The sequence below is a fragment of the Novosphingobium marinum genome (genome assembly GCF_013408095.1).
GTDB classification, from domain to species: Bacteria; Pseudomonadota; Alphaproteobacteria; order Sphingomonadales; family Sphingomonadaceae; genus Novosphingobium; species Novosphingobium marinum.
In genome coordinates, this window is record NZ_JACBZF010000003.1 from 108,362 (window position 1) to 164,926 (window position 56,565).

The window sequence follows — 56,565 nt, forward strand, 5'->3', positions numbered from 1 at the left end:
GAGGCGGGATTGTCGGTGAGGCGGGACGCCGGAACGAACACCGTGCGTGAGTGGCTCCGTTTCGGAGGCATCACTCTCGATTCGCTTCGCCGATGGATGGACGCTGATGCGCTTTCCGATGAAGCACTTGCAGAAGAAATGGCAGAGGATGCGGCTTACGCCCCCTATCTCGCGCGGCAAGAGGGCGAGTTGCGGGACCTTCGCGCGAGTGAAGCGCTGCACCTGGGAGATGATTTTCCCTACGACTCAATTCCCGGTCTCTCGCGCGAGATGATTGACAGGCTGATTGCGGCGAGGCCTGCGACGCTTGCTGCGGCAGGTCGGGTACCCGGCATCACCCCGGCGGCGCTTTCGGCGCTGCTCGTGCATGCGCGGCGACGCCAGGCGGCATGATCTCGGACGAGGTACAAGCGCGCAAATGGGTGGCCGATCTCGGGATCTGCGACGACAAGGCGATTGAGCGGCTGAAAATTCTCATCGAAGAGTTGGCGCTGGAGAACGCCCGGCAGAACCTGGTATCTGCATCAAGCCTTTCGGCCGTGTGGCAACGTCATATCGCCGACAGCGCACAGTTGCTGACCCATGTTTCACGTGAAACGCGCTCGTGGCTGGATCTGGGGACGGGTGCTGGCTTTCCGGGCCTTGTTGCAGCGATATTGCAGCCATATTGCGAGGTACATCTGGTCGAATCGCGCAAGCGCCGCGTTGAGTGGCTGGAACGAATTACTTCTCAACTCGAGATCAAAAACATTTGTATTCACGGAAAGCGCCTTGAACTTATCGATAGTTTCAAGGCCGATGCGATTTCCGCCAGGGCATTCGCGGCGCTGGACAAACTCCTCAGCTTATCCGCACGCTTTTCCACAAGCAGCACGGTCTGGCTGTTGCCGAAAGGGCGCTCGGCGCAGCATGAACTCGATGAGCTCAAGGGCTGGCGCCATACGTTCCACGTGGAACGTTCCTTGACCGACCCGGACGCCGGAGTCATCGTCGGAGCGCTGTTGGGCAGGAAGGGAAGAGCCTCGTGATCCGCCTTGCCATTGCAAATCAGAAAGGCGGGGTCGGAAAGACGACGTCCGCGATCAATCTCGCCACGGCCCTGGCCGCGACGGGATGGAAAGTTCTCCTCGTCGATCTCGACCCGCAAGGGAACGCATCGACGGGCATCGGACTGGCGACCGCCGACCGGGTGCGTTCGAGCTACGATGTCCTCGTCGATGGCGAACCATTGTGCGATTGTGTTCAGGAGACCCGAATTCCCGGAATGGACATCCTGCCGGCGACGGTCGACCTGTCGGGTGCCGAGGTCGAACTGGTCGGCGTCGACGACCGGACGGGACGGCTGCGCGAGGCGCTCTCGCACGACGCCGGATACGATATCTGCATCATCGACTGCCCGCCCTCTCTCGGCCTCCTCACTCTCAACGCGCTGTGCGCGGCCGACACCCTGCTTGTACCGCTGCAATGCGAGTTCTTTGCGCTCGAGGGCCTAAGCCAGCTCCTCCAGACCGTCGAACGGGTACAACAGCGCTTCAATCCCGACCTGGGCATCGTCGGCGTCGTTCTGACGATGTACGATCGCCGCAACCGTCTGACCGACCAGGTTTCCGACGACGTGCGTGATTGCCTCGGCAAGCTCGTGTTCGAGGCGGTGATCCCGCGGAACGTCCGGCTTTCGGAAGCGCCGAGCCACGGACTCCCGGCTCTGATTTACGACCATGCGTGCGCCGGAAGCCGCGCCTACATGGCCCTGGCACGCGAACTCATCGGTCGCCTCCAGCAAAAGAAGGAAGCGGCATGAACGACGACCCTGTGATCCGTATTTCGGCCGCTCCCAAGACTGCCGGTAGCGGCGGCAAGCGCAAGCCGCCCGCGCTGGGGAGGGGCCTTGGCGCCCTGATGGGCGACACTCGCCGCGAAGAACCGGTATCGTCGGGCGAGAGTTCCGGCGAGGGTGGTGCACTGGCACGGTCCGGCCTCGCATCGCTGGCGGTTTCGAGGATCGAACCGCATCCCGAGCAGCCGAGGCGCCATTTCGACGAGGATGCCCTCGACGAGCTGGCGGCGTCAATCGCACAGCGTGGGGTCATCCAGCCCGTGATCGTGCGCCCGCTTGCCGACGGGGCCTATCAGCTGGTGGCGGGCGAAAGGCGCTGGCGAGCTGCTCAGCGCGCGCAACTCCATGAAATTCCGGCAATTATTCGCGACCTCAGCGAGCGCGAAGTGATGGCGCTCGCCCTGATCGAGAATCTTCAGCGCGAAGATCTCAATCCGATCGAGGAGGCACGCGCTTACCACCGCCTGTCCGAGCAGGAGGGGCTCACGCAGGCCGAGATCGCCAGGATGGTCGACAAGAGCCGGAGCCACGTCGCCAACCTGCAAAGGCTTCTCAGCCTTCCCGATGACGTGGTGGCAATGGTCGAAAAGGGTGACCTGTCGATGGGTCATGCCCGGGCGCTGATCGGCAGCGAGCAGGCGGTCGAGCTAGCCGGAGCGGCAGTTGCGAAACAGCTATCGGTCCGCGAGGTCGAGCGCCTCGTCCGCCGTCAGGGTAGCAAGGCCCGTCAGCCGCGCCGCGCACGGGCCGAGCGCGGATCGGCCGACGATGCCGATATCGCGGCCGTGCAGGGTCATCTCGAGGAATTTCTCGGCCTGCCCGTCAAGATCACGACCGATGCGGACCCACGGTCGGGCGCAGTGACGATCCGTTACCGAACGCTCGACCAGCTCGATCTCATTTGCCAGCGCCTGACCGGCGGATCGATCTGATCGACAACAAACCTGCGCTCATGCACAAGTTACATGTGCCGTAGACCCGAACTTTGAAAGCTAGTTGCGCAGGCGCTTGTCCGGGGCAGTCTTGATGCGCTTGTCCGGCACGACCTTGATCCGCTTCTGCGGCGCGGGGCGCGGCGGCGGAGAGTAGCGAACGGGGACGTCCTCGTACTCGTATTCGACCGTTTCCGTGCACTGCGGCTCGCCGCGATGCGCCATCGGCACCGCCATCATCGGCTGCATCTGGCAGCAACCGCCCGCAGCATGGCCATAGGGCGCATAGCCCTGTCCATAGCCGTAGTGATGGCCCGCCTGCGCGTAATAATCGTCGAGATAGCGCTCGCATTCGTCGCGAACATCGCGGCGATCCTCGGCCTTGTCGATGGCCATTCCGGCCGCCGCGCCGACTGCGGCCCCGGCCACCGTACCGATCGTGCGATTGCCGCGCCCGGCGATCCGATTGCCCGCCACGCCTCCGACGAGGCCGCCGATCAGCGCACCGCCGACCCCATCGTCGCGCCCGCCCATGCGGCGGCGGCATTCGGTCAGCCACTCGTCGCGAACCCTTGGGTCCATGCGGTACTGCGAGGGATAGGCTGCCCGCTGCTCCCAATCCGAAGCGGGGTAGGGCGGTACCGGCTCTTGCGCCTCTGCGGGCGCTGCCAGCGTGACGGCTGCGATCGCGGCAACCGGAAGTAGCCGGGCATATCGGGAAAGATGCATGCGGGAAGCCCCTGTCATTGAGGGACTCGTGAGTCCCGTTAGCTAACCGATGTTACCATTGCCATTCCGCGCGACCCAAGGCCGTTCACGCTCAATTCTCGCGCATGTCCCGTTTCGGTTCACTTGCCGCTCAGATGCTATCGGCGACGATGCGGGCGAGACCTTCGATCCCGCTTGCGTCTTCCGCGTCGAAACGCCCGGTTTCCGGGCTGTCCAGGTCGATGACGGCAATCACGCGGCCGGCGCGCTGGACCGGCACCACCAGTTCGGACCTGCTTGCGGCGTCGCACGCGATATGCCCCGGGAACGCGTGCACGTCGGCCACCAGCTGCGTCCTGCCGGTCTGCGCCGCCGCTCCGCATACGCCCCGACCGAAGGGAATGCGGATGCAGGCCGGCTTGCCGATGAAGGGTCCGAGCACGAGTTCGCCGTCGACATTGCGGTAGAAACCGGCCCAGTTGAGGCGGGGTACGTACATCCAGACAAGTGCCGCGAGATTCGCCATGTTGGCGACCGGATCGGGTTCGTCAGCGACGAGCTCACGCGCCGCAGCGACGAGGTCGCGGTACAGTTCGGCCTTTGGCGCATCGTCTGGCGGCGCAAATTCGTACATCAGTAGGTCCTGTCGGCTTGCCCGTGAAAGAGCCGAACCCTATCTCCGGGAGCATGATGTCCATCAAGCACAAGTTGCTCGCCGCTCTCGGAATTGTCGTTGTCGCGTTGCTCGTTTTCGCGATCTACGCCTGGTACGGCAACCCGTCGGACAAGCCCATCTCGGCGACGACCGGCACCGATCCGGAACTGGTCGAGGCCGAGACGCGATGGATACCGAGTGTGTCTCTGGCGGAACCTGCCGGGTGGGGCGCCAACGATGCGCCGGTCGCCGGCGAGGGGCTGCGCGTGACAAGGTTCGCAGCGGGGCTGGACCATCCTCGCACCATGCTCGCGCTTCCCAACGGGGATATCCTCGTTGCCGAGACCAACGGCCCGCCGCAGGAAGGGGGCGGGATCACAGGCTTCTTCAAGCGCCTCTTCATGGATCGGGTCGGCGCAGGCGTTCCCTCGCCGGACCGGATCATGTTGCTGCGCGACAGCGACGGCGACGGCCAAGCCGATCAGCGCTCGACCTTCCGAAGCGAGGATCTCTCATCGCCGTCCGGCATGGCCTATGGCGAGGGACGGCTTTACATCGCCAATCACGACGCGGTGCTGGCCTTCGATTTCGAGCCGGGACCGGCAAGCCTGACCGGCGAACCGGAAAAGCTCATGGACCTGCCGGGCGGTGGCGACCACTGGATGCGCGCGCTGCTGCTGAGCCCCGATAACGGCAAGCTTTATGTGGCAGTCGGCTCGGCGACCAACATCGCGGACAGCGGACTCGAGGCCGAGCAGGGGCGCGCCGCGATCTGGGAGATCGACACCGCGACAGGTCAGCGCCGCCAGTTTGCGGGCGGCCTGCGCAATCCCAACGCAATGGCCTGGAATCCCTCGACCGAGGAACTTTGGACCGTGGTCAACGAACGCGACATGATCGGTCCCGATCTCGTGCCGGACTACCTGACTAACGTGCCGGTCGGGGCACAGTATGGCTGGCCGTGGATCTACTGGAAGGACCAGTACGACGATCGCGTCGACCTGCCAATGCCGCTCTACATGAACGAGTACGTGCGCCGCCCCGAATACGCGCTCGGCGCGCATACCGCGCCCCTCGGCATGCTGTTCTCGACCGGCGGCAACCGGATGGGAACGAGTTTCGGCAACGGCGCCTTCATCGCTCGCCATGGCTCGTGGAACCGCAAGCCGCCCTCCGGTTACGACGTGATCTTCGTTCCCTTCGACGCCAACGGCAACCCGCAGGACGGGGTCAAGCAGGTGCTTACGGGTTTCCTGACCGACGACGGCGGCGAAGCGCGGGGCCGGCCCGTATGGCTGGCCTGGGACGGGCAGGGCGGCCTGCTAGTCAGCGACGACACGGCGGGGATCATCTGGCGCGTGATCGCGCCGGGTGCCGAGGCTTCCGAAGGCCCGGCTCCGGTCGAAGTCGACAGCATGCCACCGGTCAAGAACCTGCAGGGTGACCCGAACGCGCAGTTCAAGGGCTCGCTGGAGGACGACTACGCGACCTATTGAGGGTCAGAGCGACTTTCCGGCCCTTCCGGCAAGTTCGGTGACATATTGCCAGGCTACGCGACCCGAACGAGCGCCGCGCCGCCTGCTCCATTCGAGTGCATCGGCTTCCTGCCAGTCAAGCCCGAAATGCCCGGCATACCCCGCGATCATCGCCAGGTATTCGTCCTGGTCGCAGTTGTGAAAGCCGACCGACAGCCCGAACCTGTCAGCAAGCGCCAGCCTGTCGTCGACCGCGTCCCGCGGGTTTAGCGGATCGTCCTGTTCCGAATGATGCCGCGCCACGATCGCGCGCCGGTTGGAGGTCACGGCAAGGCGCACGTTCGGGGGCCTCGCCTCGACGCCGCCTTCAAGCCAGGAGCGCAGCAGTCGCGGACTTGTACCGTCGCCGTCCTCGAACCCGAGATCGTCGATGAAGACGAGGAAGCTGCGCTCGACCCGGCCGAGTTCCCCGAACAGTCTTGCAACGCCCTGCAATGCATCCTGCGCCACCTGTACGAGAGCGATGCGACCCGGTGCGGCGTCCTGCGCTGTGCGGACAGCGGCCCGAAGCAGGGCCGACTTGCCCATTCCGCGCGATCCCCAAAGCAGCATGTCGTGCGCGGCATGCCCTGCCGCCAGTCGTTCGACGTTCGTGACGACACGATCCTTGTGTGCGTCGATCCCGCGCAGGAGGTCGAGTGGCGGGGCCTTGATCTCGGAAATCGTTCGCGCACGCTCGCCGTCCCATACGTAGGCCGGACTCGCCATCCAGTCGCATTCGGGAGCGGCGGGCGGAACCAGCCGCTCAAGTGCGTCGGCGATCCGCGCCAGCGGGTCCCCCTGGTCGCTCACGCCACGAGGTCTTCGCTCGACAGTTCGTAGAGGAGCGCGCCGCCGCCGGTCGCGGCAGCCTTCAGGCCGCGCGCCTCGGGGACGATCCGGTCGAGGAAGAAGCGCACCACGACCGGCTTGGTCGTGGCAAGCGTGCCGGATGCCCCCCTGCCTTCCAGGGCGCGCTGCTGGCGCAGCAGTTGCCAGCCCGCGACGCATACCGCGCACATCGTCTGGAAGGGCACGCTTCCGCCCAGCTTGTCGTCGAGCGAGGCGTCGGACACCATCCATTCCGCGATCTGCCGGCAATCTCTCGCAAGATCGGCCAGCATCGGCGCATCGCCTGCCTCGCCGGCGATCTCGTCCATCAGCGCGAACAGCACCCCGCCGCCTTCCATACCGAGCTTGCGGGTGACTAGATCGGCGGCCTGGATGCCGTTCGTGCCTTCGTAGATCTGGGCGATGCGCGCGTCGCGATAGTGCTGGGCAGCACCGGTTTCCTCGACGAAGCCCATGCCGCCGTGCACCTGGATGCCGAGGCTGGCGACTTCGCTGCCGATTTCGGTGCACCACGACTTGACCATCGGCACGAGCAGGTCGGCGCGCGCCTGTGCGGTCTCGTCGCCGAGCGCTCCGCGGTCGACCCGTCCGCAGGCGTAGTAGAGGAGCGCGCGGGCGCCTTCGGTCAGCGCGCGCATGCGCAGCAGCATCCGCCGCACGTCGGGGTGCTCGACGATCGCAACGGGATCCTTGTCCGCAGACCCGGCGCGGGCAGACTGGACGCGATCGGCGGCATAGGCGCAGGCCTGCTGCAGCGCGCGTTCGGCGATGTGAACGCCCTGGTTGCCGACGTTGATCCGCGCATGGTTCATCATCGTGAACATTGCCCGCAGGCCCTCGTTCTCGCGCCCCACCAGCTCACCGATGCATTCGTCGTTGTCGCCATAGCTCATCACGCAGGTCGGAGAAGCGTTGATACCCAACTTGTGCTCGAGGCCGACTGCCCGCAGGTCGTTGCGCTCTCCTGCCGTCCCGTCGGGTTTCACGTGGAACTTGGGCACGATGAAGAGCGATATGCCGCGCGACCCGGACGGCGCGCCGGGGGTACGCGCAAGGACCAGGTGCACGATGTTCCCGGACAACTCATGCTCCCCCCAGGTTATGTAGATCTTCGTACCCGCGATGCGGTACTTGCCTGCATGCGGTCCGTCCTCGATGGGCGTCGCCGTCGTTCGAAGCGCGCCGACATCGCTGCCCGCCTGCGGTTCGGTGAGGTTCATCGTGCCCGACCATTCACCGGAAACGAGCCTCGGCAGGTAGCGCTGCTGCTGCTCCTCGCTGCCGTGCTTGAGCAGTGCTTCTATCGAGCCGACAGTCAGCACCGGCAGCAGGTCGAACGCCATGTTGGCCGCGCCGAGATTCTCGGTCACGCAGGCGGCCAGCGAGAAGGGTAGGCCCTGTCCGCCGAATTCCTCGGGGGCAGCCAGCGCGTTCCAGCCGGCCTCGACATAAGCGCGGTAAGCCTCGGCAAATCCATCGGGCAGGGTCACGACCCCGTCCTCGAGCGTTGCGCCCTCGGTGTCGCCGATGCGGTTCAGCGGAGCCCATTCGCTCGCCGCGAAATTCCCGATGCCCTCGACGATGGCGGCGACGAGGTCGGGTGTCGCTGCAGCGAACCGCTCGCTTTCGGCAAGTTCGCCGATCCCCGCGTTCACTTCGAGGGCGAGGAGCTGTTCGGCAGTCGGCGGCGTGAAGGTCATCGGCTGTTTTCCTTGGCAATCCCGGATTGCGGCTATAGCGGCAGGTCATGAACGGTTCCAGCCGGCCTTGCATCGTTTCCGCCGACGCCGCCGGGATCGCCCGCGCCGCGCAGGTGCTGCGCTCGGGCGGTCTCGTCGCGCTGCCGACCGAGACCGTATACGGCCTTGCCGCACGTGCCGATTCGGACGAGGCGGTCGCGGCGATCTATCGCGCCAAGGGGCGGCCCGATTTCAACCCGCTCATCGTCCATGTCGCCAATCTCGACCGGGCGCGCGTGCTGGCGTACCTCGATGAGAGGGCCGAAAAGCTGGCGCAGGTTTTCTGGCCCGGCGCGCTGACCCTAGTGCTGCCGAAGCGCACGGATGCAGGGCTGGCGGCGGCGGTGACGGCGGGCCTGCCGACCGTTGCGCTGCGCTGCCCTGCGCATCCGGTCATGCGCGCGGTCCTGGCCGAAACCGGGCTTCCGCTCGCCGCGCCGTCTGCAAACCGCAGCGGCGCGGTCAGCCCGACGAGGGCAGGGCATGCAGCAAGTTCGCTTGCCGGGCGGATCGACCTGGTCCTTGACGGCGGAGCATCTTCGGCAGGGATCGAGTCGACGATAGTAGCGCTCCGTGAAGGCGGGAGGTGGCAGGTGCTCAGGCCGGGGCCTATCGACGAGGCCCGGATTTCCGCTGTTCTCGGAAGCGAAAGTGACGTCACGACGCCGGGATCGGTCGAGGCGCCCGGCCAGCTTGCCAGCCACTACGCGCCGGGAAAGCCGGTCCGCCTCGGTGCAGAAGACGCCCGTCCGGACGAATTTCATATCGGTTTCGGCGCGGTCGAAGGCGATGCCAGCCTGTCGCCGTCCGGCGATCTAGCCGAGGCAGCGGCGCGCCTCTATGCCCTGTTGCACGAGGCGTCCGCAGCGGTCGAGCCGCGCATCGCGGTCGCACCGATCCCCCGCGACGGCATCGGCGCCGCCATCAACGACCGGCTTCGCAGGGCTGCGGCCTGATCAGTAGTCGGGTTCGGCGGGGATCGTCGGCATGATGTCCTGCATCTCGCGATATTCGGCGCGGGCGCGGTCGCAGGCCCTGTCGTCGCCGTCCGCGCACTCGCGCAAGTGACGGCGATAGGCGCGGTCGAGCGCGCCAAGGCGTTCCTCGCGCTTGCGGATCTCGCGGCCGCGCTTCTCGTCGGCTTCGGACTGGCTGGTCGTCGCGAGATCGACCGCCTTGCCCGCGACCCTCACAGGCGCGGTGACGACGTCCGCCGCTGTCCTGACGATGCAGCCGCCCAGCATAGGCGCGGTTGCCGCAAGCAGGACGAGAGCACGGATCGAGCGCGGGTTCATGCTGCCCGAATGACACGCGCTTGGTGTCGCGGCAATGAACGTTGCGGAACGCTTTGCCGCAAAGCGAAAGGGCCGCTCCCCGGCGGGAACGGCCCTTCGTCGATCTTCCGGAGCGGCTCAGGCCGTTTCGGTGTTCTCGTAGTACTTCGGCGCATGCTCGTTGAGGATCGCGAGGATCTTCTTGAGCGCGGTCGGCTCGTCGGTCTTTTCCATCGCCGCGAGTTCGCGGGCGAGGCGCGAGGAGGCCGCTTCGAAGATCTGACGCTCCGAATAGCTCTGCTCCGGCTGGTCGTCGGCGCGGAACAGGTCGCGGGTCACTTCGGCGATCGAGACGAGGTCGCCCGAATTGATCTTCGCTTCGTATTCCTGCGCGCGGCGCGACCACATCGTGCGCTTGACCTTCGGCTTCTGGGTAAGCGTGTCGAGCGCCTCCTTCAGCGTCTTGTCCGAAGACAGCTTGCGCATGCCGATCGATTCGACCTTGTTGACCGGAACGCGCAGCGTCATGCGCTCCTTTTCGAAACGCAGCACGTACAGCTCGAGCTGCATGCCGGCGATTTCCTGGCTTTGAAGCTCGATAACCCGGCCTACCCCGTGCTTCGGGTAAACAACATAATCCCCCACGTCGAAGGCATTAGCCTTGGCTGCCATGTATCGTCCTTTCACCTGCAGGTCGGCCGTATTTTCGGCCAGGTTTCACGGTCTGCGAAGCCTACGGAACCGCGCCCGGCGGCCCGATGGATCCATCAACCGTCTGCCTGTGAACCTGCCTCTCTATGATGCCTGCTGCCGAAGGGGCAAAGGCCCCGGCAGTCGGGGAGCTATATAATACTTCTGTAACAAAATTACCAGAGGCGAGAATCCTCTCCGAATTCCCGCCTCTCTGCAAACTTACATCCGGATGCGGTGTCGACCGGGTCTCAGTCGCCCTCGCCGGGTTCGGCGGAGAAGAACTTGTCGAACTTGCCTTCCTCGCCCTTGTGCTCGTCGGCATCATCGGGCGGATCTTTCTTGGACGTGATGTTCGGCCATTCGGCGGAGTACTTCGTGTTGATCTCGAGCCATTGCTCCAGACCGCCTTCGGTATCGGGCAGGATCGCCTCGGCGGGGCATTCGGGCTCGCAAACCCCGCAGTCGATGCATTCGCTGGGGTTGATGACGAGCATGTTCTCGCCCTCGTAGAAGCAGTCCACCGGACAAACCTCGACGCAATCCGTGTATTTGCAGCGGATGCATGCGTCGGTAACGACATAGGTCATGACTGCTAATCCCCTTTGGCAGCATTCTTATCGAGCCCGGCAGCTACGAGATTATTTCGTTCGCCGTCAAGCACCCGATAGCAAGACTGTGCTTCGCTGGCCGGGCCGCGCCGTTCGGGGATGGACAGAACCTCGATCACTCGGACGGTACGGCCGAGCGGCACGGTAAGGACGTCGCCGCTGGCGACCTGCCGATGTGCCCGTTCGACACGCTGGCCATTGAGGCGGATGTGGCCGGCGCATGCCATTTCCTGTGCGACGGAGCGGCTCTTGGCGAGGCGCAGGTACCACAGGAGCTTGTCGATCCTCACGCCGCCGCGCGCCCTTGAGTCAACGGACAAGCTCCGCCAACGCGGCAAAGGCGTTGTCAGGCCTGATGCGAGGCGCGGCGCGTTCGCGGCGGCGGGGACGCGGCGGTCGCCAGCGCCAGCGAACCGGGGCGGGCGGGCCGCAGGCGTTCTCGGGCAGCGGGCGCGGCGCCATCGCCCGGAACCCGGCGAGCCGAAGCAGTTGGGCATAGCTTGCCGGTGTCAGGCCCATCGAGACGGCCTTCTCCGACCCCAGGACGAAAGGCTTGCGCGCCTTGGCGACGCGCGCTCCGTGCGCTTCGCGCAGCAGCTTTTCCGCCATGTCGAGCCGCAGGGCCTGCTTGCCCAGCTTGCGGTATCCGGGGGCGGTGCGCGTCCTGCCGGACGGGATGACGGGCGGCATGGCTTCGAGCGGACTTGCCGGCCTGGTGCCTGCATCGCCTGCGACCGTGCGCAGCAAGGCAAGCGGCAGCGGCTTGACCATGGCGGGCACGAACACGTCGAGCGCGCCGACCCGAACACCGAGCCTGGCAAGTTTCGTGCGTTGCTCCTTGCCGAGATCGTCGAGACCCGAGCCCTGCCGCTCGACCATTCCGCCGCTCTCGACCAGCCGGATGAGCAGCGCGCGAAGTTCCGGTCCGGCATCGTCGGCTCGGCTCGCCGCCTCTATTCGTCGCAGCGGGGCCAGCGGCGCCAGCTCGCGTTCGATCCACGCGGCAAGCGCGCCCGCCAGCCTCTCGCGCGCTCCTTGTCCCACCGCATCGAGGCTGCGGTCGAGAGCGATTTGCGGGGTCAGCGGGTTGCGGCCTGGTTCGAGCAGAGCGATGCGCTGGCCCTCCCATTCGATCGCGCCGGCCCTGAGCGTCAATGCGGCATCGCCGTTGCGCGCCGCGTCGGCGAGACTTTCGGCGCGCTCCGAAAGCGCCTGCGCAAGGTGCCGCTCCGCTGCGGCGAGCAGCAGCTTGTGATCCTCGTGCCGGGCGACCGGATCGACGACGAACCGGAAACCCCGGACCGTGCCGATCAGCTCCCCGTCCACCAGCACGTCCTCTCCCTCGAGCGAGACCGGCAGGAGGCCGGCATCGGGCCCCAGCTTTTTCATCAGCACAGCGGTGCGGCGATTGACGAAGCGCTCGGTCAGCCGGGCGTGCAGCGCGTCGCTGAGCCGCGCCTCGACGGCGCGGGCGCGTGCGGTCATCTCTTCTTTCGCCAGAACCCAGTCGGGGCGCTGCGCGATGTAGGCCCAGCTCCGGATCGCCGAGATGCGGCCCTGCAGCGTGTCGATGTCGCCCTGCACGTTGTCGAGCTGCGCGATGGCCTGCGCGACGAAGTCTGACCCCAGCAGTCCGTGCCGCAGGTCGCGCCACAGCCTGGCGACGAAGCGCGCATGGTTCTCGACGCCGACCTGCCTGAAATCGGGCAGCGAGCAGGCTTCCCAGAAGCGTGCGACCGTTGCTGGCGAGCGCACCGTCTCGGCGATCTCGGCCTCTTCGGAAAGGCGCTTGAGAACGGCGAGGTCGATCGCTTCCGGCGCGGGCACGAGGCCATCGCGTCCGGGCGGGGCTTCGAGATCGGCGATCAGCACGGCAAGGCTGTCGAAACGCGGGTCGGCCTCGCGCCAGAACAGCTTGGCGAGAGGCGGGAAGCGGTGCTCCTCGATCGCGTAGACTTCCTCGTCGGTGAATTCGGCGTCGTGGCTGCCGGTGCCCGCCAGCGTGCCGAAAGTACCGTCGCGCTGGTGTCGCCCGGCGCGCCCTGCAATCTGCGCCATCTCGCTCGTCGTCAGCCGGCGTTGCCGCACGCCGTCGAACTTCGAAAGTCCAGCGAAAGCCACATGGTTGACGTCGAGGTTGAGGCCCATGCCGATCGCGTCGGTGGCGACGATGTAATCGACTTCGCCTGCCTGGAAGAGCTCGACCTGGCGGTTTCGCGTCTCCGGGCTCAGCGCCCCCATGACCACTGCTGCTCCGCCCCGGAACCGACGCAGCATTTCGGCGATTGCGTAGACCTGCTCGGCCGAGAAGGCGACGATGGCGCTGCGCGGCGGTACGCGCGAAAGCTTCTTCGCGCCGGCGTGGCTCAGTGTCGAGAAGCGCGGTCTGCCGACGATCTCCGCCTCGGGCACGAGCTTGCGGACCATCGGTTCGAGCGTTGCCGAGCCGAGCAGCATGGTTTCGTCCCGCCCGCGTGCGTGCAGCAGCCGGTCGGTGAAGATGTGGCCACGTTCGCGATCGGCGGCGAGCTGCGCCTCGTCGAGTGCCACGAAGGCATGTTCGCCCTGTTCGACGGGCATGGCCTCGGCCGTGCACAGGTGCCAGCGCGCGCCGGGCGGCTCGATCCGCTCCTCTCCGGTGATCAGCGCAACCTGGGCTTCGCCTTTGATCGCGCAGACCTTGGCATAGACCTCGCGCGCAAGCAGGCGCAGCGGAAATCCGATGACCCCGCTCGAATGCGCGCAAAGCCGTTCGATCGCGAGATGCGTCTTGCCGGTATTGGTCGGTCCGAGTACCGCCTTCACGCGATACGGATCGCTGCCCCGGGGGCCGGCAGGCGGGTCTAAAGCCATCGCATCGCCGAATGTGGCATCGCGACTCGCCGCTAGCAAGACCCGCCCCGCCTTGAAATCACCGGGAAATCCACAGCGTTAGGTGTAGATTAACCTTGAAAGCGCAGGAAAACTTGTCTGAAACCTTGGGTGGGCGGAAAAGGTCGCGAGACTTGTTGAGGGAAAGCGGACAGGAATGTGAGGGAACCGGTGCGTCGCCGGGCGGTCCGGCGTCCGCCGCCGTGTCGCTCTCGCATGTGCAAACGCTCGATCCGCAATCGGCCGGGGACGTCCGCGAAAGCTGGCGTGATCGGTACCGGAAATGGAAGCGAGGCATCGAACACCGCTGCGAACGGATCGAGCTGGCGCCCGACCTTGCGCAGGACATCGGCAGCGCGAAATGGTTTCGCGGGCTCGGCACCATGCTCGGCCTCGGCGTTGCGGCGGTGTCGTTCTGGCCCGACTTCTCGACGGTCGAGGCGGCGACGGCGATGCCGGTCAGCGACGGGGTGCGCGACGAATTCCGCAGCCAGATGATCATGCCGCTCGCGCTCGGTGCCGACAGCGGGCGGCGCATGGGAGCGACCTCGCTCGTCTCGCCGCTCAAGACCGCTCCGGAACGCCCGATGATCCAGCTTCTCGCGACGCTGGGGCAGGGCGACAGTTTCGATCGCATGCTGCAGCGGGCAGGTGTCGGTGCAAGCGATGCGCGGCGCGTGACCGAACTCGTTTCTGCTGCGGTACCGCTCGGCGAGATAGAACCGGGCACGCAGTTCGACCTGACGCTGGGCAAGCGGGCAGCGCCCGACAGTCCGCGCCCGCTTGACCGGATCGATTTCCGGGCGCGCTTCGATCTCGACCTCGTGGTCGAGCGGCACGATGGCGCTCTTTCGCTCGAGCGCAAGCCGATCATGGTCGACGCGACCCCGCTTCGCATCCGCGGAACGGTCGGCAAGAGCCTCTACCGCTCGGCACGCGCGTCGGGCGCGCCGGTCAAGTCGATCCAGGCCTATCTCAAGGCCGTCGACGAACACCTGCGGCTCGAAACCGACATCGGGTCGGCCGACGAATACGACATCATCGTGTCGTACCGCCGGTCCGCGAAGGGCGAGCGCCAGGCAGGGGAGCTGCTCTACGCGGGCCTCGAACGCAACGGCAAGCCACGTCTCCAGCTGATGCGCTGGGGCAAGGAGGGGCAGTTCTTCGAAGCATCTGGCGTCGGCAAGGAGCGCCGCACGCGCTTCTCTCCCGTGAATGGCCCGATGTCCTCGCGCTACGGGATGCGGCGCCATCCGATCCTTGGATACCGGCGCATGCATTCCGGGGTCGATTATCGCGCGCGCAGCGGCACGCCGATCTATGCAGTCAGCGACGGCGTCGTTTCCTATGCCGCGCGCAAGGGCGGTTACGGCAAGTACGTCAGGCTGAACCACGGCGGCGGGCTGGGCTCGGGATATGCGCACATGAGCCGCATCGCGGTTTCCCCAGGCACGCGCGTGCGGGCAGGGCAGGTCATCGGCTACGTCGGTTCCACCGGCCTGTCGACCGGGCCGCACCTCCATTTCGAAGTCTATCGCGGCAACCGCAAGATCGATCCCATGTCGGTCAGCTTCGTTTCGCGGGCGCAGATCGACGGAAAGGAACTTGCCGAATTCCGCGCGCGGCTCGCCAGCCTGAAGTCGGTTACGCCCGGCGCAGCCCTCGTCGATCTTGCGCCGGCGACACCCCAGCGCGCGGAGCCGGTTCGCGAAATCGACAGGCTCGCCGCGCGCCGCGAAATCGTGGCCCCGCTGCCGAGTTCTGACGAAAGTCGCGAGCTTGCCGGGCGCGAGGACGCTGGCGACATCCGCAACTGATTGCGGACGCAAGCCGACAGCAATTGAAGCCGCCGCGCTTTTCCGGCAGGTAGCCGGGGATGACATCGCACACGCCACCGCGCTTTCCGGCCACGAGGCTGCGCCGCCCGCGCCGCACCAAATGGAGCAGGGCGCTCCACCGCGAGACCGTTCTCACGCCGGCCGATCTGATCTGGCCGCTGTTCGTGACCGACGGCAGAGACGTGGAGGAACCGATCGGCTCGTTGCCGGGCGTGTCGCGCTGGTCCGTCGATGGGGTGGCGCGCCATGCCCGGTCGGCGGCCGCCCTTGGAATTCCTTGCGTCGCGCTTTTCCCCAATACGCAGCGCGAATTGCGATCGGCGGACGGACGGGAGGCGCTCAACCCCGACAACCTGATGTGCCGGGCGATCCGGGCGATCCGCGATGCCGTGGGCGACGGGATCGGAATCCTGACCGATGTCGCGCTCGATCCCTACACCAGCCACGGGCAGGACGGGCTGGTCGACGAAACCGGCTATGTCCTCAACGACGCCACGGTCGAGGTTCTTGTCGGGCAGGCACGCAACCAGGCCGAAGCGGGCGCGGACATCATCGCTCCGTCGGACATGATGGACGGGCGCATCGAAGCGATCCGCAACGCGCTCGAAGTCGATGGCCATGCCGACGTCCAGATCATGAGCTATGCGGCGAAGTACGCCTCGGCGTTTTACGGGCCGTTCCGCGATGCGGTGGGCAGCCGCGGATTGCTGAAGGGCGACAAGAAGACCTACCAGATGGATCCCGGCAATGCCGAGGAAGCGCTGCGCGAAGTCGCCGCCGACATCGCGGAAGGCGCGGACAGCGTGATGGTCAAGCCGGGCCTAGCCTATCTCGACATCGTGAGGCGCGTGAAGGAGCGGTTCGCCATCCCGGTGTTCGCCTACCAGGTCAGCGGCGAGTACGCGATGATCGAGGCGGCGGTTTCTGCGGGAGCGGGCGAGCGCGATGCGCTGGTCATCGAGACGCTGACCGCCTTCAAGCGCGCCGGCTGCTCGGGTGTTCTGACTTATCACGCCGCCCACGCCGCGCGCCTTCTCAATGCCTGAATTCCGCCTCGAGACCCCGCGCCTCGTGCTGCGCGACTGGCGCGAGGGCGACCTCGATGCGTTCGCGCTGCATGCCAACACGCCTGCAGTGATGCGCTGGCTGGGCGGCCCGCTCGATGCGGAGGGACTCGAAAACCTGAGCGCCCGTGTGATCGGCTGGCAGCAGCGTTTCGGCCACACCTTCTGGCTGGTGGAGCGCAGGGCCGATGGCGGACACCTCGCGGGCGAAGTGCTCGGTTTCTGCGGCCTCAAGCGCGCGGATGCGCCCGGAAGCACGATACCCGGTGAATTCGAGATCGGCTGGCGCCTGCGCGAGGATGCCTGGGGTCAGGGCTATGCGAGAGAGGCAGCCGAAGCCTCGCTCGACGCTGCCTTCGAGAACTTCGGCGCGCGCGAGGTCTTCGCACTCACCGTAATCGGCAACCGGCCGAGCTGGACGCTGATGGAGCGGCTCGGGATGCGCCGGCGCATGGAGCTCGATTACTTCGACGATCGCCATTCGGATGAACTGGGCAGCGCGCTCGTCTGGTCGATCGACGTTTCGGCGCGGACCGAAAGGGCCGCATGACAGCAGTCCATCGCCCGCTTTTCGTCCTTACCATCCTCGTCGGCAGCTTCCTCCTGTTCCTGGTCCAGCCGATGGTCGCGCGCATGGCCCTGCCCCGGCTGGGCGGTGCCCCCAACGTGTGGAACAGCGCGATGGTGCTCTACCAGGCATTGCTGCTCGCCGGATACGCCTATGCGCACCGCCTTTCGCGCCAGCCGTTCCGCAGGCAGGCGAAGCTGCATCTCGTGCTCTTCCTCGCCGCCGCGATCACGCTGCCGGTCGCACTCGTCGGGCTGCCGTCCTCGCCGCCGGGATGGGAAGTGCTCTGGGTTCCGGCGCTGCTGGCGCTGACCATTGGTCCGGTATTCTTTCTCGTTTCGGCGCAGGCACCGCTGATGCAGCGGTGGTTCTCGCTTCACCCGGGATCGGGTGAGCCGTGGGCGCTCTATGCGGCATCGAACCTCGGCAGCTTCGCCGGCCTGCTCGCCTATCCGCTGCTTGCCGAACCGCTCCTCGGTCTGCGCGCCCAGAGCATCGCGTGGAGCATCGGTTACGTGGTTCTCGTGCTGCTCGTGGTGCTGACGGCGCGGTCGCGCTGGAATGTCGGACCGGCGCCGCACGCCCACGAGGAGGACCGCCATCCCGAAGAGCGCATCGGCTGGCGGCGCAAGGGGCTGTGGCTGGCGCTCTCGGCGGTGCCCTCGGGCCTCATGCTGTCGACCACGACGCACCTGACGACCGACATCTTCGCGATGCCTTTGCTCTGGGTGATCCCGCTCGGGCTGTACCTGCTCAGCTTCGTCTTCGCCTTTGCCGACAATCGCGTGGCGGCATGGTCGATCTGCCTCGCTGCGCCGTCGGTGGTCCTTCTGGCCGGCGGCCTCGCCATGGTCTCGCGTACCGACGGCGGCCTCCTGCTGGCACTGGCGAGCGTTGCGCTTCTCTTCTTCGTGTCGGTCTCGCTGCACACCCGGCTCTACGACAGCCGACCCCATTCGGCGCGCCTCACGACGTTCTATCTCGCGATGTCCGCAGGCGGCGCGCTCGGCGGAGCCTTCACCGCGATCGTCGCCCCGGTGGTGTTCGACTGGGTCTGGGAGCATCCCCTGCTGGTCCTGGCCGCAGCCATGCTCATGCCCCTTCCGGAAATCTTCGGCTGGCGGCGTATGCCGGGGCTGGAACCAGCGATGGCGCGCATGGCCGCTGTCGCGATCGTAGCCGTGATCCTCTTCTTCTGCTGGCTGCTCGGCACCCTTTCAACCGAGGACGAGGTCGGTTCGGTGCGAGTCTTCCTCACCTTCATGGCAGGCGCGTTCGGCCTCCTTATCGTCGCATGGCGGTGGCTGTTCGTCGGTGTCCTGCTGGCCATCATGCTCGCGCAGGGCGGGATCACGACGATCGAAGGCACGGTCGACGGCGTGCGCACGCGCAGCTATTTCGGTATCTACACGGTGCGCGACTATCCGGATTCGAAGATGCGCACGCTGGCGCATGGCACCACTCTGCACGGCCAGCAGTCGACCGCGCCCGAGTTCGCCTGCGCGCCGACGACTTACTACGGGCCGGGATCGGGCGTCGGAATCGCGCTGCGCGAAGTGCCGCGGCTGTTCGGCCGGAACGCCAGCATCGGCGTCGTCGGCCTCGGCACCGGCACGCTTGCCGCCTATGCAAGGCCGCAGGATCGCTGGACCTTCTTCGAGATCGATCCTGCCGTGCTCGAGTTCTCGCGCTCCGGGACTTTCACCTACGTCGAGAAATGCGCGCCCCAGTCGCGGATCGTGCTGGGCGACGCGCGGCTCGAGATCGAGGAGATGCGCAAGGGATCGTTCGACATCCTCGCAGTGGACGCCTTCTCGTCCGACGCGATCCCGCTGCACCTCCTGACCGAGGAAGCGGTCGGCGCCTACATGGACGCGCTGTCGCCCGGCGGCATCCTGATCATCCACATCTCGAACCGGTACATCGAGCTCGAGCCCGTTATCGCCGCCATTGCGCGAGAGCGCGACCTGCACGCCGCCGTCCGCGACGATTTTCCGCCCGAGGATTCGCTGCTGTCGGCCTCGTCATGGGTAGCCGTGACGCGCTTTCCCGAGCGGCTCGCCGAGCTTGAGCAGGGCGAAGGCGAGCCGGCATGGAGCGAACTCGATCCGCCCGCCGAAACCGCCTGGACAGACGAATACGCCTCGATCATTCCGCAAATCCGCTGGCACTACCTTCTGGGGAATCCATGACAGACCGCAACGACATCACCATCGCCGCAATCCACGGCAAGACCCCTCGTATCCACGACAGCGCCTTCATCGCGCCCGGTTGTCGCATCATAGGCGATGTCGAGATCGGGCCGGACGTCAGCATCTGGTACAACTGCGTCGTCCGCGCCGACGTCAATCGCATCGTCATCGGCGCGCGTACCAACATCCAGGACGGCACCGTCGTCCACTGCGACAGTCCCAAGCCGGAAAGGCCCGAAGGCTGGCCCACGATCATCGGCGAGGACGTGCTCATCGGGCACATGGCGATGGTCCACGGCTGCACGCTGGAGGACCGCGCCTTCGTCGGCCTCGGCACGATCGTGATGGACGATTGCAGGATCGAGACCGATGCCATGCTGGCCGCCGGCGCGATGCTGACGCCGGGCAAGACCATCCCCGCGCGCCAGCTCTGGGGCGGACGGCCCGCGCGCCACATGCGCGACCTCACCGACGAGGCGCTCGCCGACATGCAGCGCGGGGTGCAGCATTACGTCCAGAACGGCAGGGATCACGCGGCCGCGCTCGGCATGAGTGGCTGATGGCAAGGCCTCCGCTCACTCTTCCCGAGCCGGCGGAAATCCGCGCCCTGATCGATGGCGAAGGCAGGCTGGCAGTGCGTGTGACGCCCGGCGCGCGCGGGGTGGGGCTGGAAATCGGAAGCGGCGGCCTCAAGGCGAAAGTCCGGGAAAAACCGCAGGATGGAAAGGCCACGGCGGCGGTAATCGCGCTCGTGGCAGAGGCCCTCGGTATCGCTCCCTCGCAAGTCGAGTTGTTGCGCGGCGCAACTTCGCGCGACAAGCACTTCAGGGTAATGCTCTAGACGGTGTCGGGCGGGGCCGCCAGCTTCGCTCCTGCAAGCGCAAGCACGAGGGCGATCGCTGCGGCGGGCCAGAGCGCCAGGCCTCCGGTCTTGAGGTACATCGTCGCTCCGGCGGTCGATCCCGCTGCCAGCCCCGACCACAGTACGCCACAGGCGGACCATCCGCGACGCGGTTTTCCAGCCAGCGCGCTGCCGATTCCCTGTCCGAGCCTGACAAGCGCGCCGGTCATGTAGGTAAGCCCGACCGACACCTCGTTGCGCTCGAGCGTATTGTTCATCGCACCCATCGCCAGCACCAGTGCGGCGAGCGCCATGGGTGCGAATTCCTCGACCCCGAACGACGCCGCAGCAAGAAGGAGCATTGCGACAAGGCCGAGCACGGCGGCCTTTCGCCTTCGCCCGGCCCGGATCGCGACGAAGCAGCCGATCGCGCTTCCGGTCACGAACCCGGCGATGAGCAGTGCCGGGGTGAGCGCAGCACGCCAGTCGCGTGCGAGATCCACACCGAGCCGGGTTGTGTTTCCCGACATGAAGGAAACGAAGTAGCTGTCGGCGGAGAGAAAGCCCACCGCATCGACGTAACCGGCAAGGCCTGCGAGCGCGAAGCCCAGCAGGCGACGGGGCGTATCGAAGCTGTCCATGCTCCCGCTATAGCGGAGATGGCGCGAGTGTCAGTCCCGCGCCATGCCGCGCGCCAGCTGGGCGAGCGCGTCGCCCATCGCCCTGGCGAGTTCGGCATCGGCAGTTTCGACATCGGCAACGGCGCGCTCCATCGCCTCGGCCCATTGCCCGGCGACCGCGCGGTTGATCGTGAAGGGCTTGTGCGCGCTCATCATGCACTTGCCGGGATTGTCTTCGAACCAGTCGCGCGGGCCGCCGGCCCAGGCAGCGAGGAAACCGGCCAGCGAACCGCGCATGTGCGAAAGGTCGGGCGCATGCATGGCGCGCAGTTCCGCATAGGCCGGATCACTTTCCATCAGATCGTAGAACCGGGCGGTGATCGCGCGCATCGCGTCGTGTCCGCCCAGCCTGTCGAAAGGCGTATCCGGCTTCTGGTTCGTGTCGGCGGCGGCGGTCGCCATCGCGTCGTTCTCCCGTTTCGTCGTCTCTGCTCGCCCTGCCACCTAGGCGAGCATGGTTCAACGCGCGTTGACCGCGATCAATAAGCGGCGCAGGCTGCAGGGATCAGTCGCGGACAAGCGCGCGCAGGGCCTCGATGCGGTCCGCCTCGTGCGCCGGCTTGTCGGCGCGGATGCGGTTGATGCGCGGGAAGCGCATCGCGAGGCCGGACTTGTGGCGCCTGCTTTCGTGCACCGAATCGAAGGCGACCTCGAAGACCAGGCTCTTGTCGGTCTCGCGCACCGGGCCGAAGCGGTTGACCGTGTGGTTGCGCACATGGCGGTCGAGCCACTTCAGCTCCTCGTCGGTGAACCCGAAGTACGACTTGCCCACCGGCAACAGCTCCGCGCCCTTGTCGGGATCGCCGTCCCAGCAGCCGAAGGTGAAGTCGGAGTAGAACGAGGATCGCCGCCCGCTGCCGCGCTGCGCATACATCAGGACGGCATCGATCAGCAGCGGGTCGCGCTTCCACTTGTACCACAGGCCGGTCTTGCGCCCGGCGACGTAGGGGCTGTCGCGCCGCTTGAGCATCACCCCCTCGATCGCGTCGTCGCGGGCCCGTTCGCGGATCGCGGCCAGTTCGTCGAGCGTCGCCGCCTCGATCACGCGGCTGACATCGAAGCGCTCGGGCTCGAGGCGCTCTGCAAAGGCCTCGAGCCGTGCCCGCCGCGTCTGCCAGGGCTGGTCGCGCAAGTCCTCTTCCCCGAGGATCAGCGCGTCGTAGAGCCGCACAAAAGCCGGGAGCTCGCGCAGCATCTTCTTCGGGACCGTCTTCCGGCCCAGCCGTTGCTGCAGCGCGTTGAAGCTCGCCGCGCCGCCTTCCTCGCCACCCTGGTGTGCACCGCGCACGAGCAGCTCGCCGTCGAGCACCGCGGGAATGTCGAGCGCGGCGGCGACCTCGGGGAAGGTGTGCGAGATATCGTCGCCCGAACGCGAATAGACGCGCGATTCGCCGCCCGCATGGACGAGCTGGACGCGAATGCCGTCCCATTTCCACTCGGCGGCATAGTCGGCCATGTCGACCACCGTCTCCTCGAGCGGATGGGCGAGCATGAACGGGCGAAAAAGCGGCAGGTCCTTGCCCGAGGGCGGCTCGGCGCCGCGTGCGGCCCAGTCGAAGAGCGGCTCGTAGGGCGGTGTCAGACCGTGCCAGTACTCCTCGACGTCCTCGACCGCTACGTCGAAGCCTTGCGCGAATGCCACCTTTGCCAGCCGCGATGAAATGCCGATCCGCATTGCGCCTGTCGCCAGCTTGAGCAGCGCATAGCGACCGTTGGCATCGAGCCTGTCGAGCAGGGTTGCAAGATCGCGAGGGGCGCTCGCCCGGGTCATCGCCGAAAGCGCCTCGACAGCCTCGGACACCGACGGCGGCGGCTCCGGTGCGACAGTCGGCCCGGGCCACAGCAGGCTCGCGGTTTCGGCCGTATCGCCGACGTAGTCGCGCGAAAGCGTCCACAGCGCGGGATCGACCCGCTCCATAAGCAGGTTGCGGATCGTCGAACTCTTCACCGCCGGAAAATCGAGGCCGTCGGTCAATGCCGCCAGTGCCCAGCCGCGATCGGGATCGGGCGTGCAGCGCAGGTATTCCGCGATCAGCCCCAGCTTGGCATTGCGCGACCGGGTGTAGACAAGCCTGTCGATAAGCTGTGCGAACGCGATCATCGCCGGGTCAGTCGTCCTCGTCCTCGTACCCGACAAGCGCGAGCGCGCGCGCCTTGCGCTGGTGAAGCTGGCACCAGCGAAGCATCGCTTCCTCGCGACCGTGAGTGATCCACGTTTCGGCGGGATCGACTTCCTCGATCGTGCGCGTCAACTCGTCCCAGTCGGCATGATCCGAGATGACGAGCGGCAATTCGACGTTGCGTTGCCGGGCGCGCTGGCGAACCCGCATCCAGCCTGACGCCATCGCGGTGATCGGATCAGGCAGCCTCCGGCTCCAGCGGTCGTTGAGCGCCGACGGCGGGCACACGACGATCCGGCCTTCCATTTCGGCCTTGTCCTTCGCATCGGAAACGAGCTTGAGCGTGCCGAGGTCGATGCCGCACTCTTCATAGAGCCGGCACATTCTCTCCATCGCGCCATGCAGGTAGATCGGCTCCAGGTGGCCGCAGCGGCGAAGTTCGGCGATGACTCGCTGCGCCTTGCCGAGCGCATAGGCCCCGACGAGCACGCACCGCTGCGGTTCCGCTTCCAGCGCAGCAAGCAGCTTGCCCATTTCCTCTTCGACCGGCGGATGGCGGAACACCGGAAGTCCGAAGGTCGCCTCGGTGACGAAGATATCGCAGGGGGTCACTTCGAAAGGGGCACAGGTCGGATCGGGGCGGCGCTTGTAATCGCCGGTAACGACGATGCGCTCGCCCGCGTGCTCCAGCAGTATCTGGGCCGAGCCGAGCACGTGACCCGCCGGTATCCACGTCGCGTCCACCTCGCCGGGCAGCCGGATCGTCTCGCCGTGCGAGACCGGGACCGCGCCGTCTTCGGTCTGGTAGCGCAGCCGCATGATCGCGAGCGTCTCGGGCGTGGCGTAGGTCTCGCCATGCCCGCCGCGCGCATGGTCGGCATGACCGTGCGTGACGAGCGCACGGTCCACCGCGCGTGCCGGATCGATCCAGCAGTCGGCGGGGACGACGTGGATGCCCCACGGCTCGGGTCGTATCCAGTAAGGCGCGGAAGACATGGCACATAAATGGGAGCTTTCGCGCGCGGTTCCATCCTTGGCGATTGCCAGTTGCGCAACACGCGCTACTTAGGAGGCGATCGGTAGGGAGCACGAGGCGAAAATGAGAAACCCGGCGGCCATGGCGGCGATCCTCATCCTGGCAGGTTGCGGCGCCCAGCCCGATCAGGCGACGCCGAGCGAAGCGGCCATCGAGGAGGCGCCCGAAGTCGCGACCCCGATGCCCGCCGCGACGCTCGATCCCGATGCCACCGCGAAGCTGCGCAGCTTCAAGGGGCGCGACACCGATGGCGACGGTTTCATCACCAGCAACGAGAACGCGCAGGCGATGAACCGGATATTCCAGTCGATCGATAGCGATGGCGACGGGACGATGACCGTTTCCGAGCTCAACGCCGCGCGCGAGGCGCTCGGGCTCATGATGCTGCCCGGATCGGAAGAGCAGATCGCCGAGGCGGATCAGGACAACGACGGCAAGCTGACGCTGGCCGAATGGATCGCCAATGGCGGCAGGCTGTTCAAGGCAGCCGACGCGAACGCGGATGGGACTCTCAGCCGGCAGGAATTCGATGCGCTGCCGCAGCTCGAATCGATGGCTTCGGGATCGGCCGCGCCATCGCAGGCAGCTGAAAAGTAATCTCCGGGAAGCGAAAGGCCCGCCTCCTTCCGGAAGCGGGCCCTGCCCGTCGGTGCGACCCTCGGGGCCCGGCGCCTCTCAGCTCTCGTCGCTGTCGGCGCTCTTCTCCGCTTCCGGCCCGGCCTTGCGGTCCGGCTTCTTGGCTGCGGTCTTCCTGCGTTTCTTGCGCACCACCTTGGGAGGAGCGGGCGTAAGCTCGAATGCCAGCTCGGCCTCCTTGACCGAGACATGCACCTCGCCCCCGCCGGCAAGCTTGCCGAAAAGCAGTTCCTCGGCAAGCGGCTGCTTGACCTTTTCCTGGATCAGGCGGCCCATCGGACGCGCGCCGTAAAGCTTGTCGTAGCCGCGCTCGCCCAGCCATTCGCGTGCATCGCCGTCGAACTGGATGTGGACGTTCTGCTCGGCAAGCTGGAGTTCGAGCTGGAGGATGAACTTGTCGACGACCCGGCTGACCGTACCCTTGCCGAGGTAGGCGAACGGAACGATGGCATCGAGGCGGTTGCGGAACTCGGGCGTGAACATCTGCTTCACCGCTTCCTCGCTCGCGTCCTCCTTCGATACGTCGCCGAAGCCGATGCCCTGCCGCGCCATGTCCGATGCGCCCGCGTTGGTCGTCATGATGAGGACGACATTGCGGAAATCGACGGTCTTGCCGTGGTGATCGGTCAGCCTGCCGTTATCCATGACCTGCAGCAGGATGTTGAACAGGTCGGGGTGTGCCTTCTCGATCTCGTCGAGCAGCAGGACGCAGTGCGGCTGCTGGTCCACCGCATCGGTAAGCAGGCCACCCTGGTCGAACCCGACATAGCCAGGTGGCGCGCCGATCAGGCGGCTGACCGAATGGCGCTCCATGTACTCGGACATGTCGAACCGCTGGAGCGGGATGCCCATGATCGAGGCGAGCTGGCGCGCGACTTCGGTCTTGCCGACGCCCGTCGGCCCGGAGAACAGGAACGAGCCGATCGGCTTGTCCGGATCGCGAAGGCCGGCGCGCGACAGCTTCATCGCGGTCGACAGCACGCCGATGGCGCGGTCCTGCCCGAACACGACCTGCTTGAGGTCGCGTTCGAGGTTCTCAAGCGCCTTCTTGTCGTCGGTGCTGACCGACTTGGGCGGTATGCGGGCCATCGTCGAGATGACCTTCTCGATCTCCTTGGCGGTGATCGTCTTGCGCCGGCGGCTGGGCGGCACGAGCATCTGCATCGCGCCGACCTCGTCGATGACGTCGATCGCCTTGTCGGGCAGCTTGCGGTCGTTGATGTAACGCGCCGAAAGCTCGACGGCGGTCTTGATCGCGTCGGGCGTGTAGCGGACCTTGTGGTGCTCCTCGAAGGCGCTGCGCAGGCCCTTGAGGATCTTCACCGTGTCCTCGACCGACGGTTCGTTGACGTCGATCTTCTGGAACCGGCGAAGCAGCGCGCGGTCCTTTTCGAAATGGTTGCGGAATTCCTTGTAGGTCGTCGATCCGATGCAGCGGATCGAACCGCCCGAAAGCGCGGGCTTGAGCAGGTTCGATGCGTCCATCGCGCCGCCGCTCGTCGCGCCTGCGCCGATGACCGTGTGGATCTCGTCGATGAACAGGATCGCCTCGGGCATCTTCTCGAGTTCTGCGACGACCTGCTTCAGCCGCTCCTCGAAATCGCCGCGATAGCGCGTACCGGCAAGCAGCGAGCCCATGTCGAGCGAGTAGATCACCGCTTCGGCGAGAACTTCGGGCACGTCGCCCTCGACGATCTTGCGGGCAAGGCCCTCGGCGATGGCGGTCTTGCCGACGCCCGGATCGCCCACGTAGAGCGGGTTGTTCTTGGACCGCCGGCACAGAATCTGGATCGTGCGGTCGACTTCGGGACCGCGACCGATCAGCGGGTCGACCTTGCCCGAGAGAGCCTTCTCGTTGAGGTTGACGCAGAACTGGTCGAGCGCGGAGTCCTTCTTGTTCGCCTTGGCGTCGGCCTTTTCCTCCTGCTGCGGGGCTTCGGCCTCGGCTCCCTTGGGCGAACGGTCCTCGATCCGGCGGCCGCCCTTGCCGATGCCGTGGCTGATGAAGCTGACGGCGTCGAGACGGCTCATGTCCTGCTGCTGCAGGAAATAGACGGCGTAGCTGTCACGCTCGGAAAACAGCGCGACGAGCACGTTCGCCCCGGTCACCGTGTCCTTGCCCGAGGATTGCACGTGCAGGATGGCGCGCTGGATCACGCGCTGGAAACCCGCGGTGGGCGTGGGATCGCCCTGCTCTTCGGTCTTGAGCGACTGGTACTCCTGGTCGAGATACTGCTTCACCACGTCGCCGAGATCGCCCAGGTCGACGCCGCATGCCTGCATCACCTGCGCCGCGTCGCCGTCCTCGATGAGCGCGAGCAGGAGGTGCTCCAGCGTTGCGTACTCGTGGCTCCGGTCGGACGCGTGGCTCAGCGCCGAATGGAGTGTCTTCTCTAGGCTCTGTGCGAAACTTGGCATCTAGGCTTCTTCCGTCTGGGGGCGGGAAAGGGCGTCTCCCGCCGGGTGCAGGATCAGGACGATCGATTGTATCGCTTCCCGCATGAACGCCCCCGATATGGGAATGATCGAAGGCGTTGCGAGGTTGCGCATCGGGATCAGCCGCCCTTCGGCCTGAACAGCGCGTCGGCGGCGTCCATGTGCGCGGCGGCCTTCATGCGGTGGCTGGCGACCCGCGCGATTTCGGCTTCGAGCAGCGAAATGCGCGCGTCGAGTTCGTCCAGGGAGTAGCTGTCGAGGCTCTCGCCGGCGAGGAGGCTGGCGGCGCCGTAATCCTTTTCGGAGCCGCGGGACCTAGGTCGATCGTCGTCGTCCATTGCACTGCAGCATCCGACGCATTGCGCTTGCTGTCAACGGGTACCCGCTTTAGGGCAGGGACCCGCGTGTCAAAAGCGCCACAGGGGGGACATGAGCCAGGTCTTGCTGCCCGATACGATGACCGCCATCGGCTTCGACAACCCGGGAGGGCCCGATGTCCTGCGCGCGCAGGATTGCCCGGTCCCGCGGCCCGGAACGGGCGAAGTCCTCGTGAAAGTCGCGTTTGCCGGGGTGAACCGCCCGGACATCGTGCAGCGCGAGGGGCGCTATCCGCCACCGCCGGGCGCATCTCCCATTCCCGGCCTCGAGATTGCGGGTGAGGTCGTCGCGGTGGGCGAGGGCGTCGACGAACCGATCACCGGGCAGCACGTCTGCGCACTCGTTTCGGGGGGCGGTTATGCACAGTATTGTGTCGCCCGTGCCGCGCATTGCCTGCCGGTGCCGGACACGCTTTCGCTGGCCGAAGCGGCCGCGCTGCCCGAAACGCTGTTCACCGTCTGGCACAACGTGTTCGAGCGCGCATACGCCCGCGACGGGGAGACGATCCTGGTCCATGGCGGGACGAGCGGCATCGGCACGATGGCGACGATGCTCGGCAAGCTGTTCGGCCTTTGCGTGATCGTGACCTGCGGCAGCGACGAGAAATGCGCGCGCGCCATCGAGATCGGCGCCGACCACGCGATCAATTACAAGACGAACGACTTCGTCGAGGAAGTGGCGCGCATCACGCAGGACCGTGGCGTCGAGATCGTGCTCGACATGGTTGCGGGCGACTACGTGACCCGCAACCTCAGGTGCCTTGCACCCGACGGGCGGCACGTGACGATCGCGGTGCAGGGCGGGACGAAGGCAGAGATCAACATGGCGGTCGTCATGGCGCGCCGCTACACGCTCACCGGGTCGACGCTGCGTCCGCGTTCCGACACGTTCAAGGCGCTCCTGGCACAGGAGATTGTCGCCAACGCATGGCCATTCGTCGCCGAAGGTCGGCTCAGGCCCGTGATGGACGAGGTATTCCCGCTGGCGGACGCGGCCACCGCCCATGCCCGGATGGAAGCGGGCGATCACATCGGCAAGATCGTGCTGCGCGCATGATGCGCTTTGTCCTTCACGAGGATCCGCGCAGCGGCAACTGCTACAAGATCCGGCTGGCCGCGGCGCTTACCGGCCAGACGATCGAGCGGGTGCAGTACGACATTATGAAGGGCGATACCCGGCGCGAGGACTTCCTGCGCAAGGTCAACGCCAACGGCCGCATCCCGGTGCTGCAGATCGACGAGCGGTTCCTGCCCGAAAGCAATGCCGCCTGCTGGTTTCTCGCCGAAGCGAGCCCGCTCTTGCCGCACGACCGCTTCGACCGCGCCGACGTGCTGCGCTGGATGTTCTTCGAGCAGTACAATCACGAGCCGAACATCGCGACGCTGCGCTTCTGGCTCCACTTCGTGGGCGAGGCCAACCTCAACCGCTTCCAGAAAGAGCAGATCATGGCCAAGCGCGCCGGCGGCGAGCATGCGCTGACGCTGATGGAAGAGCACCTGGCCGTGCGCGAATGGTTCGTCGGCGAAAGCGTCACGCTCGCCGACCTAGCGCTCTATCCCTACACGTCGCTCAGCGAGGCAGGCGGGTTCCGGCTGCGCGACTACCCGCACGTGTGCGCGTGGATAGAGCGGTTCGAGGCGCTGCCGGACTACGTCGCGATGGATTGACCGCTAAGGCTTGCCGATTCGCGCGGCATGTCCTAAATCGGGCGGGTACACGGCCGCTCCGCAAGGGCGGCCCTTATTGTTTGCGCCGGAGAATTACGATGACACAGCCCACTCCGCTGATGCCGCACGCGACGGCGTCCTGGCTCGTGGACAATACCTCGCTGACCTTCGAACAGATTTCGGAGTTCTGCGGTCTGCACCTGCTCGAAGTCCAGGCGATGGCCGACGATCTCGCTTCGAGCAAGTATACCGGGCGTGACCCGGTGCGCGCCGGCGAGCTGACCAACGACGAGATCGAGCGCGGACAGGCCGACGCCAGCTATTCGCTCAGGATGCACAAGGCGCCGGTCAACGTCAGCCGCACCAAGGGCCCGCGCTACACGCCGGTATCGAAGCGGCAGGACAAGCCCGACGGCATCGCCTGGATCCTGCGCCACCACCCCGAGATTTCGGATGCGCAGATCGGCAAGCTGATCGGCACGACCCGCAACACCATCGGGGCGATTCGCGATCGCACGCACTGGAACATCCAGAACATCCAGCCCAAGGACCCGGTCACGCTCGGCCTGTGCTCGCAGCGCGAGCTCGACGCCGTCGTCGCCAAGGCGGCGAAGAAGGCAGGCATCGTCGAGGACGGCGCGCAGGACGCATCGCTCGGCGACGATCGCGAGGCGCTGATCGAGGAACTGCGCAAGGAGCGCGAGGACGCCGCCAAGGCCGCGGTCGAGGCCGCGCAGGAAGCCGAGGCGCAGGCCTGGCTCGAAGCCAAGCGTGCCGCCGAGGCCGCCGAGGCAGCGGGCGTGGAGATCGAGGAAAAGGAATAAGTCGCCTCCGGGCGGCCAGGTCCCGCCCCGGCGAACGCGCGCTTGCCCAGCGCTTCGCTCCGGTCCATTAGTCGGCCATGGAGAGGACACTGCCGGAACCCTGGCGCGAGCGCTACGTGCACCCCTGCCAATGGGACCAGACATTCGAGCCGCTGACGATGACGGACCTGTTCGCGCAGGCCGCCAGGAAATTCGGAAACGATCCGCTCGTCGATTTCTACGGCCGACGATACAGCTACGCCGAACATTTTCGCGAGGCGCGGGCTTTCGCTGCCGGATTGCAGGCGCGCGGGATCGGCAGGGGCGACAGGGTCGCGCTTTTCCTGCCCAACGTGCCGATCTACGTTCCTGCCTACTTCGGAGTGATGATCGCGGGCGCGGTCGCGGTGAATTTCTCGCCGCTCTACAGCGCGGAGGAGCTGGAAGCGCAGGTCGCCGACTCCGGTGCCCGCCTGATGGTCACGGTCGATGCAGCAAGCCTGCTCCCGACGGCGCTGAAAGTCCTGCGCAATTCCGCGCTCGAGGGGGTGATCTCGGGCTCGCTGCCGAGAATGCTGCCGACCCTCAAGGGTCTCGCTTTCAGGCTGTTCAAGCGCGGCGATCTCGCGCCCATCCCGAAGTCCGCGGACATCTCGACCTGGGAGGACGCGCTGGGCGATGCGGAGCCCGCGCCTGCGGATTACGGGCCGGACGACCTGGCGCTGCTCCAATATACCGGCGGCACCACCGGCACGCCCAAGGGCGCGATGCTGACGCACCAGAACCTTTCTGCCAACGCGCGCCAGATCGAGGCGGTCGATCCGCACCGCAACGAGCGGGACATGATCGCGGGCGTGCTGCCGCTCTTCCATATCTTCGCAAATGCGACCGTCCTCAATCGGACGATCTACAACGGCGGGTGCATGGCGCTCCTGCCGCGCTTCGATGCCGCGCAGTGCCTCAAGATGATCGAGCGTACGCGGGCGACGTCGATGCCCGGCGTACCCACCATGTACCAGGCGCTGCTCGACGATCCCAGTCTGGCGGGAACCGATTTCACGACGCTGCGCACGTGCATTTCGGGCGGTGCGCCGCTGCCGATGCCGCTCAAGGAAAGGTTCGAGGATCGCACGCGGGCCGCCCTGATCGAGGGCTACGGCCTGACCGAGAGCGGTATCGTCTCGACCAACCCCTACGAAGGCGGTGAGAAGCCCGGAACGATCGGCCAGCCGCTGCCCGGAACGCGGCTGCGCCTGCTCGACAAGGAAGACCCGTCGAAAGACGCGGCGCCGGGCGATGCCGGGGAACTCGCCATCTCCGGGCCTCAGGTCATGCTGGGATACTGGAACCGGCCCGACACCGCGGCACATGCCTTCGCCGAGCGCGACGGCGAGCGCTGGCTGCGTACCGGCGACATCGCGAGAATCGACGAGGACGGGTTCGTCCGCATCGTCGATCGCAGCAAGGACATGATCGCGGTTGGCGGCTTCAAGGTATTCCCGAGCCAGGTCGAGGCCGTGCTTGTCGAGCATCCGGCGGTCAAGGAAGCGCTCGTTATCGGCGTGCTCGACGACTATTACGGGGAAATGCCGCGCGCCTTCGTCACGCTGCAGGACGCCGCCGGCGGCGAGGAACTTCGCGACTGGCTCAATGCGCGCGTCGGCAAGCACGAACGGGTGGACAGCGTCGTCGTTCGCGAAAGCCTGCCGCGCACGATGGTGGGCAAGCTCGACCGCAAGGCCCTGCGCGCCGAAGTCGTCGACGCGGCGGAATAAGCCGGTTCTATTCCTGCGAGGCGGCGAGGATCAGCCGGTTCTCGGCATCCTCGTCGTTGTCCGCACGGGGCGCGGCGCTGGGTGTCAGGCGGCCGTCGACTTGCGCGCCCTGCTCTATGGTCAGGGCATCGTAGGAAACGTCGCCCTCGATGTGGGCCGTCTTCAGGATCACGAGCTCGCGAGCCGAGATCGAGCCGCGCACGGTGCCCGCAAGACGAGCGCTCTCGGCAGTGATGCCTCCCGAGACGACGCTGTCGCATCCCTGCACGAGCCTGGCGCAGGCGATGTCGCCTTCGACCTTGCCGTCGACATGGAGGTCCGACGTCGCGTGAATGTCGCCCCTGATCGCGGTATCCGCGCCGAGGACCGAGAAGGAACCGCCCTGCGCGGGCGCTCTTGCGGACATCGCGTCAGCCTGCGTGGGCTTCTTCGAGAACACGGGGGGCAGTCTCCAGGAAGGGGCGCGGATTGACCGCGCGGTCGTGAACGCGCACTTCGAAATGGAGGTGCGGCCCGGTCGAGCGGCCGGAATTGCCGATCTTGCCGATGACGTCGCCGGCCGCGACCTTTTCGCCCGCCCGCGCGACGAAGCGCGACATGTGGGCATAACGGGTCACGAGGCCGTTGCCGTGATCGATCTCGATGCAATTGCCGTATCCCGCCTTGCGGCCCGCGAAGCTGACCGTGCCTTCGGACGCGGCATAGATCGGCGCCCCCATGGGCCCGGCAAAATCGAGGCCGGCATGGAATGCGGCGCTGCCGTTGAAGGGATCGGAGCGGTATCCGAAGCCCGATGAAATGTATTCGAGACGAGCGGGATGGACCTGCGGAATGCCTGCCAGGCCGCGTTCGAGCGCGTCCATTCTCGCCAGGCTGACGCCGAGGCGCTGGAACCGCGCGTCGAGGGAGCCGTCGCCGGCAGTGGCAAGGCTCATGTAGGGGCCGCCACGCGCTGTCCGCTCACCGACGGAGGCGAGCACGGCGTTGGGATTGAGGCCAAGCTTGCGGATCGCTTCGGCTGCGCGCTCGGCGCGATGCTCGGCAACGCGGATGAGCCGTTCGACGAAGCCGTTCTGCGATGCCTCGATTCGGGCAAGGCCGGCAGCCTCGGGCAGGGCGGCGCTGATGCGATCGGCCTTGTCCCCGCCGGCGTCGCGATCCGAAGCAAGTCCGGCGTCCTCGGGCGCGGCCTCGGGCATGTCGCCGAGGTGGGCCTCGACCATCTTCTCGATGAACTGCTGGCGCCGTTCGAGGTCGGTCGCCTTGGCGGCGATATCCTCGCGATAGGAGGAGACGCGGTTCTCGGCGGTCGCGACTTTCGCCTCGCGGTTTTCCAGCGCGAGCCGCTCGCGCGAGGCGGAGTACTGGCTCACTGCCATCGCCGCCATGGTCACCAGCCAGACGATCAGCAGCAGGGCGACCGCGCCGGCGGCAAGCAGCTGAAGTTTCGAGGAGATTTTGATGAAACGAACCTGGCCCTCGGATCGCATGATGAATTCGCGATCCGGGAATATGGTCCGCAGGCGGGTCAACGCTCCGCCGACGGTTATACCTTTCAAGACGACCCCGCTTATTTGTTAACGCGTCCCCGCTTCGGGCTAGCAAGGATGGTGGGTGCGGGCGACTCCGGAAGGCCTGAAAGCGTCGAGTCGAAACAGGAGCGCGACGAACCGTTCAAGGAGCTGGAACCAATTTCCACGCCGCCGCTAAGTGCTTGTCGGTGCGGCGATTCGCCGCCGGCAATGACAGCGCGGGCGGGCAATGCTAGGCGCAGGGACATGAACATCGAAACCCAAATATCGACCGACCCCGCAAAGCTGGTCGCGGATCTGGCCGTGGCCGGCCGTGCGGCACAGCGGAAACTATCCCGGCTGACGTCCGAGCAGAAAGCAGCAGCGCTCCATCGTGCGGCATCGGAAATCCGCGCGAATGCGGCGCAGATCCTTGCCGAGAACGCGAAGGACCTCGCGGCGGGCGAGGAGCGGGGCCTGACCGGGGCGCTGCTCGATCGCCTGAAACTCGATGACGACCGGCTGGCCGGCATCGCCGACGCCATCGACAACGTGGCCGACCTCGCCGACCCCGTCGGCGACGTCATCGATTGCACCGAGCGTCCGAACGGCCTGCGCCTTTCGCGCGTGCGCATTCCGATCGGCCTGATCGGCATCATCTACGAGAGCCGCCCGAACGTCACCGCCGATGCGGCCGCGCTCGGTGTCCGCTCGGGCAATGCCGTGCTCCTGCGAGGGGGCAGCGAAGCGGTGCATTCGAACAATGCGATCCACGCCGCCTTCGTGCGCGGCCTCGAAGCTGCCGGCGTGCCGGGCCAAGCGGTCCAGCTCATGCCGACGCAGGACCGTGCGGCGGTGGGCGCGATGCTGACGGCGGCAGGGCTGATCGACATGATCGTGCCTCGCGGCGGCAAGAGCCTCGTCGCGCGGGTACAGGCCGATGCCCGCGTGCCGGTGCTCGCCCACCTCGACGGCATTTGCCATACCTACGTGCACGAGGCGGCGGAGCCCGCGATGGCTCGCGATGTCGCGCGAAACGCGAAGATGCGTCGGACGGGCATCTGCGGCGCGATGGAAACGCTTCTGCTCGACGCTCGCTTCCCGGCTTCTGGCGAAGTGGTTTCCGCCCTCGTCGACGCCGGTTGCGCGCTTCGGGGCGATACCCGGGCCTGCGCGCTCGACCCCCGGATCGAGCGCGCCGACGACGAGGACTGGGACACCGAGTATCTCGACGCCGTGCTCTCTGTCGCGATCGTCGATGGCATGGACGCCGCTCTCGACCATATCGCGGAGCACAGCTCGCACCATACCGACACCATAGTCACTGCCGACGATGCGGCGGCCGAGAGGTTCCTGGCCGAAGTCGACAGCGCGATCGTGATGGTCAACGCTTCCAGCCAATTCGCCGACGGCGGCGAATTCGGCCTCGGTGCGGAGATCGGGATCGCCACCGGCCGCCTGCATGCGCGCGGCCCCGTCGCACTCGAGGGGCTGACGACCTACAAGTGGCAGGTGCGCGGAAGCGGCCAGATCCGGCCCTGAGGCACGGGCAGGTGACCGGGCACGGGCCGGCGCGTATCGGGCTGCTCGGCGGCAGTTTCAACCCGGCCCACGGCGCGCATCGCCGGATAAGCCTCTTCGCGCGCGATGCGCTCGGCCTCGACGAGGTGTGGTGGCTGGTCTCGCCCGGAAACCCGCTCAAACCGAAGGCCAGCATGGCGCCGCTGTCCGCGCGGTTCGCGTCGGCGCTCGCGCAGGCGCGGCGCGCCCCGATCCGCGTTACGGCGATCGAGCGCGAACTTGGCACGCGCTTCACCGTGGATACCCTGAAGAAAGTCGCAAGGCGCTGGCCGCGCAGGGAATTTGTCTGGCTGATGGGGTCGGACAACCTGGCCCAGTTCCACAAGTGGAGGCGCTGGCGTGATATCGCGAGGACGATGCCGATTGCGGTCGTGGCGCGTCCGGGCTATGATCGGCCTGCCTTCGCGAGCCCCGCGATGGCCTGGCTCGGGCGATACCGGGTTCCCGTTGCCGGATTTCGCAACCGGGCAGAATGGAGCGCTCCGGCGCTGGTGATATTGCGTTTCGATCCCGACAAGCGTTCGGCCACTGCGATCAGGCAGGGCGAACCGGACTGGGCCTCCCGCTATCCCGCACAGGCCCTTCGTGACGGCGTGACGCATCGCCCCATCCGCCCGCCTTTCGAACCAGAGCGAACTGCATGACGCCGACGCCGTCTTCGACCGGCAGCGACATGCGCGATGGCGTTCGTATTCCCCGGATCGTTGAATGTCATGCGGCCAGTAGCCATCTTGCCGCCCAGTCACCGACAGGAGCAAACCGAACCTAAATGAACCAGGCGCAGTCCAAGCCGGAGCAAGCCGGCGCCGCCGTACCGCCAATCGCAGCCGAGCCAGGCTCGGCGCATGCGCTGGCACTTTCATCGCTGGACGACGATCAGGCGCAGGAAGTCGTCTCGATTCCGCTGGAAGGCAAAAGCAGCATTGCCGATCACATGATTGTCGCTTCCGGGCGGTCGAGCCGCCAGGTCGCATCGATGGCGCAGAAACTGGCCGAGCGCCTGAAACAGGCCGGCTTCGGCTCGCCCCGGATCGAGGGATTGCCCGCTGCCGACTGGGTCCTCGTGGATGCAGGCGAAGTCATCGTCCACCTGTTCCGTCCCGAGGTGCGCAGCTTCTACAACCTCGAACGGATGTGGGCGTTCGGAGACACCGCCGGCGCCGCCTGAGCGCCGTTGCCACAAGGCGCCCGCAATCCTTCGGCATTGCGGGCCGAACCGGCGTTGCCGCCCGGCAACCCTGGCATGACGGTGTAGACAACACCGGGAGGCAACCATGTTGCTCCACGTGATCGCGCGCGGAAAGATCGCGCGCTCCCCCGAAGCCGACTTGTTCGAGCGCTATGCGAAGCGGGTCACCTGGCCGTTCCGCCACACCGAACTTCCGGAAAGCGGCGGACGCATTCCCGAACCGTTGACGCCGAGCCGCGAGATCCTTCTCGACGAGCGGGGCAGTGCGATGGACTCGGAAAGCTTCGCGCAGCTTCTCGGGCGATGGCGCGACGACGGTATTCGCGAAGTCCGTTTCGTGCTCGGCGCAGCCGACGGGCATGGAGAGGAGGCTCGACGACAGGCCGACCTCATGCTTTCCTTCGGTGAAATGACCTGGCCGCACCTTCTCGCCCGCGCGATGCTTGCCGAGCAATTGTGGCGCGCCACCAGCATTCTTGCTGGCCATCCGTACCACCGGTCTGGATAAGGTGACGTCGTGACGTCACTTCGCCGCCTCTCGCTCTGGACAGCGCCGCCCGTACTGCTGCTGGCAGGCGCAGCCGCGATTGCGCAATCGGCGGATTTCGTCGGGCCGGCGCCCGTCGATGCCTCCGAGACGCGGCGCAAGCTTGCCGAGGCACGCGCGCAGGGCGAATCCGCGCGGGCTCGGGCCGAAAAGCTGGAAGGCGAGGCAAGGCGCGTCAACGAAACTGCGGAGAAGACGGCGCGCGAGGCCGCCGCCGTTGCTGCCCGGATACAGGAGACCGAAGCCACCATCGCGGCCCAGGAGGCGCGCATCGCCCTGATCGGCCGGGAGCGTGCGAAGCTGCGCGAGCGCCTCGCCGAGCGGCAGCAGCCGCTGGTCCGGCTCACAGGAGCTCTGCAAAGACTGTCGCGCCGCCCGCCGGTGCTGGCAATGCTTCGCCCCGGTTCGGTGCGCGATACGATGTACATGCGCGCCCTTCTCGAAACGATGATGCCCGAAGTCGAGAAGCGGACATCGGCGTTGCGCTCCGAGATCGAGAAGGGCGAGGCGCTTGAACGGCAAGCCCTCGCGGCACGCGAGCGCCTTGCCGCCAGCGAGAGCCGCCTGGAGGAGCGCAGGTCCGCGCTCGCGGCACTCGAATCGCAGCAGCGCCTTGCGTCGCGGCAAGTCGGGGGCACGGCAGCGCGCGAGGCCGAACGCGCGCTCGCGCTGGCTGAAAGGGCGCGCGACCTGACCGACCTTGTCGAGGAGTTCGGCAAGGCCGGACAACTGCGCGAGGAACTCGCGCGGCTGCCCGGTCCGATCATGCGCCCGCCGAGACCCGAGGAGTCGCGGGTCGTCGCGGCCGAAAGCTTCACGGCGCCGCCGGCGGGCCTGCCGGATTACGTATTGCCGGTTTCGGGCCGCGTCGTGGCCGGGTTCGGGGAAGCGAACGAGGGCGACGTCCGTTCGCGCGGAATATCGCTTTCGACGCGTCCGGGCGCGCAGGCGGTTGCGCCGGCACCGGGCCGGGTTGCCTTCGCCGGGCCTTACCAGGGTTACGGCCAGATCGTCATAATCGAGCACGGGGGCGGCTGGACATCGGTCGTCACCGGGCTTGCCCAGCTCGATACGACCGTGGGACGGTCGCTCGTCGCCGGATCGCCGCTCGGAATCGCCGGCGCGGGCGATCCCGTCGTCGGCCTCGAACTGCGCCGCGACGGCGAGGCGGTGAACCCGCTGCAGTACGTGCGAACGCTCTGAGCGCTCGCATTCCGATCGAAAATGCCCATCTTCCGTTCAGGATTGCCGCGCTATACAATGCGCAATTCACGCAAGAGGCACCTTAGCCATATGAAGACCGGCTCGAAGAAGTTTGCATCCCTGACCCGCGCCGCGCTGCTTGTCAGCGCTGTGGCGCTGCTCCCGGCAACCACGGCCGGTCTTGCCGCGGTGGATGCGCGCTCGGGTCCGCAATTCGGAAAGCTCGTGGCCATCTACCAGATCGTCAAGGCAAGCTATGTCGACGATGTCGACGACGACAAGCTGCTCAAGGGCGCGATCAGCGGCATGCTGTCGAGCCTCGACCCGCATTCGTCCTATCTCGACGGACCGTCGCTGCAGCGGCTCGAGACGATGATCGACGGCAACTACCAGGGCCTCGGCCTCTCGGTCATCACCGAGGACGGCGCGGTCAAGATCATCTCGCCGTTCAAGGGCAGCCCTGCCGACAAGGCGGGCCTCAAGGCCGGTGATTACATCACCCACCTCGACGGCGTTCTTTACTACGACCGCGACCTCGACGAGGCGGTTGCCAAGATGCGCGGCAAGGCGGGCACTGACATCCGTCTCACGATCTTCCGCCCCGGCCGCGACGAGCCGTTCGACGTGACCGTCACGCGCGGCGTGATAGAGCTCGAGCCGGTGACGTGGGAGCTCGACGGCAAGGTCGGCATCATCTCGATCAACGAATTCTCGCGCGATGTCGGCGCGGACGTGAACCAGGCGGTCCGTTCGCTGCGCGAACAGGCGAAGGGCAGGCTCGACGGCCTGGTCCTCGATTTGCGCTCCAACCCCGGCGGCTCGCTTGACGAGGCGGTGGCCTTGTCCGACCTCTTCATTTCGAAGGGCGACATCGTGTCCCAGCGCGGCCGCGTCGCCAGCGAAAACGAGTTCTACCGCGCCGAAACGATGTATCGCGGCGACGTGGCGGAAGGCACTCCCATCGTCGTGCTGATCGACGCGGGCAGTGCATCTGCTTCCGAAATCGTCGCAGGCGCCCTTCAGGATCACAATCGCGCCGTCGTCATGGGCGAACGCAGCTTCGGCAAGGGGAGCGTCCAGTCGCTGATCGGGCTTGATCGCAACAGTGCGGTCAAGCTTACCACCGCGCGCTATTACACGCCGGCCGGCCATTCGGTGCAGGAAGGCGGCATCGAGCCCGATATCAAGGTGCCGCAGCTTTCCGATCCCGACGCTCGCCTGCGGGCGGAGCGCGCGCTGCGCGAATCGGACCTGCGCAATCACCTGATCAACGAGATCACTCTCGACGACAAGCAGCTCGAGACCGACAAGAAGGACGACCCGCGCTTCAAGCTGACCGCCGAGGAACTGAAGGCACAGGGGATCGAGGACTTCCAGTTGCACTACGCCGTGGACACCCTGCGCCGAGCCTCGGTTCCCGCGCTCGCCCACCGCAAGCCCTGAGGCAGCGCCGGTGGCGCTTCGCGAAGGTACCAGGATCGCGCGCGCGCTGGCGCTGACGGCTCCTGCACTCCTGCTCGCGGGAGCCTACGTCTCGCAGTACGTCTTCGGGCTCTATCCTTGCGAAATGTGCTGGTGGCAGCGCTGGCCCCACTTTGCGGCGATCGGCCTTGCAGCGCTCGCCTATCTGCGGCCGCCGGGGCGGACCTTCGTCTGGCTGGCGGCGGCGGCGATTGCGGTTTCCGGGCTGATCGGCGGTTTCCATGCAGGAGTCGAATATGGCTGGTGGGAAGGTCTCACCGCATGCGCGACCACCGCGAGCGCCGGTGGCGATCCGCTCGAGGCGATCCTCAACGCGCCGATCACGCGCTGCGACGTGGCGCCCTGGACACTCATGGGAATTTCGCTGGCGGGATGGAACTTCCTCTTTTCCTGTGCGTCGGCATTGGCGATAGCAATTCTGCTGGCCGGAAGCAGGAGGAGCCCCGAATGATCAAGGCGGACCGTGACAGGATGATGCGGGTCGATCAGGCCGGCGAATACGGGGCAACGCGCATCTACGCGGGCCAGCTCGCGGTGATGGGCAATCGCGCGCCGCATTCGGCCGAAATCGCGGCGATGGCGCAACAGGAAGCGGCGCATCGCGAGAAGTTCGATGCGCTGCTCGTTCGCCGCGGAGTGAGGCCCACGGCCTTGCAGCCGTTCTGGTCGGCTGCCGGCTATGCCCTCGGCGCGGCAACGGCGATCCTCGGTCCCGAAGCGGCCATGGCATGCACGGCGGCTGTGGAGGAAGAGATCGACCGCCATTACACATCCCAGCTGGACGAGATCGGAGACGACGATCCGGAGCTCTCGGGGCTGATCACCGAGTTCCGCGAGGATGAACGCGCCCACCGCGATGCCGCCATCGCCGCAGGCGCCGAGAAGGCACCCGCCTATCCGTTGCTCTCCGGCGCCATCCGCCTCGGATGCCGGCTTGCGATCAGGGCGAGCGAGCGCATCTGAGCGCCTTCAGCTATCATTAAGCGCCGGGAAGACCTATATGAGCGAAGGACTTAGTACCGTTTTACGCAAAGGATCGCCCGTGTCCCGCATGTTTCTCGCCGCTGTATCGACCCTCGCCGCCCTCGCAGTGGCAACACCGGCGCAGGCCCAGGGAACGGGCGAAAGCGTCAATCAGCTGATCATCTACGGCGACGATGCCTGCCCGCCATCGACGGCCGACCAGATCACGGTCTGCGCGCGCAAGGACGAATCGGAACGCTATCGCATACCCGAGGCGTTGCGACAGTCGGACGATCCGGCGAACGAATCGTGGACCAATCGCGTGATCGCGTACGAGACGGTCGGCGATACCGGCATCCAGAGCTGTTCGCCCACCGGGGCGGGCGGCTGGACGGGCTGCCTCGGCGAATTCATCGACAATGCCTATGCCGAACGCGATACCGATGCGAGCGTGCGCTTCAGCCAGCTGATCGAGGAAGAACGCGCGCGCCGCCTCGCCGCGATCGACGCCGAAGCCGAAGAGACGCAGTCAAGGGTCGAAGAGGCCGAGCGCGAGTATTTCGAACGGCAGCAGGCCGAAGCGCAGGCTGCATCGAACGACGAAACCGGCACGCCCGAAGAAGAATTGCCCTCTCCGGAATAGGCCTGGATCCGGCGTGGATTCGCCGCCTAGATCTTGTTGAGCATCGTGTGGACGGCACCCAGATAGTCGCGCATGTGCGCGGCTGTCGCATCGGTCAGCGCGATCAGGTCGCGTCGTCGATCCTTGGGATCGGTCCACCTGCGAAGAAGACCGGCTTCGGTCATCTGCCTTACCCAGCGCAAGGCCGTGCTCATCGGAACCGAGGCCGCGATGCATACGCTCGATACCGAGACCTGCTGCCCGTCGAGCCGGGCGCGGGTCAGGTCGAGCAGGATGTCCCAGGCGGGATCGGCGAATAGCTGGCTGGGAAAGAAGCGGCTGCGCAGGCTTCGCGACGCGATGATCGCGCGCAGGGTGGCGCTGACGTCCTTGTCCGAAATACGCTCGGCGGAAGAGGCCTCGACACTCCTGGTTTCCAGCATTTCCACGAGACGCGCCAGCTGCTGCCCGAAGCTCGACATGCTTCCCTCGCTCGCCGCTCGCCGCGCGGCAAGGTAGCGTAGCGCGCGGCGCAGCGCGTTCGAGTAGTTCTCGAAGCCGAAGGGTTTGCACAGGAGGTCGACCGCCTCGACATGAAGGCCGCGCATCGCAAGGTCTGCGGTAATCTTGTCCGCCAGCAGGATCGCCGCGATGCACCGGGACGCGCCGAGCCTTGTCCGCGCTTCCTCGATCAGGACGAAACCGTCCATCGAGGGCATGTCCATGTCCGCCAGCACGATCTGGATGTTCGGATCGGTGCAGATCCTGTCGAGCGCTTCCTTCGGGGACGTGGCGCCGAAATGCTTGTAGCCGAGCTCGTCCAGCATCCTTCCGCAATGCGAAACGCATGCATCGTCGTCATCGACGACCAGCACCGTCGGCGTAATCGACTCCTGCGGTTGTAGCAGCCCCTGTACCGGCGTTGCCAAAAGCTGGCTTGCCATACCCAGTCCTCCTTAAAGGCCTGGAGCCCTGTCACCCTGTGCATCGCCGGTTCGGTCCGGCTTGTTCGACGCAGGGTAGCAGTCCCCCATTGTCTCGATTTAGTGCCAAATTGGCCAAGGCCTCCCCGGCGAGCCGCTTTCGGCTTGGAGACGGATCCCGCTATAACGACCTGCTTCGAGATTGCCACCGTCTTGGCGCGTTTATCGCCAGTTTAGTGCAATACTACCGTCATTTTTGCAGCGACCGGGCAATTTTGTTGCATGATAGCAACGGAGGAGCGCCGAACGAGGGAACGCCTCTCACCAACCGCCATTCCGGCGGAGCCCCGGAAATATCTCTATAAGATATTGAAACCGTTAGCCTCCCTGATCTGCTCACAGATGGCCGGAGTTCACGTGGGGCAATAATCTGTCTCGAATTGCGCGGTTCGGGGCACCATGCATGCTGCGAGGCAACATCCATCGCAATCTAGCGACATCGCCGCCAAAAAGAGGATAATCCAATGTCCGACACCGTCATGCGGGGCTTGTGCAACACGGCCACGCGGCGTGCGGAAAAAGGGCTGGATTTCCTGCCACAATGGCACTAGTTGGCCGCGCATTCGAATTTCAGTGTGCTAATTACATGTTCGATTTGCAGGTAAATCTTGCAGTGGGGTTGGGTGACGAAACGTTCGAACAGCGATGCCGGCGCGGCTGGACAGGGCGCTACCGAGGGTGGCGCAGGGTCTGCGGGAAACCGCGGCCAGGCAGGTCGTGGCTGGCGCGATCTTATCGAGCTCGACGCCCGCCTTCATGAGCAGAAGAACATCCGGATCCTCACGCCCGAGGCGCGGGTTCTGCTCCACCTGAGATTGTCGGGACCGGTTCCGGTCACGACGGCGATGCAGGTTGCGGGAACCTCCTACCGGGGCTTCTACGCCGTGCTCGAGCGGCTCAAGCAGGCCGGTCTCGTGGCGACGGTGAAGGACGAAAAGGATCAGCGGGTTCGCCGGCTCAGCCTCGATCCGTCGGTTCCGATTCCCCCGGTCGATCGCTGAACATTATTTTGAGGATGTCGGACTTGTTCGAATTCGATTGCAACAAGACGGGTCGGGCCCGGACCGGGCGTCGCGGCTGGCTGCTGGCTTCGGCGGCGGGCGCGCTCGCCTGCGCGATTCCCGCGCAGGCCCAGATCATGGACGGCCAGACTCCTGCCGCATCCGACAATCTCGATGCCGGAGATATCGTGCCGCCCGACGGTGTCGGCACCGACCCGGTGCTCGACCGTACGCCGGCCGAGACCGTTCCGCAGCCTCCCGAATCGTCCACCGGCTCGGCGCTTGACGGAACCTTCCTCGAGGACCCGATCGTCGAACCGATGGAAGGCGGGGACGTGGAAGGCCCCGGTACGATCGATACCGAACCCGGTGCCACGATGGGCGGTGTCCTCGCCCCGCCCGCCGAGGAACCTCTTGTCGAGGGCCCGGTTGCCGACGTTGCCCTTTACGGCCCTCCAGCGCCCAAGGCGCGCGACGGCGCGCTTCCCGGGATCGGCTGGCCGCGGGCGCCCGCAGTCGTTCCGCCCGCACTCGACGAGGCGGTTAACCTGGTGACAGAGAACTACCCGTCGGCACTGTCGGCGCGCGCCGCGCTTCGTGCCGCCGCGTCGGACGTCAATGCTGCGAAGTGGCTCCGCTTCCCCAGCGTTCAGGGCAACCTCGCCTACCTCGACGACAGCGGTGCGCCCGAGCCGCAACTGGTGGTCGAGGCGCCGGTCTGGTCCGGCGGACGGATCGGCGCAAGCATAAGGCGCGCCAAGGCGTCGGAAGATGCGTCGTCAGCCAGCTACATGGAGACGATCCAGCAACTCGCACTGACCGTCTCGCAGACCTATTTCGAGATCGTCAGGCTGACCCAGACCGAGCAGTTGCTCGAGGACAGCCTGCGCGAGCACATGCGCCTCGTCGGCACGATGGAGCGCCGCGTGAGCCAGGAAATCAGCCCGCTGGCCGACCTCGAACTCGCCCGCTCGCGCGCGGCGCAGATCGAGCAGCAGTATACGACGACGGTGTCCCAGCGCGAAACGGCGTTGCGGATCATGGCCGAGCTGGTCGCCGATCCCGCCTACGACCTGGGACCGATCCCCTATTACAATCCCGAAATGGACATCGCGAACACCGATGTTCTCGAGGACCAGGCCGTCGCCTACGACCCGACGCTGCGCCGCCTTTCGGCCGAGGCCGACGTCGCCCGCGCCGAGCTCGATACGCGCAAGGCCTCGCTTTTCCCGCAGCTCAATGCGCAGTATTCCTACGACGACATCTTCGGGAGCCGCGTCGGCATGGTGCTCCGCGCGCAGACGACCGGCGGCCTGAGCCAGTTCTCGGAGGTCGAGAGTGCGCGGCTGCGGATCACCGCCGCGCTCGAATCGATACGGACGGCCGAACAGCAGTTGCGGCGCGATATCGCCGCCGACGTCATCCAGTTCGACGCGGCCAAGCGCCGTGCGGCGATTTCGACGAGCGCTTCGGAAACCGCGGCCAGGGTCAGCGCCAGCTACATGCGCCAGTTCATCGCGGGACGCCGGTCCTGGCTCGACGTGATGAACGCGCTTCGCGAAGCGGTCACGGCGCAGGTCGGCAAGGCCGAGGCGCAGGTTACCGCAATGTCCGCCGCGACCCGGCTGCAGCTGCGCAGCGGTCGCTGGCACCCGGTCTTCGACCGGACGGGCGAATGAATTATGCATAAGGGGCACTGAACGTGGCGAATGCAATCCTATCATCCATTGCCGACCTGGCCCGCCTGCGGCGGATCGACCTGCGTCCGGACTGGGCGAACGGCGCACAGGAACTCACGCGCGAGGACGAGGAGGCGATCTCCGAATACTGCAAGGCCATCGGCTGGACGGCGCCCGATCCCTATGCAGACGATCCCCGCGCGCACGAATTCCCGCTGCTCGTCTTCCATCCGGATCACGGCTGGGGCGTTGCCGAGAGGATCGAAAGCGACGACCGCATCTCGGTCGTCAAGAACGGCATCTCGACGACCTGGAACGACGCGAGCGAGGCCCGGCTTTACGACATCGTCATCCCGCTGCCCGCGGGACGCCAGGAATTCACCAAGGCTTTCGACGTCTTCCGCGAAGCGATCGGCCGCCGCAAGAACGCCTTGATTCTTGCCGGCATGGCTACCGTTGTGGTCAACGCCATCGCGCTCGTCACCGGCCTGTTCTCGATGCAGGTCTACGACCGCGTGGTCCCGCGCGGTGCGTTCTCCACCCTCTGGGTGCTCGCCATCGGTGCGGTCGTGGCGCTTTCGTTCGACTTCATCCTCAGGGTGATTCGCGCAAACCTGCTCGAGCGCGAGGCGGTCGATATCGACACCGAGGTGTCCGAGTTCTTCTTCTCGCGCGCGGCCGACGTCCGTCTCGACGCCCGCCCGCCGCAGGTCGGCACAATGGCCGCCCAGCTGCGCGGTCTCGAGCAGGTGCGCTCGACCATGTCGTCGAGCGTGCTGTTCGCCTTCGCCGACCTGCCTTTCGCGCTGATCTTCATCTTCGTGATCTACCAGCTCGGCGGCGTCATCGCGACGGTGCTCCTGGTTGCGTTCCCGCTTGCCCTGCTGATCGCGTTCGCGTTCGCCTACCTGATCAGGGACTACACCATGAAGTCCCAGGTCAGCGGCAACCGGAAGAACGGCCTGCTGGTCGAGGCGATGGACTCGAGCGAAACGGTCAAGGCGAATCGCGGGCACTGGTTCCTGCTTTCGCGCTGGAACGAGCTACTCGACGAACTCCACGCATCCGAATTGCCGGTCAAGCGCCTGCAGGCGATGGCTGGGTCGATCTTCGGCACGATGCAGCAACTCAGCTACATCACGCTCATTTCCTGGGGTGCGGTCGAGGTCTTCGAGAATCGCATCTCGATGGGCGCGCTTATCGCCTGCTCGATCATTGCGGGTCGCGTGAACGGTCCGCTGGTCGGCCAGCTTCCGAACCTTCTCGTGCAGATGAGCTATGCGCGCTCCTCGCTCAAGATGCTCGACGCGATCCTCGCCCTGCCGTCCGACAAGCCCGCCGACCTCGACCAGCTTAGGCCGAACCGGCTCGGGTCCGACATCACGTTCAAGGACATCACCTTCGTCTATCCGGGCGGTCGTTCGGGTATTTCCATCCCCAAGCTCGATATCGCATCGGGCGAGCGCATCGGCATCATCGGCGGCGTCGGTTCGGGCAAGTCGACCCTGCTCAAGGTCATGTCGGGCCTCTATGCGCCCGCCCAGGGGCAGATCCTGATGGACAAGCTCGACATGGCGCAGATCGCCGACGACATCCTGCGCGAGCACATCGGCTACCTCCCGCAGGACTACCGGCTGGTGAACGGCTCGCTGCGCGACAACCTCCTGCTCGGCCTCCCCGATCCGGGCGACGACCGGATCATGGAGGTCGCGGCCAAGACGGGGCTTTCGCGTCTCATCACCGCCCACCCGCGCGGCCTCGACCTGCCGATCGCCGAAGGTGGCCGCGGCCTGTCGGGCGGCCAGCGCACGCTTACCGGCCTGACGCGCCTGCTGCTTGCCAAGCCCAAGGTCCTGCTGCTCGACGAGCCGACATCGAACCTCGACGTCGACACAGAGGCGCTGGTCCTGCGCACGATCCACGAGAGCATCTCGCCCGATACGACGCTGATTCTCGTGACGCACAAGATGCAGCTCGTGAAGCTGGTCAAGCGCCTGATGCTGGTGACCAACGGTGAAATCGCGCTCGACGGCCCGACCGCCGAAGTGATGAAGCGAATCCAGAAACCGAAGGTCGAATCCAAGCCCCAATCCGGAAACGTGGTCAGCACGGCCACAATAGGAGCCAACGCGTGAAGATCTCCCCCCGATTCAAGAATCGCTGGCTAAACCAGTCCTCGATCCTGATCGTCGGCATCATCGCATTCCTCGGCCTCGCCGTGGGGTGGTCGTTCTGGGCCGAACTGGACCAGGTCAGCCGCGCGCCGGGCCAGGTGATCCCGACCGGCCGGATCCAGGTCATCCAGAGCACCGACGGCGGCCAGATCGAGCGCATCCTCGTCAGGGAAGGCGACCGCGTGAAGGAGGGCCAGCTGCTCGTCCGCCTCGAGGACGTGAAGCTGCGCGCTTCGGTCGGCGAGGCCCGCGGCAAGGTGGCCTCGCTCATGGGGTCGATGGCGCGCATCAACGCCGAGCTGTTCGACCGGCCGCTCGAGTTTCCTTCCGAGGTGCGCGACTTCCCCGAATTCGTCTCCAACCAGACGATGCTCTATAACAAGCGCCGCCAGGCCCTGAACGACCAGCTTACTTCGCTCCGCCAGATGCTGGGGCTGATGAAGCAGGAGCTCGACATGAACATGCCTCTGCTCGAGCAGGGCGACGTCAGCCGTGCCGATGTGCTGAGGCTCCAGCGAGGCGTGTCGGATATCCAGTCGCAGATCGTGAACGTCCGCAACAAGTACCTCCAGGACCTGCAGGCCGAATATACCAAGACCGAGGAAGACCTGGTCACGGCGCGCGAGATTCTCGCCCAGCGCACCGATGCGCTGGAGGACACGGAAATCCGTGCGCCGGTCGACGGGATCATCAAGGACATCAACCTGACGACGGTCGGCGGCGTGCTTCGTCCGAGCGACGAGGTGCTCAGCATCGTGCCGACAGGAGACGAGCTTATCGTCGAGGCAAAGATGTCGCCGAGCGATGTCGCCTACGTCCGCACCGGCCAGCCCGCGTCGGTCAAGTTCGATGCCTATGACGCTTCGATTTACGGCTCGGCGCTCGGTGAGGTGACTTATATCAGTCCCGATACGCTGACCGAGCAGACCCAGCAGGGCGAATCCGTCTATTACCGCGTCCATATCACGGTCGACACGAGTCCGATGAAACCCCACCTGCCTGGCGAGGTCATCGAGATTCAGCCCGGCATGACGTCCACCGCCGAAATCCAGACGGGTCGCAACACGGTGTGGCGCTACCTCACCAAACCCATCAACAAGACGATGAGCGAGGCGCTCACGGAACGTTGAGAAGCGGTCCGCCAGTCGCTGCCATGCGGCTGGCGGACCGGCGCTGACCCGCCGATTTCCATGGCCGTGCAGGCCCCCGCGATGCGGCGGCCATGGCGGTGCCTTTGCCGAAGCGTCCGCGCCTCTGCAAAATTCCTTGCCGCCCGGGTACGTTTCCTTAACATTCCCCTCCTACGTGCTGACCCTAAGTCCAAGGGACTCTGCGAGATTGTGAAGCTGCCGCGACATCGCCATATTGGCGGCGTTCTGGTTATAATAGCTTTGGCAAAGTCACGAAGGGCTTGTTAACGCACGGGATGCAGGGAGCAGATTTTCCCCTGCTAAATTCCATGTTGGGGGAATAAATGACCAAAACAGTCGTACCGGCGGCAGCGAAGGCCAAGGCTAAGCAGCTAGTTAGTAACGAAAAACTGACGAAGCAGGCGAAAGCCCAGGCTCCCGCCAAGGATGATGACGCAGAGCGCGTCTCGCACGAGCCGGATGAGGCTCAGGCGGTCCAGACCGAAGAGGCAAAGGCCGAACAGGCCTCTATGTCCGACACCTCCCTTGCGGGTGATTTCTCTTTTGCCGGCGCGCTTGCCGCCGCGGCCGAGAGCACGTCCGAGCTCACGATGGAAATCGGTGAAGCGCAGGACGAAGGCTACTCGGACTATGACGATGACGATGGCGGTGCCAACAGCACGATTCTGCTGATCGGTGCTGTCGCTCTCGTCGGTCTCGGCATTGCCGTCCTGGTTGGCGGCGACGACGATGACGAGGACATCTTCGTCAACGAGGATCCGGTGTTCGGTGCCGACACGTACACGATCACTGTCGACGAGGACGACGCCGACGGCGCTTCTGTCACCGTCGCGGCGACCGATCCGGACGGCAACGCGCTGACCTACTCGATTTCTTCCGATCCGGCCAACGGCACGGTCACCGTCGGCGATGGCGGCGTTCTTACCTACGTTCCCAACGCGGACTTTAGCGGGACTGACTCCTTCGAAGTTACCGTCAGCGACGGCAACGGCGGAACGGACACGGCGACCGTCAACGTCACCGTGAACCCCGTCAACGACGCTCCGGTTCTCGGCCCCGATGCGACGACCGAGATCACGGTCGCCGAAGACGGCCAGGCCGAACTGATCCTCGATGTTGTCGATCCCGATGGCGACGATGTCGAAATCGTCAGCATTACCGGTCCGACCAACGGCACGATCGTGTATGATGCGGCTACCGACACCGAGTTCTACGTTCCGAACCCGGACTTCAACGGCACCGACACCATCACGGTGGTCGTCACCGACGGCACCGAGCAGTCGACCTTCACGATTCCGATCACGGTCACCCCGGTGAACGACGATCCTGAATTCGCCGCTGAAGAAGTGACGATCAACACCGTTACCGGCGTCACCTTCTCGGGTACCGTCATGGCGACGGATGTCGACGGCGACGATCTCACCTATGAGCTCGGGACCGATGCGACCAACGGCGAAGTCGTGGTCAACGACGACGGCACCTACACCTACACGGCGAATGCCGGTTTCGTGGGCATGGACACCTACAGCGTCCTCGTCAGCGACGGCAACGGCGGCACCGACGAACTCACCGTGAACGTCAATGTTCTCGCCAACGAGAACAACGCTCCGGACTTCGGCGTCGACGAGGTCGACATCTCGGTCGAGGAAGGCGACGTGTTCGAAGGTACGCTTGCGGCGACCGACGAAGACGGCGACGATCTGACCTACGCGCTCGACACGCAGGCCACCAACGGCACGGCGGTTGTCAATGCCGACGGCACGTACACCTACACGCCGAACGCAGACTTCGTCGGTGAAGACAGCTATGTCGTTTCGGTGAGCGACGGCAACGGCGGCACCGACACGCTGACTGTCAACGTCACCGTTACCGAGATGGTGCTCGAAGAGACCGTTTCGGTCGACGTCGTCGGCGAAGGCCAGACTGCCGTCGATCTCGAGGAAGGCATCGACTTCAACGTCGAGAACGACGACCCGGTCGTGTTTACCGACGATGCCGACGAGAGTTCGCTCGTCAACATCATCGGCTTCGAAGATGGAGACATCATCGCGGTCACCGGCGCCACGTCGGGCGACTACAACTTCGGCACGGGTGATGGCGGCAACGACCTTGAAATCACCTTCACGTCGGGCTCGGGGGCAACCAACGAGATCGTCCTGGACGACTTCCTCGTCGGTAGTGACGCCATCATCTTCAACTACGACACGGCGGTCCAGGCCGTCGGGTACGACTTCATCACGTTCGCATAATTTCAGCGAAGAATCGGCAATTCGCTAGTTTGCCATTTCAGGGAGCAACAAAATGGCCCGTATATATCTAACTGCTGGTCAAGCCTTCGGCACCGTCGGGAACTTCGATCCCGACGCGCTGGTGGTGGGCACCAACTCGAACGAAACCGTCTACGTCGAGCAGGATGGCGTCGCCACCTTCGACAGCTCGTTCAACCGTGGTGGCGACACCATCAACATCGGCGGCATCGCGTCGCTCTACAGCGCTTACCGTTCGGGTTCGGACATCATCATCACCAACGATAACGGTGCGATGATTTCCATTCCGTTCGGTGCGGTCGGCACGACGATCAACTTCGCCGACGCAACCCGCATGCTCATGTTCGACGGCACCGACCTGCTGCTCGGCACGCAGGCGATTGGCACCACCGAAAGTGACGTTCTTGCCGGTTCGCAGGGCAATGGCGGCGGCGGCAGCGGCTCGAGCGAAATCGCTCTGACCGCGCAGCAGGACATTCTTACCGGCACCGCCGGCAATGACCTGTTCTTTGCCGACGTCGTCCAGGTCGATGGCCGTCAGGTGAACAGCCTCGGCACCGGCGACCGCCTCGAAGGCCTTTCGGGCACCGACACGCTCGATGCGCAGATCACCCGCGCCTCGACGCTCAACGGCGGCATCATGGAAGTCCAGCCGCGCACCAACAGCATCGAGATTCTCGAGCTTGAGGCGCTCAACGCCGATCTTCCGAACGGTGGCGTCGGTGCGGTTTCCGAGTACATGGACGAATACGACCGGATCCTTCTCGAAGAGATCTATCCGTTCGAGCGTCTGCAGAACAACACCGAAGTCTACTTCGATGCCAGCAACGTTCGCGGTCACGACGAAATCTGGTCGTACGACTCGAACGCCAACCTCACCGTCACCGATCTGACGACGATCCGGTCGAACGGTGGTCACGATGATGCCCGTAACACCTCGGACATCACCATCGGCATGGCCTACACCCGTGGTCAGGACACCCGTTGGGACGCTTCGGACTTCGATGTCTACTTCGACAACGACTTCCTGCTCACCGGCCAGACCTCGAACTCGCAGGCCTTCTACTTCCTGCTTGACCAGGACGCCGACCTCGTTGGCGGACCGCTGCTCGACAACATCAACGTCGACGGCATCCGCTTCACGGTCGACGGTGGTCCGATCATCGACCTGTTCGATCCCGCCGCTCAGCAGGCCGACACGCACGTCGGTTTCATCGCTGCGCTGCAGGACGAACTCGACGCGCTGATCGCGGCGGGCGTTGTCCCGGCCGACACCACGCTGACCATCGATCCGTCCATCACGGACTTCACCTTCCTCGATGACGGTTCGCGTTCGTCCGACATCCCGGCGATCGTGCTTTCGACCAGCACCGACGCGGTCTTCACGCCGGTCGGCTTCTCGCAGGCCGAAGACGCCATCGGCGAATACAACGTCTACGGTCGCTTCACCAACGAAGCCGAAACCGTCGATCTCCCGCTCAGCGTGAACATCGCGCTCGAGAAGGTCGGCAGCGGCGGCGAGGGTGGTCACCTGATCGTTGGCGCGATGGACAAGTACGAGCAGGGCATCGACCAGTTCAACGTCACCGTCTATGGCGACGACAGCCGGCCGAGCTGGCTCGAGTTCCTCGACTCGACCGGTGGTGAGCTCGACACGATCTTCATCGACTCCGACAACGAAGGCTTCCCGGAAGACACCTGGGCCAGCCTGTTCATTGGCGGCAGCAACGACAACATGGACCTCATCGATGCGAGCGGTTTCTTCGGCGACCTCACGCTCGGTGCCTACTGGTGGATCGAAGACCTCGCGACGCTGAATGCCACCGGCGGCGGCGACGTGACGTTCTACGGCTACCTGGAAGATGGCGGTGCGTACCTGTACCAGACCGGTTCGGGCGACGACTTCATCTGGATCGAGTCCAACGACGACGCTCTGCAGTGGGCCACCAGCAGCCTGCTCATCACGACCGACGGCGGCGACGACTACGTGATCTTCGAAGGTGATGACTGGGAAGGCAACGAGCTTGCCAACCACATCATCCTCCAGAACACCGACATCGAAACCGGCGACGGCGACGATATCGTGGAAACCTTCTACAACGGCGACCACCGTATCGAGACCGGCTCGGGCGACGATTGCGTATATTCGGGCCAGGAAGGCGCGGGTGCGATCTGGGTCTTCAACGTCGATCGTGCTGCTTACGAGAACGACACCGACAACCTCGACGAGCTGCCGGGCGTTCCCGAAGAGTATTCGCTCATCGGCGGTGGCCAGGTTCGCGTGACCTTCTCGGGTCCGGGCACCAACACCGAAGGCAACGGCGGCGCCATCATGGAGTACTACGGTGCCGACGGTGAAGCTTCTGCCTTCATCAACGGTTTCGAGGCCGTGGCGACCATCGATCCGGAGGACTACACGTACTTCGGCACGCAGGTCGACATCAACAACGCCATCATCGATGCGATCCGCAACGACGATCAGCTCAGCAAGCTGCTCACCGTCCGGGTCGGCCCGAACAACACCCTGATCATCGAGTCGACGATCGAGGGTAACTTCAGCGTCGAGGACCTCGACATCGAGATCATTCGTCCGACGTTCTCCGGCACGACGGTTCCTGCGGGCCTCCGCAGCGAAGCGATCGAGTTGGGCTTCACCGACTCCTCGGTGGGCACGGGGCTGACTGCCGGTCGTCCGACCGATCCCGACCTTTACGGCATGGATCTGGACAACGACTTCTACAGCGGCATCGACAACAACGACGACGATCTCGACTCGTTCGACAACCTCTGGACCGATGGTTCGATCGGCAACTACCAGACCGACAGCATCCACAATCTCGGCACCGGGATGGACCTGCTGGTTCTGGACACCGTGTACAACGACGAATCGAGCACGTTCCCGAACGGGTACGACACGCTCGACGGTCGCTACTACGATGCCCAGAGCAACGAGACGGTGGTCATCACCGGGGCGTTCGGCACCAACACCGTGGTGAACTTTCAGACCGCGGGTGACGGCGATTACCTCGACTTCACCGACGACGATCCGCTGGACATTCCGGCCAACGGGTTCGACTTCCTCGATTTCACCGCCATCCTTACGAGCATGGAATCGAGCAGCGGTTCTTCGGCTTCGCGGACGTTCATTCCTGTCACCCTCGAGGACGACAGCATGGGCACCACGATCAACCTGGACCCGGATGTCGAGATCGACGCTAACGAACTCGTGATCATCGACTTCGACAACACGCCGGATACGGCCGAAACCTTCGGTGGCCTCAGCGCCAGTATCCTGCAGTCGATCATCAACAACACTGACGGCACGGTCGAATACGGTTCGCTCGACGGCACCGAGATCAACGTCAATGCGTCGTACAACAACGGCACGCTGGCAACCGATCCGGATCAGCTGGTCAGCGGCACCGGCAAGGCCATCATCATGGTCCAGACCGCCGACGACCTCGGCGTCTACAAGGTGTTCGAAGTCACCTGGAACGGCCTCGACGACGCAACGTCGAACGCCGCTTCGGTCTCTCTCCTGGGCACCTTCGACTTCGGTACGTCGCTCGAAGGCATCGACGAGATCAACCTCGTCGGCTCGGAAGAATACGGCGTGTGGAGCCCCTCGGTTCCGAACGACGCATTCGAAGACATGAGTGCAAGTGCGATGGCCACTTTCGGCTAACGTCCACGCAAACCGGAAAGGGGCCTCGCCGGCAACGGCGGGGCCCTTTTTCTATGTATGGAAGGGGATGAGAGGCCCGAAAGGATCCCGGCCGAGGGCCGGGCTGCCCAACTTCTCCGCGATATCCGCAAGGTATGGACTTCAGGCATCCCGGTTCCCCTCCCTCGGAAGGGCGAACCAACACCACGTATCAGGCCACCATGGTCCGCGCGCATGCCAAAGCGCGCGTGAGATACCTCAGCGCCGCGGATCGCCTGACTTGAAGTGTTGCCCGGTCCCAGCGGTTGGCACCGCCAACCCGATCTCCGATGCCCTCAGCTGAGGGCGATATCGGGTGCGTCTTCCTGCTTCATGCCGATCGTGTGGTAGCCTGCATCGACATGATGCACCTCACCGGTCACGCCGGACGACAGGTCGGACAGGAGGTAAAGACCGCTACCGCCGACATCGTCGATGGTGACATTGCGCCTGAGCGGTGAATTCAGCTCGTTCCACTTCAGGATATAGCGGAAGTCGCCGATCCCGCTGGCAGCGAGAGTCTTGATCGGCCCTGCCGAGATCGCATTGACGCGAATGTTGCTCGGCCCGAGATCGTTGGCGAGATACTGGACACTGGTCTCCAGCGCAGCCTTGGCAACGCCCATCACGTTGTAGTGAGGCACGACCTTCTCGGCACCGTAATAGGTGAGCGTCAGGATCGAGCCGCCTTCGGGCATCATCGGAATGGCGCGCTTCGTCACCGCCACAAGACTGTAGGCGGACACGTTCATCGTCAGCAGGAAGTTGTCGAGGCTGGTATCGTGGAACTTCCCGCGCAATTCGTTCTTGTCGGAAAAGCCGATGGCATGGACGAGAAAATCGATCGTCGGCCAGCGCTCGGCAAGCGCGGCAAAGGCGCCGTCGAGCGCGTCCATGTCGGACACGTCGCAGTCGATGAGGAAATCGCTGCCAACACTTTCCGCAAGAGGCCGAACGCGCTTGGCAAGCGCTTCGCCCTGGTAGGAGAAGGCAAGCTCCGCGCCATGCTCGTGCAGCTTCTGCGCGATGCCCCAGGCGAGAGACTTGTCGTTCGCCAGCCCCATGATGAGACCGCGTTTCCCCTGCATCAAACCCGTCATTCCAAAGCTTCCCGATCTGCCGGAGCGGCATCCGTGCCTGCTCCCTCCCTGCGCCGGTTCAGGTCTCGCTCTTCGGGACTTTCCGCAAGAGCGGCGTTCAACTCGGCGCCGATCACCATCCCTAACCCGACGAGCCAGAAAAAGAAAAGCGCGATCATGACGCCCGCGAGGCTGCCGTAGGTCAAATCGTAGGCGAAGAACCGTCGAAGCACGATCGGCAGCAGGACCGTCACCGCCACCCACCAGAGCGTTACCAGCAACGCACCCGGCCACTTCGGATAATTCCGGCCCTGGTAGGCGGCAGGGGTAAGGGTCACGAAAAGGAGGAAGATCGAGCAATAGAGGCCGAAGGCACTGACCACACGCGAGTAGATCAGGCCGGTAAAGACGCTGCCCAGCTGTGGGAACCACGAACCGACTACTTCCTGAGCCGCCGAGATGGCGACCGTGGCCGAAAGCGAGAGCAGCAGGAGGACGACCGAGCCGAAAATGACACCCGTCGAACTCAGTCGATAGCGCCAGAACGCACGGGTCAGGGGCGTGCCGTAGGCCCGGTGGAGAATGTCACGTATCGTCTCGATCAGACTGCTAGCCGTCCACAGGCCGAACAGCGCCCCCACCCACAGCAGCCACCCGTCGCGAGCGGCGACGACGTCGCGTGCAACCGGCCCGATCGCCTTGGCTACCATGGGCGGGACTGCTGTCAGGAACGCGTCGATCGATGCCTCGCGCTGGCCGCTGTCCCCTATCGCCGAGGCGATTGCCGCCGCGACGATGAAGAACGGGAACAGCGCGAGGATCGCCATGTACGCAAGATTGCCGGCATGGATGAACCCGTCGTAATAGGCCCCGGTCCAGACACGGCGGGCAACCTTGAGGATGCGGGAGATGCGGTCGCTCCCGATCCGCTCGCGAATGCGGCGGCGGCGGCCCTTGCTGCGGCCAATGGCCTCGACGCGGCGTGCTTCGGGCGAATAGTCCGGCAGCGCTTCGGGATCGGCTACCGGCTTCTCCTCCATGGCGACCGTGCCCGGGCTCAGACGCCCAGGCGAGCCCTGACCTGGCGGGTGTCTCGCCAGCCTTCGAGACGCCTGGCGAGATCGGCGTCCGATTCCGGAAGCTCGATCCCGAGCGTCACCAGCTGATCGCCGCGGGAGCCGTCCTTGCGCTTGAAGCCCCGGCCCTTGAGGCGGAGGGTCCGGCCCGAACTGCTGCCTTCCGGCACGGTCATGACGACGGCCCCTTCCACGGTCGGCACCTTGACCTTCGCGCCGTTCAGCGCTTCGTCCAGGGTCACCGGGAGTTCGAGGCGGATGTCGTCGCCGTCCCGCCTGAAATGGGAATGCGGATCGATCTGGATCGTGACGATCGCGTCGCCGTTCCCGCCGGGTCCGGCTTCACCCTTGCCCGACAGGCGCATCTGCATCCCGTCCTCGACTCCGGCGGGGAGCTTGAGATCGATCGTCTTGCCATCGGCGAGCGTGATGCGCTGGTCGGCTCCGACAGCAGCGTCGGGAAGCGATACTCGCAGGCGGTACTGCACATTCGCTCCCTTCGGCGCCGCGCGCGCCCTGCCGCTGCCTGCCCGTCCGCCGAACCCGGCACCGCCGGTTCGCCCTCCGAAGAGCCCCTCGAAGATGTCGCCGATGTCGACGTTCTCGCCGCCGAAGCCCTCGGCCCGGAAACCGCGCT

At 65.6% G+C, this 56,565-nt stretch carries 53 protein-coding genes (2 of these 53 only partly in view); 32 read left to right on the plus strand and 21 right to left on the minus strand.

Translation table 11 applies throughout. The features are described from left to right. The 4 genes in view from mnmG to FHS75_RS09855 are tightly spaced (each overlapping or abutting the next) and all read left to right on the plus strand, a layout consistent with a single transcriptional unit that may run on beyond the window. Nucleotides 1-393, plus strand: partial view of a tRNA uridine-5-carboxymethylaminomethyl(34) synthesis enzyme MnmG gene (mnmG, locus tag FHS75_RS09840; RefSeq protein WP_179407560.1) — the 3' end only. Its footprint begins 1,458 nt before the window's first position; the window shows 393 of its 1,851 coding nt (coding positions 1,459-1,851); its start codon lies off the left edge, out of view; it ends in the stop codon at nucleotides 391-393. After that, on the plus strand, nucleotides 390-1,028 hold the full coding sequence (gene rsmG / locus FHS75_RS09845) for a 16S rRNA (guanine(527)-N(7))-methyltransferase RsmG (RefSeq protein WP_179407561.1): 639 nt from the start codon (nucleotides 390-392) through the stop codon (nucleotides 1,026-1,028). Before mnmG ends, rsmG begins: the two co-directional genes overlap by 4 nt. Beyond that, nucleotides 1,025-1,801, plus strand: coding sequence for a ParA family protein (locus FHS75_RS09850; RefSeq protein ID WP_179407562.1), 777 nt, complete (start codon nucleotides 1,025-1,027; stop codon nucleotides 1,799-1,801). Before rsmG ends, FHS75_RS09850 begins: the two co-directional genes overlap by 4 nt. After that, a complete protein-coding gene (locus FHS75_RS09855; RefSeq protein ID WP_179407563.1) occupies nucleotides 1,798-2,769 on the plus strand; it encodes a ParB/RepB/Spo0J family partition protein in 972 nt (323 codons plus the stop codon). The genes FHS75_RS09850 and FHS75_RS09855 overlap by 4 nt, the downstream gene beginning before the upstream one ends. Nucleotides 2,770-2,829: 60 nt before the next feature. Here the strand turns inward: FHS75_RS09855 and FHS75_RS09860 are convergent, their stop codons facing one another. Beyond that, nucleotides 2,830-3,498: a glycine zipper 2TM domain-containing protein gene (locus tag FHS75_RS09860; RefSeq protein ID WP_179407564.1), complete on the minus strand. Its 669-nt coding sequence runs from the start codon at nucleotides 3,496-3,498 to the stop codon at nucleotides 2,830-2,832. Nucleotides 3,499-3,628: 130 nt separating this feature from the next. Then, nucleotides 3,629-4,111, minus strand: coding sequence for a GAF domain-containing protein (locus FHS75_RS09865; protein ID WP_179407565.1), 483 nt, complete (start codon nucleotides 4,109-4,111; stop codon nucleotides 3,629-3,631). Nucleotides 4,112-4,164: 53 nt separating this feature from the next. Between FHS75_RS09865 and FHS75_RS09870 the strand changes: the two genes are divergently transcribed. Further along, nucleotides 4,165-5,628 (plus strand): PQQ-dependent sugar dehydrogenase, encoded by a 1,464-nt coding sequence (locus FHS75_RS09870; protein ID WP_373284989.1) that lies wholly within the window; start codon nucleotides 4,165-4,167, stop codon nucleotides 5,626-5,628. Between the two features lie 3 nt (nucleotides 5,629-5,631). Here FHS75_RS09870 and FHS75_RS09875 read toward each other — a convergent pair whose 3' ends face one another. Beyond that, nucleotides 5,632-6,459, minus strand: coding sequence for a DUF815 domain-containing protein (locus FHS75_RS09875; protein ID WP_229735538.1), 828 nt, complete (start codon nucleotides 6,457-6,459; stop codon nucleotides 5,632-5,634). Then, nucleotides 6,456-8,198, minus strand: coding sequence for an acyl-CoA dehydrogenase family protein (locus FHS75_RS09880; protein WP_179407566.1), 1,743 nt, complete (start codon nucleotides 8,196-8,198; stop codon nucleotides 6,456-6,458). The genes FHS75_RS09875 and FHS75_RS09880 overlap by 4 nt, the downstream gene beginning before the upstream one ends. Nucleotides 8,199-8,245: 47 nt before the next feature. Between FHS75_RS09880 and FHS75_RS09885 the strand changes: the two genes are divergently transcribed. Next, nucleotides 8,246-9,193 carry an L-threonylcarbamoyladenylate synthase gene (locus FHS75_RS09885; protein WP_179407567.1) on the plus strand — a complete coding sequence of 316 codons (948 nt, stop codon included), beginning with the start codon at nucleotides 8,246-8,248 and terminating at the stop codon, nucleotides 9,191-9,193. Here FHS75_RS09885 and FHS75_RS09890 read toward each other — a convergent pair whose 3' ends face one another. From FHS75_RS09890 to FHS75_RS09910, 5 genes are all read right to left on the minus strand, one after another. Beyond that, nucleotides 9,194-9,532 carry a hypothetical protein gene (locus tag FHS75_RS09890; RefSeq protein ID WP_179407568.1) on the minus strand — a complete coding sequence of 113 codons (339 nt, stop codon included), beginning with the start codon at nucleotides 9,530-9,532 and terminating at the stop codon, nucleotides 9,194-9,196. It lies immediately after the preceding gene. A 117-nt stretch (nucleotides 9,533-9,649) separates the two neighbouring features. Continuing rightward, nucleotides 9,650-10,183, minus strand: a complete 534-nt coding sequence (locus FHS75_RS09895; protein ID WP_179407569.1) for a CarD family transcriptional regulator — start codon at nucleotides 10,181-10,183, stop codon at nucleotides 9,650-9,652. Nucleotides 10,184-10,452: 269 nt separating this feature from the next. After that, nucleotides 10,453-10,791 (minus strand): ferredoxin FdxA, encoded by a 339-nt coding sequence (gene fdxA, locus FHS75_RS09900; protein WP_179407570.1) that lies wholly within the window; start codon nucleotides 10,789-10,791, stop codon nucleotides 10,453-10,455. 5 nt (nucleotides 10,792-10,796) lie between these two features. Further along, a complete protein-coding gene (locus FHS75_RS09905) occupies nucleotides 10,797-11,102 on the minus strand; it encodes an RNA-binding S4 domain-containing protein (protein WP_179407571.1) in 306 nt (101 codons plus the stop codon). A gap of 19 nt (nucleotides 11,103-11,121) precedes the next feature. Then, nucleotides 11,122-13,665: a helicase-related protein gene (locus FHS75_RS09910; protein WP_179407572.1), complete on the minus strand. Its 2,544-nt coding sequence runs from the start codon at nucleotides 13,663-13,665 to the stop codon at nucleotides 11,122-11,124. Between the two features lie 221 nt (nucleotides 13,666-13,886). On the opposite strand from FHS75_RS09910, the gene FHS75_RS09915 reads away from it, so the two are divergent. Genes FHS75_RS09915 through FHS75_RS09940 form a run of 6 tightly spaced genes read left to right on the plus strand, consistent with a single transcriptional unit; the run spans nucleotide 13,887 to nucleotide 20,186 of the window. Continuing rightward, nucleotides 13,887-15,500, plus strand: coding sequence for a M23 family metallopeptidase (locus tag FHS75_RS09915; protein WP_308420092.1), 1,614 nt, complete (start codon nucleotides 13,887-13,889; stop codon nucleotides 15,498-15,500). Between the two features lie 59 nt (nucleotides 15,501-15,559). Beyond that, the gene (gene hemB, locus FHS75_RS09920; RefSeq protein WP_179407573.1) at nucleotides 15,560-16,567 is read left to right on the plus strand and encodes a porphobilinogen synthase; all 1,008 of its coding nucleotides are present in this window, start codon (nucleotides 15,560-15,562) and stop codon (nucleotides 16,565-16,567) included. Then, nucleotides 16,560-17,135, plus strand: a complete 576-nt coding sequence (locus tag FHS75_RS09925) for a GNAT family N-acetyltransferase (protein ID WP_179407574.1) — start codon at nucleotides 16,560-16,562, stop codon at nucleotides 17,133-17,135. The genes hemB and FHS75_RS09925 overlap by 8 nt, the downstream gene beginning before the upstream one ends. After that, nucleotides 17,132-19,345, plus strand: coding sequence for a fused MFS/spermidine synthase (locus FHS75_RS09930; RefSeq protein WP_179407575.1), 2,214 nt, complete (start codon nucleotides 17,132-17,134; stop codon nucleotides 19,343-19,345). The genes FHS75_RS09925 and FHS75_RS09930 overlap by 4 nt, the downstream gene beginning before the upstream one ends. Next, nucleotides 19,342-19,905: a gamma carbonic anhydrase family protein gene (locus FHS75_RS09935; protein ID WP_179407576.1), complete on the plus strand. Its 564-nt coding sequence runs from the start codon at nucleotides 19,342-19,344 to the stop codon at nucleotides 19,903-19,905. Before FHS75_RS09930 ends, FHS75_RS09935 begins: the two co-directional genes overlap by 4 nt. Beyond that, nucleotides 19,905-20,186 (plus strand): DUF167 domain-containing protein, encoded by a 282-nt coding sequence (locus tag FHS75_RS09940; protein WP_179407577.1) that lies wholly within the window; start codon nucleotides 19,905-19,907, stop codon nucleotides 20,184-20,186. Before FHS75_RS09935 ends, FHS75_RS09940 begins: the two co-directional genes overlap by 1 nt. Here FHS75_RS09940 and FHS75_RS09945 read toward each other — a convergent pair. The 4 genes from FHS75_RS09945 to FHS75_RS09960 form a co-directional block, all read right to left on the minus strand. Next, nucleotides 20,183-20,827 (minus strand): YoaK family protein, encoded by a 645-nt coding sequence (locus FHS75_RS09945; RefSeq protein ID WP_179407578.1) that lies wholly within the window; start codon nucleotides 20,825-20,827, stop codon nucleotides 20,183-20,185. The two genes, FHS75_RS09940 and FHS75_RS09945, sit on opposite strands and share 4 nt — an antisense overlap. A gap of 30 nt (nucleotides 20,828-20,857) precedes the next feature. Further along, nucleotides 20,858-21,268, minus strand: a complete 411-nt coding sequence (locus FHS75_RS09950; RefSeq protein WP_179407579.1) for a group II truncated hemoglobin — start codon at nucleotides 21,266-21,268, stop codon at nucleotides 20,858-20,860. Nucleotides 21,269-21,371: 103 nt separating this feature from the next. Continuing rightward, nucleotides 21,372-22,967, minus strand: a complete 1,596-nt coding sequence (locus FHS75_RS09955; protein WP_179407580.1) for a cisplatin damage response ATP-dependent DNA ligase — start codon at nucleotides 22,965-22,967, stop codon at nucleotides 21,372-21,374. A 7-nt stretch (nucleotides 22,968-22,974) separates the two neighbouring features. Beyond that, nucleotides 22,975-23,982 carry a ligase-associated DNA damage response exonuclease gene (locus FHS75_RS09960; protein ID WP_179407581.1) on the minus strand — a complete coding sequence of 336 codons (1,008 nt, stop codon included), beginning with the start codon at nucleotides 23,980-23,982 and terminating at the stop codon, nucleotides 22,975-22,977. Between the two features lie 103 nt (nucleotides 23,983-24,085). On the opposite strand from FHS75_RS09960, the gene FHS75_RS09965 reads away from it, so the two are divergent. Further along, nucleotides 24,086-24,619, plus strand: a complete 534-nt coding sequence (locus tag FHS75_RS09965) for an EF-hand domain-containing protein (protein ID WP_179407582.1) — start codon at nucleotides 24,086-24,088, stop codon at nucleotides 24,617-24,619. Between the two features lie 78 nt (nucleotides 24,620-24,697). On the opposite strand, the gene clpA is transcribed toward FHS75_RS09965, so the two are convergent. Further along, nucleotides 24,698-27,076 (minus strand): ATP-dependent Clp protease ATP-binding subunit ClpA, encoded by a 2,379-nt coding sequence (gene clpA, locus FHS75_RS09970; RefSeq protein ID WP_179407583.1) that lies wholly within the window; start codon nucleotides 27,074-27,076, stop codon nucleotides 24,698-24,700. A 137-nt stretch (nucleotides 27,077-27,213) separates the two neighbouring features. After that, nucleotides 27,214-27,432 carry a DUF1192 domain-containing protein gene (locus tag FHS75_RS09975; RefSeq protein WP_179407584.1) on the minus strand — a complete coding sequence of 73 codons (219 nt, stop codon included), beginning with the start codon at nucleotides 27,430-27,432 and terminating at the stop codon, nucleotides 27,214-27,216. A 91-nt stretch (nucleotides 27,433-27,523) separates the two neighbouring features. On the opposite strand from FHS75_RS09975, the gene FHS75_RS09980 reads away from it, so the two are divergent. The 4 genes from FHS75_RS09980 to FHS75_RS09995 all read left to right on the plus strand — a co-directional run bounded on the left by FHS75_RS09980 (nucleotide 27,524) and on the right by FHS75_RS09995 (nucleotide 31,717). Beyond that, nucleotides 27,524-28,528: an NAD(P)H-quinone oxidoreductase gene (locus FHS75_RS09980; RefSeq protein WP_229735539.1), complete on the plus strand. Its 1,005-nt coding sequence runs from the start codon at nucleotides 27,524-27,526 to the stop codon at nucleotides 28,526-28,528. Beyond that, complete coding sequence (locus FHS75_RS09985) at nucleotides 28,525-29,139, plus strand: glutathione S-transferase family protein (RefSeq protein ID WP_179407585.1); 615 nt, start codon at nucleotides 28,525-28,527, stop codon at nucleotides 29,137-29,139. Before FHS75_RS09980 ends, FHS75_RS09985 begins: the two co-directional genes overlap by 4 nt. 98 nt (nucleotides 29,140-29,237) lie before the next feature. Further along, nucleotides 29,238-29,963: a DUF1013 domain-containing protein gene (locus tag FHS75_RS09990; protein ID WP_179407586.1), complete on the plus strand. Its 726-nt coding sequence runs from the start codon at nucleotides 29,238-29,240 to the stop codon at nucleotides 29,961-29,963. 77 nt (nucleotides 29,964-30,040) lie between these two features. Beyond that, complete coding sequence (locus FHS75_RS09995) at nucleotides 30,041-31,717, plus strand: AMP-binding protein (protein WP_179407587.1); 1,677 nt, start codon at nucleotides 30,041-30,043, stop codon at nucleotides 31,715-31,717. Between the two features lie 7 nt (nucleotides 31,718-31,724). Here FHS75_RS09995 and FHS75_RS10000 read toward each other — a convergent pair whose 3' ends face one another. Further along, nucleotides 31,725-32,123 carry a bactofilin family protein gene (locus FHS75_RS10000; RefSeq protein ID WP_179407588.1) on the minus strand — a complete coding sequence of 133 codons (399 nt, stop codon included), beginning with the start codon at nucleotides 32,121-32,123 and terminating at the stop codon, nucleotides 31,725-31,727. 4 nt (nucleotides 32,124-32,127) lie between these two features. Further along, nucleotides 32,128-33,276 (minus strand): M23 family metallopeptidase, encoded by a 1,149-nt coding sequence (locus tag FHS75_RS10005; protein ID WP_308420093.1) that lies wholly within the window; start codon nucleotides 33,274-33,276, stop codon nucleotides 32,128-32,130. Between the two features lie 219 nt (nucleotides 33,277-33,495). On the opposite strand from FHS75_RS10005, the gene FHS75_RS10010 reads away from it, so the two are divergent. The 9 genes from FHS75_RS10010 (at nucleotide 33,496) to FHS75_RS10050 (ending at nucleotide 40,836) form a co-directional block, all read left to right on the plus strand. After that, nucleotides 33,496-34,770, plus strand: a complete 1,275-nt coding sequence (locus FHS75_RS10010) for a glutamate-5-semialdehyde dehydrogenase (RefSeq protein WP_179407589.1) — start codon at nucleotides 33,496-33,498, stop codon at nucleotides 34,768-34,770. Nucleotides 34,771-34,781: 11 nt separating this feature from the next. Then, nucleotides 34,782-35,453: a nicotinate-nucleotide adenylyltransferase gene (locus FHS75_RS10015; RefSeq protein ID WP_179407590.1), complete on the plus strand. Its 672-nt coding sequence runs from the start codon at nucleotides 34,782-34,784 to the stop codon at nucleotides 35,451-35,453. Nucleotides 35,454-35,578: 125 nt separating this feature from the next. Then, nucleotides 35,579-35,977: a ribosome silencing factor gene (rsfS, locus tag FHS75_RS10020; protein WP_179407591.1), complete on the plus strand. Its 399-nt coding sequence runs from the start codon at nucleotides 35,579-35,581 to the stop codon at nucleotides 35,975-35,977. A 106-nt stretch (nucleotides 35,978-36,083) separates the two neighbouring features. Further along, nucleotides 36,084-36,506: a 23S rRNA (pseudouridine(1915)-N(3))-methyltransferase RlmH gene (locus tag FHS75_RS10025; RefSeq protein ID WP_179407592.1), complete on the plus strand. Its 423-nt coding sequence runs from the start codon at nucleotides 36,084-36,086 to the stop codon at nucleotides 36,504-36,506. A gap of 9 nt (nucleotides 36,507-36,515) precedes the next feature. Continuing rightward, nucleotides 36,516-37,748, plus strand: coding sequence for a murein hydrolase activator EnvC family protein (locus FHS75_RS10030; protein WP_179407593.1), 1,233 nt, complete (start codon nucleotides 36,516-36,518; stop codon nucleotides 37,746-37,748). 90 nt (nucleotides 37,749-37,838) lie between these two features. Beyond that, complete coding sequence (locus tag FHS75_RS10035; RefSeq protein WP_179407594.1) at nucleotides 37,839-39,191, plus strand: S41 family peptidase; 1,353 nt, start codon at nucleotides 37,839-37,841, stop codon at nucleotides 39,189-39,191. A 10-nt stretch (nucleotides 39,192-39,201) separates the two neighbouring features. Next, nucleotides 39,202-39,681: a disulfide bond formation protein B gene (locus FHS75_RS10040; protein WP_179407595.1), complete on the plus strand. Its 480-nt coding sequence runs from the start codon at nucleotides 39,202-39,204 to the stop codon at nucleotides 39,679-39,681. Continuing rightward, a complete protein-coding gene (locus FHS75_RS10045) occupies nucleotides 39,678-40,193 on the plus strand; it encodes a demethoxyubiquinone hydroxylase family protein (protein WP_179407596.1) in 516 nt (171 codons plus the stop codon). Before FHS75_RS10040 ends, FHS75_RS10045 begins: the two co-directional genes overlap by 4 nt. Before the next feature lie 88 nt (nucleotides 40,194-40,281). Then, the gene (locus tag FHS75_RS10050) at nucleotides 40,282-40,836 is read left to right on the plus strand and encodes a hypothetical protein (RefSeq protein ID WP_218845220.1); all 555 of its coding nucleotides are present in this window, start codon (nucleotides 40,282-40,284) and stop codon (nucleotides 40,834-40,836) included. Nucleotides 40,837-40,862: 26 nt separating this feature from the next. On the opposite strand, the gene FHS75_RS17855 is transcribed toward FHS75_RS10050, so the two are convergent. Beyond that, on the minus strand, nucleotides 40,863-41,759 hold the full coding sequence (locus FHS75_RS17855; RefSeq protein WP_179407598.1) for a response regulator: 897 nt from the start codon (nucleotides 41,757-41,759) through the stop codon (nucleotides 40,863-40,865). A gap of 662 nt (nucleotides 41,760-42,421) precedes the next feature. On the opposite strand from FHS75_RS17855, the gene FHS75_RS10060 reads away from it, so the two are divergent. The 6 genes from FHS75_RS10060 (at nucleotide 42,422) to FHS75_RS10085 (ending at nucleotide 53,755) form a co-directional block, all read left to right on the plus strand. Next, entirely contained in the window at nucleotides 42,422-42,799 is a 378-nt protein-coding gene (locus FHS75_RS10060) for a MarR family winged helix-turn-helix transcriptional regulator (RefSeq protein WP_179407599.1), read from the plus strand. Between the two features lie 23 nt (nucleotides 42,800-42,822). After that, on the plus strand, nucleotides 42,823-44,478 hold the full coding sequence (locus FHS75_RS10065) for a TolC family protein (protein WP_179407600.1): 1,656 nt from the start codon (nucleotides 42,823-42,825) through the stop codon (nucleotides 44,476-44,478). A 23-nt stretch (nucleotides 44,479-44,501) separates the two neighbouring features. Then, the gene (locus FHS75_RS10070; RefSeq protein ID WP_179407601.1) at nucleotides 44,502-46,613 is read left to right on the plus strand and encodes an ATP-binding cassette domain-containing protein; all 2,112 of its coding nucleotides are present in this window, start codon (nucleotides 44,502-44,504) and stop codon (nucleotides 46,611-46,613) included. Next, entirely contained in the window at nucleotides 46,610-47,782 is a 1,173-nt protein-coding gene (locus FHS75_RS10075) for a beta-barrel domain-containing protein (RefSeq protein WP_179407602.1), read from the plus strand. The genes FHS75_RS10070 and FHS75_RS10075 overlap by 4 nt, the downstream gene beginning before the upstream one ends. A 344-nt stretch (nucleotides 47,783-48,126) precedes the next feature. Next, nucleotides 48,127-50,052 carry a tandem-95 repeat protein gene (locus FHS75_RS10080; protein ID WP_179407603.1) on the plus strand — a complete coding sequence of 642 codons (1,926 nt, stop codon included), beginning with the start codon at nucleotides 48,127-48,129 and terminating at the stop codon, nucleotides 50,050-50,052. Between the two features lie 52 nt (nucleotides 50,053-50,104). Further along, nucleotides 50,105-53,755, plus strand: coding sequence for a hypothetical protein (locus tag FHS75_RS10085; RefSeq protein WP_179407604.1), 3,651 nt, complete (start codon nucleotides 50,105-50,107; stop codon nucleotides 53,753-53,755). A 314-nt stretch (nucleotides 53,756-54,069) separates the two neighbouring features. Here the strand turns inward: FHS75_RS10085 and fabI are convergent, their stop codons facing one another. The 3 genes in view from fabI to FHS75_RS10100 are tightly spaced (at most 17 nt apart) and all read right to left on the minus strand, a layout consistent with a single transcriptional unit that may run on beyond the window. After that, on the minus strand, nucleotides 54,070-54,873 hold the full coding sequence (gene fabI, locus FHS75_RS10090) for an enoyl-ACP reductase FabI (RefSeq protein WP_179407605.1): 804 nt from the start codon (nucleotides 54,871-54,873) through the stop codon (nucleotides 54,070-54,072). Then, nucleotides 54,870-55,892, minus strand: coding sequence for a YihY/virulence factor BrkB family protein (locus FHS75_RS10095; protein ID WP_179407606.1), 1,023 nt, complete (start codon nucleotides 55,890-55,892; stop codon nucleotides 54,870-54,872). Before FHS75_RS10095 ends, fabI begins: the two co-directional genes overlap by 4 nt. A gap of 17 nt (nucleotides 55,893-55,909) precedes the next feature. Continuing rightward, nucleotides 55,910-56,565, minus strand: partial view of a DnaJ C-terminal domain-containing protein gene (locus FHS75_RS10100; protein ID WP_179407607.1) — the 3' portion only. 283 nt of this gene lie beyond the right edge of the window; only the last 656 of its 939 coding nucleotides appear in the window; its start codon lies off the right edge, out of view — the gene reads right to left on this strand; the stop codon is at nucleotides 55,910-55,912.

Coding starts and splice junctions, on each gene's coding strand:
- FHS75_RS09975 (WP_179407584.1), bottom strand. CDS start 27,432: ATGGACGACGACGATCGACCTAGGTCCCGCGGCTCCGAAAAGGATTAC.
- FHS75_RS17855 (WP_179407598.1), bottom strand. CDS start 41,759: ATGGCAAGCCAGCTTTTGGCAACGCCGGTACAGGGGCTGCTACAACCG.
- FHS75_RS10095 (WP_179407606.1), bottom strand. CDS start 55,892: ATGGAGGAGAAGCCGGTAGCCGATCCCGAAGCGCTGCCGGACTATTCG.
- FHS75_RS09955 (WP_179407580.1), bottom strand. CDS start 22,967: ATGATCGCGTTCGCACAGCTTATCGACAGGCTTGTCTACACCCGGTCG.
- FHS75_RS10050 (WP_218845220.1), top strand. CDS start 40,282: ATGTTTCTCGCCGCTGTATCGACCCTCGCCGCCCTCGCAGTGGCAACA.
- fdxA (WP_179407570.1), bottom strand. CDS start 10,791: ATGACCTATGTCGTTACCGACGCATGCATCCGCTGCAAATACACGGAT.
- FHS75_RS09925 (WP_179407574.1), top strand. CDS start 16,560: ATGCCTGAATTCCGCCTCGAGACCCCGCGCCTCGTGCTGCGCGACTGG.
- FHS75_RS09890 (WP_179407568.1), bottom strand. CDS start 9,532: ATGAACCCGCGCTCGATCCGTGCTCTCGTCCTGCTTGCGGCAACCGCG.
- FHS75_RS09990 (WP_179407586.1), top strand. CDS start 29,238: ATGACACAGCCCACTCCGCTGATGCCGCACGCGACGGCGTCCTGGCTC.
- FHS75_RS09985 (WP_179407585.1), top strand. CDS start 28,525: ATGATGCGCTTTGTCCTTCACGAGGATCCGCGCAGCGGCAACTGCTAC.
- FHS75_RS09860 (WP_179407564.1), bottom strand. CDS start 3,498: ATGCATCTTTCCCGATATGCCCGGCTACTTCCGGTTGCCGCGATCGCA.
- FHS75_RS10045 (WP_179407596.1), top strand. CDS start 39,678: ATGATCAAGGCGGACCGTGACAGGATGATGCGGGTCGATCAGGCCGGC.
- FHS75_RS09910 (WP_179407572.1), bottom strand. CDS start 13,665: ATGGCTTTAGACCCGCCTGCCGGCCCCCGGGGCAGCGATCCGTATCGC.
- FHS75_RS10010 (WP_179407589.1), top strand. CDS start 33,496: ATGAACATCGAAACCCAAATATCGACCGACCCCGCAAAGCTGGTCGCG.
- FHS75_RS09865 (WP_179407565.1), bottom strand. CDS start 4,111: ATGTACGAATTTGCGCCGCCAGACGATGCGCCAAAGGCCGAACTGTAC.
- FHS75_RS09935 (WP_179407576.1), top strand. CDS start 19,342: ATGACAGACCGCAACGACATCACCATCGCCGCAATCCACGGCAAGACC.
- FHS75_RS09960 (WP_179407581.1), bottom strand. CDS start 23,982: ATGTCTTCCGCGCCTTACTGGATACGACCCGAGCCGTGGGGCATCCAC.
- FHS75_RS09885 (WP_179407567.1), top strand. CDS start 8,246: ATGAACGGTTCCAGCCGGCCTTGCATCGTTTCCGCCGACGCCGCCGGG.
- FHS75_RS09995 (WP_179407587.1), top strand. CDS start 30,041: ATGGAGAGGACACTGCCGGAACCCTGGCGCGAGCGCTACGTGCACCCC.
- FHS75_RS09855 (WP_179407563.1), top strand. CDS start 1,798: ATGAACGACGACCCTGTGATCCGTATTTCGGCCGCTCCCAAGACTGCC.
- FHS75_RS09940 (WP_179407577.1), top strand. CDS start 19,905: ATGGCAAGGCCTCCGCTCACTCTTCCCGAGCCGGCGGAAATCCGCGCC.
- FHS75_RS10025 (WP_179407592.1), top strand. CDS start 36,084: ATGTTGCTCCACGTGATCGCGCGCGGAAAGATCGCGCGCTCCCCCGAA.
- rsmG (WP_179407561.1), top strand. CDS start 390: ATGATCTCGGACGAGGTACAAGCGCGCAAATGGGTGGCCGATCTCGGG.
- FHS75_RS10000 (WP_179407588.1), bottom strand. CDS start 32,123: ATGTCCGCAAGAGCGCCCGCGCAGGGCGGTTCCTTCTCGGTCCTCGGC.
- FHS75_RS09950 (WP_179407579.1), bottom strand. CDS start 21,268: ATGGCGACCGCCGCCGCCGACACGAACCAGAAGCCGGATACGCCTTTC.
- FHS75_RS10035 (WP_179407594.1), top strand. CDS start 37,839: ATGAAGACCGGCTCGAAGAAGTTTGCATCCCTGACCCGCGCCGCGCTG.
- FHS75_RS09980 (WP_229735539.1), top strand. CDS start 27,524: ATGAGCCAGGTCTTGCTGCCCGATACGATGACCGCCATCGGCTTCGAC.
- FHS75_RS09945 (WP_179407578.1), bottom strand. CDS start 20,827: ATGGACAGCTTCGATACGCCCCGTCGCCTGCTGGGCTTCGCGCTCGCA.
- rsfS (WP_179407591.1), top strand. CDS start 35,579: ATGAACCAGGCGCAGTCCAAGCCGGAGCAAGCCGGCGCCGCCGTACCG.
- FHS75_RS09930 (WP_179407575.1), top strand. CDS start 17,132: ATGACAGCAGTCCATCGCCCGCTTTTCGTCCTTACCATCCTCGTCGGC.
- FHS75_RS09895 (WP_179407569.1), bottom strand. CDS start 10,183: ATGGCAGCCAAGGCTAATGCCTTCGACGTGGGGGATTATGTTGTTTAC.
- fabI (WP_179407605.1), bottom strand. CDS start 54,873: ATGACGGGTTTGATGCAGGGGAAACGCGGTCTCATCATGGGGCTGGCG.
- FHS75_RS09965 (WP_179407582.1), top strand. CDS start 24,086: ATGAGAAACCCGGCGGCCATGGCGGCGATCCTCATCCTGGCAGGTTGC.
- FHS75_RS09870 (WP_373284989.1), top strand. CDS start 4,165: ATGATGTCCATCAAGCACAAGTTGCTCGCCGCTCTCGGAATTGTCGTT.
- hemB (WP_179407573.1), top strand. CDS start 15,560: ATGACATCGCACACGCCACCGCGCTTTCCGGCCACGAGGCTGCGCCGC.
- clpA (WP_179407583.1), bottom strand. CDS start 27,076: ATGCCAAGTTTCGCACAGAGCCTAGAGAAGACACTCCATTCGGCGCTG.
- FHS75_RS09880 (WP_179407566.1), bottom strand. CDS start 8,198: ATGACCTTCACGCCGCCGACTGCCGAACAGCTCCTCGCCCTCGAAGTG.
- FHS75_RS10085 (WP_179407604.1), top strand. CDS start 50,105: ATGGCCCGTATATATCTAACTGCTGGTCAAGCCTTCGGCACCGTCGGG.
- FHS75_RS10080 (WP_179407603.1), top strand. CDS start 48,127: ATGACCAAAACAGTCGTACCGGCGGCAGCGAAGGCCAAGGCTAAGCAG.